47 protein-coding genes and 1 tRNA gene (2 of these 48 running past the window's edge) are annotated in these 57,671 nt (G+C 35.4%); 16 read left to right on the top strand and 32 right to left on the bottom strand.

All coding sequences use genetic code 11. The annotated features are described in order from the left end of the window. From J2W95_RS00745 to J2W95_RS00705, 9 genes are all read right to left on the bottom strand, one after another. Nucleotides 1-1,083, bottom strand: partial view of an acetyl-CoA C-acyltransferase gene (locus J2W95_RS00745; protein ID WP_310002917.1) — the 5' portion only. It extends 99 nt beyond the left edge of the window; the window shows 1,083 of its 1,182 coding nt (coding positions 1-1,083); it begins with the start codon at nt 1,081-1,083; the stop codon falls past the left edge of the window. 3 nt (nt 1,084-1,086) lie between these two features. After that, nucleotides 1,087-3,477 carry a 3-hydroxyacyl-CoA dehydrogenase/enoyl-CoA hydratase family protein gene (locus J2W95_RS00740; protein WP_310002916.1) on the bottom strand — a complete coding sequence of 797 codons (2,391 nt, stop codon included), beginning with the start codon at nt 3,475-3,477 and terminating at the stop codon, nt 1,087-1,089. 62 nt (nt 3,478-3,539) lie between these two features. Next, complete coding sequence (locus tag J2W95_RS00735; RefSeq protein ID WP_310002914.1) at nt 3,540-4,019, bottom strand: MarR family winged helix-turn-helix transcriptional regulator; 480 nt, start codon at nt 4,017-4,019, stop codon at nt 3,540-3,542. Between the two features lie 214 nt (nt 4,020-4,233). Beyond that, nucleotides 4,234-5,283: a proline iminopeptidase-family hydrolase gene (locus tag J2W95_RS00730; RefSeq protein ID WP_310002912.1), complete on the bottom strand. Its 1,050-nt coding sequence runs from the start codon at nt 5,281-5,283 to the stop codon at nt 4,234-4,236. Between the two features lie 101 nt (nt 5,284-5,384). After that, nucleotides 5,385-7,166 carry an AMP-dependent synthetase/ligase gene (locus J2W95_RS00725; protein ID WP_310002911.1) on the bottom strand — a complete coding sequence of 594 codons (1,782 nt, stop codon included), beginning with the start codon at nt 7,164-7,166 and terminating at the stop codon, nt 5,385-5,387. A 238-nt stretch (nt 7,167-7,404) separates the two neighbouring features. Further along, a complete protein-coding gene (locus J2W95_RS00720) occupies nt 7,405-7,848 on the bottom strand; it encodes a hypothetical protein (protein ID WP_310002909.1) in 444 nt (147 codons plus the stop codon). Nucleotides 7,849-7,967: 119 nt separating this feature from the next. Further along, nucleotides 7,968-8,750 (bottom strand): hypothetical protein, encoded by a 783-nt coding sequence (locus J2W95_RS00715; protein WP_310002907.1) that lies wholly within the window; start codon nt 8,748-8,750, stop codon nt 7,968-7,970. A gap of 204 nt (nt 8,751-8,954) precedes the next feature. Beyond that, nucleotides 8,955-12,614, bottom strand: coding sequence for a phosphoribosylformylglycinamidine synthase (purL, locus tag J2W95_RS00710; RefSeq protein ID WP_310002906.1), 3,660 nt, complete (start codon nt 12,612-12,614; stop codon nt 8,955-8,957). A gap of 169 nt (nt 12,615-12,783) precedes the next feature. Then, on the bottom strand, nt 12,784-14,295 hold the full coding sequence (locus tag J2W95_RS00705) for a hypothetical protein (protein ID WP_310002904.1): 1,512 nt from the start codon (nt 14,293-14,295) through the stop codon (nt 12,784-12,786). Between the two features lie 144 nt (nt 14,296-14,439). Here J2W95_RS00705 and J2W95_RS00700 point away from each other — a divergent pair, with 144 nt between their 5' ends. From J2W95_RS00700 to J2W95_RS00670, 7 genes are all read left to right on the top strand, one after another. Continuing rightward, nucleotides 14,440-14,868, top strand: a complete 429-nt coding sequence (locus J2W95_RS00700) for a PaaI family thioesterase (protein ID WP_310002902.1) — start codon at nt 14,440-14,442, stop codon at nt 14,866-14,868. Nucleotides 14,869-14,870: 2 nt separating this feature from the next. Beyond that, a complete protein-coding gene (locus J2W95_RS00695; RefSeq protein WP_310002900.1) occupies nt 14,871-15,950 on the top strand; it encodes a chorismate-binding protein in 1,080 nt (359 codons plus the stop codon). An 88-nt stretch (nt 15,951-16,038) separates the two neighbouring features. Then, nucleotides 16,039-16,755 carry a bacillithiol biosynthesis deacetylase BshB1 gene (bshB1, locus tag J2W95_RS00690; RefSeq protein WP_310002898.1) on the top strand — a complete coding sequence of 239 codons (717 nt, stop codon included), beginning with the start codon at nt 16,039-16,041 and terminating at the stop codon, nt 16,753-16,755. A 77-nt stretch (nt 16,756-16,832) separates the two neighbouring features. Next, a tRNA-His gene (locus J2W95_RS00685) sits at nt 16,833-16,906 on the top strand. A gap of 139 nt (nt 16,907-17,045) precedes the next feature. Beyond that, nucleotides 17,046-17,375 carry a YegP family protein gene (locus J2W95_RS00680; protein ID WP_310002895.1) on the top strand — a complete coding sequence of 110 codons (330 nt, stop codon included), beginning with the start codon at nt 17,046-17,048 and terminating at the stop codon, nt 17,373-17,375. Nucleotides 17,376-17,523: 148 nt separating this feature from the next. Continuing rightward, nucleotides 17,524-17,847 carry a hypothetical protein gene (locus tag J2W95_RS00675; RefSeq protein WP_310002893.1) on the top strand — a complete coding sequence of 108 codons (324 nt, stop codon included), beginning with the start codon at nt 17,524-17,526 and terminating at the stop codon, nt 17,845-17,847. 77 nt (nt 17,848-17,924) lie between these two features. Continuing rightward, nucleotides 17,925-18,404, top strand: coding sequence for a hypothetical protein (locus tag J2W95_RS00670; RefSeq protein ID WP_310002892.1), 480 nt, complete (start codon nt 17,925-17,927; stop codon nt 18,402-18,404). A gap of 328 nt (nt 18,405-18,732) precedes the next feature. Here the strand turns inward: J2W95_RS00670 and J2W95_RS00665 are convergent, their stop codons facing one another. The 4 genes from J2W95_RS00665 to J2W95_RS00650 form a co-directional block, all read right to left on the bottom strand. Further along, on the bottom strand, nt 18,733-19,749 hold the full coding sequence (locus J2W95_RS00665; protein WP_310002890.1) for a M28 family peptidase: 1,017 nt from the start codon (nt 19,747-19,749) through the stop codon (nt 18,733-18,735). Nucleotides 19,750-19,859: 110 nt separating this feature from the next. Beyond that, a complete protein-coding gene (locus tag J2W95_RS00660) occupies nt 19,860-20,633 on the bottom strand; it encodes a dienelactone hydrolase family protein (RefSeq protein ID WP_310002888.1) in 774 nt (257 codons plus the stop codon). A 106-nt stretch (nt 20,634-20,739) separates the two neighbouring features. Continuing rightward, a complete protein-coding gene (locus J2W95_RS00655; RefSeq protein WP_310002886.1) occupies nt 20,740-22,905 on the bottom strand; it encodes a penicillin acylase family protein in 2,166 nt (721 codons plus the stop codon). A 122-nt stretch (nt 22,906-23,027) separates the two neighbouring features. After that, a complete protein-coding gene (locus J2W95_RS00650) occupies nt 23,028-23,480 on the bottom strand; it encodes an Lrp/AsnC family transcriptional regulator (RefSeq protein ID WP_310002884.1) in 453 nt (150 codons plus the stop codon). Nucleotides 23,481-23,720: 240 nt separating this feature from the next. Here J2W95_RS00650 and rocD point away from each other — a divergent pair, with 240 nt between their 5' ends. The 5 genes from rocD (at nt 23,721) to J2W95_RS00625 (ending at nt 28,831) form a co-directional block, all read left to right on the top strand. Next, nucleotides 23,721-24,971 (top strand): ornithine--oxo-acid transaminase, encoded by a 1,251-nt coding sequence (gene rocD / locus J2W95_RS00645; RefSeq protein ID WP_310002881.1) that lies wholly within the window; start codon nt 23,721-23,723, stop codon nt 24,969-24,971. A gap of 104 nt (nt 24,972-25,075) precedes the next feature. Further along, nucleotides 25,076-26,038 (top strand): arginase, encoded by a 963-nt coding sequence (gene rocF, locus J2W95_RS00640; protein ID WP_310002879.1) that lies wholly within the window; start codon nt 25,076-25,078, stop codon nt 26,036-26,038. Nucleotides 26,039-26,230: 192 nt separating this feature from the next. Further along, entirely contained in the window at nt 26,231-27,043 is an 813-nt protein-coding gene (gene cobA, locus J2W95_RS00635) for a uroporphyrinogen-III C-methyltransferase (RefSeq protein ID WP_310002877.1), read from the top strand. Next, complete coding sequence (locus J2W95_RS00630) at nt 27,040-27,276, top strand: MoaD/ThiS family protein (protein WP_310002875.1); 237 nt, start codon at nt 27,040-27,042, stop codon at nt 27,274-27,276. Before cobA ends, J2W95_RS00630 begins: the two co-directional genes overlap by 4 nt. 250 nt (nt 27,277-27,526) lie before the next feature. Further along, nucleotides 27,527-28,831, top strand: a complete 1,305-nt coding sequence (locus J2W95_RS00625) for a M28 family metallopeptidase (protein WP_310002872.1) — start codon at nt 27,527-27,529, stop codon at nt 28,829-28,831. Between the two features lie 93 nt (nt 28,832-28,924). Here the strand turns inward: J2W95_RS00625 and J2W95_RS00620 are convergent, their stop codons facing one another. From J2W95_RS00620 to J2W95_RS00530, 19 genes are all read right to left on the bottom strand, one after another. Beyond that, entirely contained in the window at nt 28,925-29,962 is a 1,038-nt protein-coding gene (locus tag J2W95_RS00620; protein ID WP_310002870.1) for an MBL fold metallo-hydrolase, read from the bottom strand. Between the two features lie 160 nt (nt 29,963-30,122). After that, nucleotides 30,123-32,306, bottom strand: coding sequence for a TonB-dependent receptor family protein (locus tag J2W95_RS00615; RefSeq protein WP_310002868.1), 2,184 nt, complete (start codon nt 32,304-32,306; stop codon nt 30,123-30,125). A 333-nt stretch (nt 32,307-32,639) separates the two neighbouring features. Then, entirely contained in the window at nt 32,640-33,035 is a 396-nt protein-coding gene (locus J2W95_RS00610) for a hypothetical protein (protein ID WP_310002865.1), read from the bottom strand. Nucleotides 33,036-33,040: 5 nt separating this feature from the next. Further along, on the bottom strand, nt 33,041-33,793 hold the full coding sequence (locus J2W95_RS00605) for an SDR family NAD(P)-dependent oxidoreductase (protein ID WP_310002863.1): 753 nt from the start codon (nt 33,791-33,793) through the stop codon (nt 33,041-33,043). Nucleotides 33,794-33,837: 44 nt separating this feature from the next. Continuing rightward, nucleotides 33,838-35,139, bottom strand: coding sequence for an amidohydrolase family protein (locus J2W95_RS00600; protein ID WP_310002861.1), 1,302 nt, complete (start codon nt 35,137-35,139; stop codon nt 33,838-33,840). A gap of 163 nt (nt 35,140-35,302) precedes the next feature. Next, nucleotides 35,303-35,917: a DUF2306 domain-containing protein gene (locus tag J2W95_RS00595; protein ID WP_310002859.1), complete on the bottom strand. Its 615-nt coding sequence runs from the start codon at nt 35,915-35,917 to the stop codon at nt 35,303-35,305. 131 nt (nt 35,918-36,048) lie between these two features. Then, a complete protein-coding gene (locus J2W95_RS00590) occupies nt 36,049-37,764 on the bottom strand; it encodes a tetratricopeptide repeat protein (protein ID WP_310002857.1) in 1,716 nt (571 codons plus the stop codon). Between the two features lie 12 nt (nt 37,765-37,776). Continuing rightward, entirely contained in the window at nt 37,777-37,932 is a 156-nt protein-coding gene (locus tag J2W95_RS00585; RefSeq protein ID WP_310002855.1) for a serine hydrolase, read from the bottom strand. Between the two features lie 350 nt (nt 37,933-38,282). Beyond that, on the bottom strand, nt 38,283-39,173 hold the full coding sequence (locus J2W95_RS00580) for a gliding motility protein GldB-related protein (protein ID WP_310002853.1): 891 nt from the start codon (nt 39,171-39,173) through the stop codon (nt 38,283-38,285). A 475-nt stretch (nt 39,174-39,648) separates the two neighbouring features. Continuing rightward, nucleotides 39,649-41,076 (bottom strand): rubredoxin, encoded by a 1,428-nt coding sequence (locus J2W95_RS00575; RefSeq protein WP_310002851.1) that lies wholly within the window; start codon nt 41,074-41,076, stop codon nt 39,649-39,651. Nucleotides 41,077-41,166: 90 nt separating this feature from the next. Beyond that, nucleotides 41,167-44,682: a molybdopterin-dependent oxidoreductase gene (locus J2W95_RS00570; RefSeq protein ID WP_310002849.1), complete on the bottom strand. Its 3,516-nt coding sequence runs from the start codon at nt 44,680-44,682 to the stop codon at nt 41,167-41,169. Nucleotides 44,683-44,984: 302 nt separating this feature from the next. Further along, nucleotides 44,985-46,463, bottom strand: coding sequence for an MFS transporter (locus J2W95_RS00565; protein ID WP_310002847.1), 1,479 nt, complete (start codon nt 46,461-46,463; stop codon nt 44,985-44,987). A 253-nt stretch (nt 46,464-46,716) separates the two neighbouring features. Further along, nucleotides 46,717-47,376, bottom strand: coding sequence for a response regulator (locus J2W95_RS00560; protein ID WP_310002844.1), 660 nt, complete (start codon nt 47,374-47,376; stop codon nt 46,717-46,719). Between the two features lie 385 nt (nt 47,377-47,761). Continuing rightward, nucleotides 47,762-49,513, bottom strand: a complete 1,752-nt coding sequence (locus J2W95_RS00555) for a type IV pili methyl-accepting chemotaxis transducer N-terminal domain-containing protein (protein ID WP_310002841.1) — start codon at nt 49,511-49,513, stop codon at nt 47,762-47,764. Between the two features lie 124 nt (nt 49,514-49,637). Next, complete coding sequence (locus tag J2W95_RS00550; RefSeq protein ID WP_310002839.1) at nt 49,638-50,225, bottom strand: DUF4202 domain-containing protein; 588 nt, start codon at nt 50,223-50,225, stop codon at nt 49,638-49,640. Nucleotides 50,226-50,256: 31 nt separating this feature from the next. Then, a complete protein-coding gene (nirD, locus tag J2W95_RS00545; RefSeq protein WP_310002837.1) occupies nt 50,257-50,634 on the bottom strand; it encodes a nitrite reductase small subunit NirD in 378 nt (125 codons plus the stop codon). Between the two features lie 125 nt (nt 50,635-50,759). Then, on the bottom strand, nt 50,760-53,267 hold the full coding sequence (nirB, locus tag J2W95_RS00540; protein ID WP_310002835.1) for a nitrite reductase large subunit NirB: 2,508 nt from the start codon (nt 53,265-53,267) through the stop codon (nt 50,760-50,762). Between the two features lie 97 nt (nt 53,268-53,364). Continuing rightward, the gene (locus tag J2W95_RS00535; protein WP_310002832.1) at nt 53,365-53,547 is read right to left on the bottom strand and encodes a hypothetical protein; all 183 of its coding nucleotides are present in this window, start codon (nt 53,545-53,547) and stop codon (nt 53,365-53,367) included. Nucleotides 53,548-53,757: 210 nt separating this feature from the next. Further along, nucleotides 53,758-54,654: a helix-turn-helix domain-containing protein gene (locus J2W95_RS00530; RefSeq protein WP_310002830.1), complete on the bottom strand. Its 897-nt coding sequence runs from the start codon at nt 54,652-54,654 to the stop codon at nt 53,758-53,760. 176 nt (nt 54,655-54,830) lie between these two features. On the opposite strand from J2W95_RS00530, the gene J2W95_RS00525 reads away from it, so the two are divergent. The 4 genes from J2W95_RS00525 to J2W95_RS00510 all read left to right on the top strand — a co-directional run. Continuing rightward, entirely contained in the window at nt 54,831-55,979 is a 1,149-nt protein-coding gene (locus J2W95_RS00525) for an aldo/keto reductase (RefSeq protein ID WP_310002829.1), read from the top strand. A 48-nt stretch (nt 55,980-56,027) separates the two neighbouring features. Then, a complete protein-coding gene (locus J2W95_RS00520) occupies nt 56,028-56,507 on the top strand; it encodes a nuclear transport factor 2 family protein (RefSeq protein ID WP_310002827.1) in 480 nt (159 codons plus the stop codon). Between the two features lie 71 nt (nt 56,508-56,578). After that, on the top strand, nt 56,579-56,992 hold the full coding sequence (locus tag J2W95_RS00515; protein WP_310002824.1) for a nuclear transport factor 2 family protein: 414 nt from the start codon (nt 56,579-56,581) through the stop codon (nt 56,990-56,992). A gap of 10 nt (nt 56,993-57,002) precedes the next feature. Further along, nucleotides 57,003-57,671: the 5' end (the start) of a carboxylesterase/lipase family protein gene (locus J2W95_RS00510; RefSeq protein WP_310002822.1), read on the top strand. Its footprint extends 930 nt past the window's final position; only the first 669 of its 1,599 coding nucleotides appear in the window; its start codon is at nt 57,003-57,005; the stop codon falls past the right edge of the window.

The following is a 57,671-nucleotide window of genomic DNA, read 5'->3' as shown; positions in this document are numbered from 1 at the left end:
TTGAACAGATAATTTGGCTCCGGTACAACCTAGAGGGTGACCCAAGGCAATAGCTCCACCATTCACATTGATAATGTCAGGATTCAAGTTTAGCTCGCGAGTAACTGCCAATGCTTGTGAAGCAAAAGCTTCGTTCAATTCAATTAAATCAATATCATTTAGAGTCAATCCTGCTTGTTTCAACGCTTTTGGAATGGCTTTTACAGGTCCAATTCCCATAATTCTTGGCTCAACACCTGCAGAGGCGAAGTTTACCAAACGAGCGATAGGTTGAAGATTTAATTCTTTTACCATTTCTTCGCTCATAACCAGTACGAAAGCTGCACCATCACTCATTTGAGAAGAGTTACCGGCTGTAACACTTCCATCGGCAGCAAAGACAGCTCTAAGACCAGCCAATGCTTCTAAAGAAGTTCCAGCTCTTGGGCCTTCGTCTTTGTTTACAACATATGATTTGGTTTCTTTTTTACCATTTTCATTGATAAAAGTTTGTTCTACTGTGATAGGTACAATTTGTTTGTCAAATTTACCTTCAGCTTGAGCTTTCAAAGCTTTATTGTGTGATTGAAAAGCAAATTCATCTTGGTCTGCACGAGAAATGTTGAATTGTTTAGCCACCGCTTCGGATGTCAATCCCATTCCCCAGTAGTAATCCTCGTGTCCTGCTTTTGCAACAGCATAATCCGGAGTAGGTTTGTAACCTCCCATTGGAATATAACTCATACTTTCGGCTCCACCAGCAATGATACAATGTGCCATTCCTGATTGGATTTTGGCAGTTGCCATTCCGATTGTTTCCAATCCTGAAGCACAATATCTGTTTACGGTAACTCCAGGTACATCGTCTACTTTTAATCCCATCAAAGAGATCAAACGTCCTACGTTCAAACCTTGTTCTGCTTCCGGCATGGCGTTTCCTACCATAACGTCATCAATACGTGTTTTGTCAAAATCAGGCAACTCATTCATCATGTATTGAATGGTTTCTGCAGCCAATTCATCAGGTCTTTTAAATCTAAAAACTCCTTTTGGTGCTTTTCCTACCGCAGTACGATAAGCTTTAACTATATATGCTGTTTTCATTTCTTAGTTTCTTAGAGGTTTCCCTTTGGTTAACATAAATTGAATTCTCTCCAATGTTTTTCTTTCGGTACAAAGTGACAAGAAAGCTTCACGCTCGATGTCTAATAAATATTGCTCAGATACCAAAGTGTGTTCTGATAAATCACCACCAGCCATAACATAAGCCAGTTTGTTTGCAATTTTCAAATCGTGCTCTGAGATGTATTTACCGGCAACCATTTGGTTAGTTCCTACCAAGAACATTCCCAATGCTTGTTTACCTAAAACTTTTACATCTGTTCTGCGGATAGGTTGTGTATAACCAGCTTCTGCCATTAACAACGCGTGTTTTTTGGCTTCGGCAATTTGACGGTCTTTGTTTACAACAACGATATCTTTACCATGTTGTAAAAGTCCTGTGTCAAAAGCTTCATAAGCCGAAGTAGATACTTTTGCCATTGCGATGGTCATGAAATATTCTTGTAAAACATTCAGTTCAACATCGTTTTTACGGAATAAATCGGATGCACGCATGGCCAGTTCTTTCGAACCTCCACCGCCAGGAATTACCCCAACTCCAAATTCAACTAATCCCATATAAGTTTCTGCAGCTGCAACCACTTTATCAGCATGTAAGCTCATTTCGCAACCACCACCAAAAGTCATTCCGTGAGGAGCAACCACAACAGGGATTCCAGAATAACGCACACGCATCATAGTGTCTTGGAACATTTTGATAGCCATATTCAACTCATCATATTCTTGCTCCACCGCCATCATAAATATCATTCCGATATTGGCACCAACAGAGAAATTCGCTGCTTGGTTTCCAATAACTAAACCTTGGTATTCTTTTTCAGATAAGTCAATTGCTTTGTTGATAGCTTGTAAAACATCACCACCAATTGTATTCATTTTAGATTGGAATTCTAAGTTCAAAATTCCGTCTCCTAAATCTTGTATGATAGCTCCACTATTGCTCCAAACTTTTTTACTTTCGCGAATGTTGTTCAGAATGATAAATGCATCTTGACCAGGAACTTTAGTTTGAGATTTCGTTGGAATATTGTAGAAATAAGTAGCTCCTTCTTTTACAGTATAAAAACTAGTACTTCCAGAAGCAAGCATTTCGGTAACCCAAGCTGCAGGCTCAAGACCTTCGGCTTTCATGATTTCGATTCCATTTTGAACACCAATGGCATCCCAAATTTCGAATGGACCATTTTCCCATCCAAAACCAGCTTTCATGGCGTCGTCTATTTTGTATAATTCATCAGAGATTTCAGGAATACGGTTGGAAACGTAAGCAAACATTCCAGAGAAACTTTTTCTGTAGAATTCACCCGCTTTATCTTTTCCTTTAACTAAAACCTTAAATCTGTTGATTGGTTTGTCGATTGTTTTTGTCAATTCCAAAGTAGCAAAAGAAGCTCTTTTGGCAGGACGGTATTCAAGAGTATCCAAGTCCAAAGAAAGAATGTCTTTGTCTACTTTTTTGTAGAAACCTTGACCAGTTTTGCTTCCCAACCATTTGTTTTCCATCATTTTATTTACAAATTCTGGAAGTTTGAACAATTCGTGTTGTTCGTCTGTTGGGCAGTTTTCGTAGATTCCGTTGGCAACATGTACCAAAGTATCTAATCCAACAACATCTACAGTTCTGAAAGTAGCCGATTTTGGACGACCAATAACCGGTCCTGTCAATTTATCTACTTCTTCAATAGTCAATCCCAATTCTTTTACCAAGTGGAACAAACTTTGGATTCCGTAAATACCAATACGGTTTCCGATAAATGCTGGAGTATCTTTGGCAACAACCGAAGTTTTACCCAAGAATTTCTCTCCGTATATGGTTAAGAAATCCAAAACTTCAGAAGAAGTTTGCGGACCAGGAATAATTTCGAATAATTTTAAGTAACGCGCAGGGTTAAAAAAGTGAGTACCACAGAAATGCTTTTGGAAATCTTCGCTACGTCCTTCGCTCATGAAATGAATTGGAATACCAGAAGTGTTGGATGTAACCAAAGTTCCCGGTTTTCTGAATTTTTCAATTTGCTCAAAAACCAATTTTTTGATGTCCAAACGCTCCACAACCACTTCGATAATCCAATCTACATTGGCAATCTTTGCCATATCGTCCGTAGTGTTTCCAGTTGTGATTCGGCTTGCGAATTTTTGACTGTAAATAGGAGAGGGCTTCGATTTTAAGGAGTTGGCCAAATGTTCGTTTACCAGTCGGTTGCGAACAATTTTACTTTCAAGTGTAAGTCCTTTTTTGGCTTCGGCATCAGTCAATTCTCTTGGAACGATATCCAAAAGTAAGACTTCGACTCCAATGTTGGCAAAATGACAAGCAATTCCTGAACCCATAATTCCGGATCCGATTACTGCTACTTTTTTAATGGTGCGTTTCATACTTAGTTACTATTTTTTTTCTTTTCTTAATTGAATATGTTATCGCCATTCATCATTATTTGTTAATGTTTTTGAATCTTGTCGATATCATCATTATCGTTTTCTGGTTTATTGAATATATTTTTATTCTGAATTAGTTCGTTGATCGTTTCGGCGACTTCTATGAAATTGTTTAGTTTTTCCTCTGAAACATGTTTTCTAATAGTTTCATTAAAACTCAAAACGGTATTCCTTGAAAGTTCTCTTTTTTCTTTTCCAAATTCGGTCAGATAAATCAAAACTCCTCTACCGTCTTCTGGATTTTTCTTTCTAATTATTAGCCCTTTTTCTTCCATCGACTTTAGGGTTCTGGTTAAGCTCGTAGCTTCCATTCCCATTCTTGGGCCCAATGCTGTTGAAGGTGTGCCTTCTTCTCTGTCGATGCTTAATAAGGCAAATCCAGTTGCCATTGTTGCGTCATATTTGTTGGCTTCTTCGTTATACATTCTGGATACGGCTTGCCAAGTTGCTCTTAGGATATAATCTATTGTTTTGTTTTTCATATTTTACTATATCGATTTCAAATGTAATAAAAAAAATACTATGCACGCATAATAAATTTTATTTTTTTTTAATTTTTTATAAATATAAATAAAAAACTCCTTTAAAATAAGGAGTTTGGGAAATATTATGCATGCGTACTATTTTCTTGTTTTAACAGAAATGATGTTTTTTTGATTTTTAAAATTTGGGTGTAATTAATTTTCGATAATAAAATTATCCTTTTTTAAAATCCCCGTTATCCACATCTCTCAAAAACTGAATCACACCTTTGAAATAGTTTTTTTGGTCATCATATTGCGAAAGATGACTTCCGTTAGGGCAATATAAAAATCGTCCGTTTTGAACTTCGTGTGACATCCATTCCATATGTTTGGGGTCCATGGTGTCGTATTTGGCACCAATTACCAAAGTTGGAACGGTAATCGTTTTAAGTCTTGCAGTGACATCCCAATCTTTTAAAGTGGCATCTCCAGTAATTCCAAATTCACTAGGGCCTTGCATATATACATATACGTTTGGGTTGATGTGCTTGAAACATCTATTGATGGATTCAGGCCATTTGTCAATAGGCATTCTTAAAATATGTTCGGTATAATAATATTTAAAAAGCAGTTCAGTGTATTTAGGATTGGTATAATCCTTGTTTTTTTCAAATGTTTTTATTTGGTCAAAAACAGCTTTTGGAAGTTTTGGTCCAAGTACTTCGTCAGCATATTTGTTGTAAGCAGGTGCACTGGCCATCATGTTGGAAATAATCAGTCCTTTGAGATTCTTTTGATATTTTAAGGCGTACTCCATGGCAAGGATTCCACCCCAGGATTGCCCTAAAACATAAAAATTAGTATTGTCACAGCCTAGTGCTTTTCGAACCTGCTCTACTTCTTCGACAAATCGTTCATTTGTCCATAAACTATTGTCGTTCGGCTGATCGCTGTAATAAGATCCTAATTGATCATAATAGATGTATTCGATACTTTCGTTCGGGAAATAGCCATCAAATGACTCATAGAGCTCATGTGTGAGACCTGGACCTCCATGAAGTAGTAATACTTTGATTGTTGGATTGTTTCCCACGGTTTTTGTCCAAACTTTGAAATTTCCTTTGGGAGTGGTGATAGGAATCATTTTGATACCACCTGTAAATTGATCATCTCTTTTGGAGAAGTCCAGATAATTGGATTTAACTGTGTCTTCGGGTTTTTCTTTGCAACCTACAATCAAAAAGAGGCCGATGAAAAGCATTGTGTAGATTCTTATTCTCATGATGTTTTTTTAAATTACAGTGAAGGTAAGAAGTTTTTAAATACAAAAAAAAAGTCCCGATAGTAACTATCAGGACTTTGAGGTTTTAAATTATAAAAAGGTTACAGAGAATGACCGTATATTTTTTCATAAAGGTCTTTGTATATTTCCAGTATAATTTTTCTTTTTAATTTTAGGGTAGGAGTAAGGTGACCTCCGCCAATTGACCAAACATCTGGTGTTAATTCGAAACGTTTTACTTGTTCCCAATTTCCAAATTTTGGATTGATATGGTCAACTTCTTCTTTAATACGGTCGATCACTTTTGGATTGGAAATTATTTCTTGGTTTGTTTCTCCTATTTCAATATGGTGTAATTTTGCCCATTCTTTAACAAATTCAAAATTTGGCTGTATCATGGCTCCAGGCATTTTTTCTCCATCACCAATAACCATAATCTGCTCGATAAAACGAGATTGTTTCATGGTGTTTTCGATAATTTGTGGTGCAATGTATTTACCTCCAGATGTTTTAAACATTTCTTTCTTGCGGTCAGTAATTGTCAAAAATCCGTTTTGATCAACATTACCAATATCTCCAGTATGGAAATATCCATCAATGATAGCTTCGGCTGTTTTTACAGGATCCTTGTAATAGCCCATCATGACATTAGGCCCTTTGCAAAGAATTTCACCGTCTTCGGCAATTTTCACTTCTACATTGTCAATAGCTTTTCCAACGGTTCCAACTTTGAAACCTTTGTTTCTCATGTCATTTACAGTAATTACAGGAGAAGTTTCGGTTAATCCGTAACCTTCCATAACTGGAATTTCTGCAGCTGCAAATACGCGGGACAATCTTTTTTGTAAAGCGGCACTTCCGGAAACCATTAAATCTAAGTTCCCTCCCAAACCTTCTTTCCATTTGCTGAAAATTAGTTTACGGGCAATTTTTAATTGGGATTCATACCAAAAACCATTGGCACCATAAGGCTCGTAACGAAGTCCTAAATCGATAGCCCAAAAGAAAAGCATTTTTTTAATTCCTTTCAATTCGGTTCCTTTTGCAAGGATACTATCATATACTTTTTCCAAAAGTCTTGGTACAGCAGTGATTACGGTCGGTCTTACTTCTTTTAAATTGCTACTAATTTTGTCTATAGATTCGCCGAAATATACTGAAACACCATAATATTGGTACAGATATAAGATCATTCTTTCGAAAATATGACAGATAGGAAGGAAACTTAATGCCACACTTTTTCCTGCTTCGAAAGGAATTCTGGATGCACTGTTAAGTACGTTTGAAACAATATTTCGATGAGACAACATAACTCCTTTTGGTCGTCCTGTTGTTCCTGATGTATAAATAATAGTTGCTAAATCATCTGGTTTTACGTTGTTTTTTCTATCTTCAACAACATCCTGATTGCTTTTGTCTTCTCCAAGATTTAATAATTCATTCCAGTTTCTACATCCCTCAATTTCATTGAATGAAAAAACTTCTTTTAAGGAAGATACATTTGCTTTTATGTTTTTTACTTTATTGTATACTTCAATATCCGAAACAAATACATACATAGCCTCAGAATGATTTAGAATATATTCATAATCTTCTTGAGTAATAGTTGGATAGATAGGAACGTTTTGGGCACCAGTCTGTAAAATACCAATATCCATGATATGCCATTCCGTTCTATTATTACTTGAAATGATAGCGATTTTATCATCTTTTTGGATGCCCATTCTTAGTAATGCCCTAGAAATTGCATTAGCTTTATCAAGATATTCCTGGGTTGAGGTTTTCACCCAAACACCATCTTGCTTTGTTACCAAAGCATCTAATTTATTGTAATTTTCTAGCTGATAGTAAGGAAAATCAAAAAGACGGGTAATCGTTCTCATTGTATGATTGTTAAATTTTTTCGCAAATTAAATAAAAATTAATAATAATTTTTATTTTCCAATGATTAATTATGATTAATATAATTACATTATTGGTAATCAACGAAATCGATTTCTTGAAATGGTGTAATTTAAATGACTTGGATTGAGAAAAGCGTTTTTTTAATTAGTTTTCGAATAAATTAACTTGTAAAATAGAGGATATACAAGTATTTAAGATTTTTGATTTAGAATATTGTTATTCGATATATTCTTTTACTCTTTCTCCAGAAATAAACATTTTCTTTTTATCATAATGAATCGAAAAAGACTGTAAAATCCACTCGTTTTCATCTTCTGATTTAGATTTTGATGTATTACTTTTTTTGTACCAAAGTGAATATGAAGCGCTGTTGAATCCTTCTTTGAAAATTGGAACTCCAGATTCGGAGCATTCAATTCCCCAAATGATATTTTCTTTTACAAGATCTTCATTTTGTATAATTCCTGAGCCATCTGGATTGAGGATTGTTGTAGGCTCAATTTGATTTACGTAAGTGTAAAGACCAGTAACGGGATAACCAATGACCGTAGCGATATAGTGGTCTTTGTCTTTGTTTCTGATTTTGGTAACTTTAAGTTGGGCATAGGAATGTGTCGCACTTAATACAAGTGCAGCAAGCAGTAAAGTAATTTTTTTCATGAATGTAGGTTAATTTTAAAAAGTCTAATAAGCGAGGGGCGTTGCTTTATAGATTAAAGATGATTGTAAATTATTATATTTTGGGCTAAGATACAAATGGAATTGTAGATAAAAAACAACTAATAAGTATAATTATATAAATTTAAAAAGCCTTCTAGAAACTCTTTGATTCCTTTAGAGTTATAAAGATAGATGTTCATTTTTTTCTCAATTACGTTACCGTTTTCATCAAGTTTATAAGTGATAATTATTTCTCTATTTGGGTATTTTGTGTTGTTATCCGAATTGATTGTAATTATGTCGATTGGCCTATTGTTACGGTCGTATTTGTAAATATTTTTATGGGATAAAATGCCAGATTTAAAAGTATGTTCTTCTTTTACCAGTGCATTAGAATCGTAAATGTATTTTGTTGTTGTTTCTGTAGATTGGTAATCAATTTGGACGATTTGATTGTCATCATTGAAATGGTAAAAGTACTCATTTCGAGTAGTTTTCTTTTTTGATGTACCTTCTGTAATTTCTTCTCCTTTGTATAAAATATTTTTCTTTTGGACATATTTGTAATCAACCGTAGAGAAATCTGGAGTTTGAGCTTCATTTTCCAAATTGGTATTGATTGTGTCTTTATCTTTGGATACATTGACAGTCTCAATATCTACATGTGAAATATAACCTTTGTTGGTGTAGCTAAAAAACTGCTTTTTTGAAAGTATATACTTGTAATTTTGTTCAAATTCTTTGGTTGAACCTTCAGTGTGAAATTTATAAAAATTATTGACCAATTCAGTATCACCTGTTGTATTTCCTTTTACGTTTATCGAAAATTGCTGCTCATGCATTTGGGTTACATTTCCTTTTAGTTCTAAGGTTTTTGCATTAGAACCATACAATTCTAACATAGGATTAATTTTTAAGGACTCGTCTGAAATTTGTGCAAATACTGGATTTATTAAAAGTAGTAGGCTTATAATAAAAATATTTTTTTGAATAGTAATCATTGGTTTTTTTTAGGTTAATTAAGATTTTAGGGCAAAAATCTTCATGAAAAACCCGTCTCTTAAAATTGTTAGAGACGGGCTTTATTAGGTAAGAGCAATAAAATTTTATTTGTTAGTATTGTCAATCCATTTTTTTGCATTCACAAAAGCTTCGTGCCAAGGAGTAACCTCGTCATTTCTGTCTTTTGGATAATGTGCCCAGTTCCATTGGAAAGTAGAACGCTCAATATGTGGCATCATTACCAAGTGACGACCTGTTGTGTCACACATCATTGCTGTATTGAACGCCGATCCATTTGGATTTGCAGGATATCCTTCGTAACCGTATTTTCCAACGATGTTGTATTGGTCTTCTGCGTATGGTAAATTGAATTTTCCTTCACCATGCGAAACCCAAACTCCAAGAGTGCTTCCTGCTAAAGTTGATAACATCACCGAATTGTTTTCTTGAACTTTTACAGAAGTAAAAATACTTTCGTGTTTGTGACTTTCGTTATGAAGCATTTTTCCGTGAACTTCATGTTCAGGGTTAATCACTTCCAATTCCATAAACAATTGGCAACCGTTACAAATTCCAACAGATAAAGTATCTTCTCTTTTGAAGAAGTTTTTCAACGCCGTGTTTGCTTTTTCGTTGTATTTGAAAGCTCCGGCCCAACCTTTAGCAGAACCTAAAACATCTGAATTAGAGAATCCTCCAACAGCTCCAATGAATTGAATGTCTTCTAATGTTTCACGACCAGAAATCAAGTCAGTCATGTGAACGTCTTTTACGTCAAAACCTGCTAAGTACATAGCATTAGCCATTTCGCGCTCGGAGTTACTTCCTTTTTCACGGATGATTGCTGCTTTTGGTCTTGGTTTTGAAGCGTCAATTACAGGTTTTTTTCCTGTAAAGTGAGTAGGGAAAGTATAGTTTAATACTTGGTTTTTATAATTGTCGAAACGTGCTTGCGCTGTTCCGTTTTTTGCTTGTTTTTGGTCTAATAAGAAAGACGTTTTAAACCAAATATCTCTGTATTTAGCAATGTCCAATTTGCAAGGACCAAAGTCTAAAGTAGCTTCGGTTGTTGCGGTTCCTAGTTTGAAGAAAGATACATTGTTGGCGTTTAATTTAGCTTCAACTGCTTCGTCTGAATTGGCTTGGAAAACAACAGCTATGTTTTCAGAGAATAAGTATTTGATGATGTCTTTTTCTTCGAAAACAGAGAAGTCAATTTTGGCTCCCAAATTAACATCAGCAAAACACATTTCTAATAAAGTAGTAATCAATCCACCACTTCCAATATCGTGTCCTGTCAAGATTTGATTGTCTAAAATCAATTCTTGAAGAGTATTGAATGCATTTTTGAAAAAAGCGGCATCTTTGATAGTTGGTGCATCGTTTCCGATTACATTCAGCGTTTGTGCCAAAGAAGAACCTCCTAATTTGAATTCGTCCTGAGACAAATTGATATAATAAATAGAACCGCCGTCTTTTTGTAAAACAGGCTCTACTACTTTTCGAATGTCTATACAATTTCCACCAGCAGAAATAATTACCGTTCCCGGTGCGATTACTTCGTCGTTTGGATATTTTTGTTTCATCGAAAGTGAATCTTTTCCAGTTGGAATGTTGATTCCCAATTCGATTGCAAATTCAGAACAAGCTTCAACAGCTGCATACAAACGAGCATCTTCACCAGCATTTTTACAAGCCCACATCCAGTTTGCCGAAAGTGAAATCCCTTTCATTCCGTCTTTAATTGGAGCCCAAACAATGTTTGATAATGATTCGGCGATAGCTGTTCTAGTTCCTGCAACAGGATCAATCAAAGAAGCAATAGGAGAGTGCCCAATTGAGGTTGCAACTCCTTCTTTTCCTTGATAATCTAATGCCATTACGCCAACATTGTTCAAAGGCAATTGCAATGGTCCTGCGCATTGTTGTTTGGCTACTTTTCCGCCAACGCAACGGTCAACTTTGTTAGTTAACCAGTCTTTACAGGCAACAGCTTCCAATTGCAAAACTTGCTCTAAGTAAGTTGCGATGTTTTTTACATTATATTCTAAACCACCATAGTTGTAATCGATGGTTTTGTCGGTCATTACCGTTTTTGGAGAACTTCCGAAGAAATCTTCCAAAGCATAATCCATAGGTTTTAAACCAGTAGTTTTAGACTCGAAAGTAAAACGGTGGTCACCGGTTACGTCACCCACTTGGTACATTGGAGAACGCTCTCTGTCTGCGATTCTTTGTAACGTATCAATATCTTTTTTACCAATAACTAATCCCATTCTTTCTTGAGATTCGTTACCAATGATTTCTTTTGCCGAAAGGGTAGGATCACCAACAGGTAATTTATCCAAATCAATTAAACCTCCAGTTTCTTCAACCAATTCCGAAAGACAGTTTAAGTGTCCTCCAGCTCCGTGATCGTGAATAGAAACGATTGGGTTGTTGTCGCTTTCCACCAAACCACGAATGGCATTGGCAGCACGTTTTTGCATTTCTGGGTTAGAACGTTGGATAGCATTTAATTCAATTCCTGAACCAAAAGCTCCTGTATCTGCTGATGAAACCGCAGCGCCGCCCATTCCAATTCTATAATTTTCTCCACCAAGGATAACAATTTTGTCTCCTTCTTGCGGTTTGTGTTTTATTGCTTGATCTAATTTTCCGTAGCCAATTCCTCCTGCCTGCATGATTACTTTGTCGTAACCAATTTTGCGGTCATTTTCTTGGTGTTCGAAAGTCAAAACTGAACCGGTAATAAGCGGTTGTCCAAATTTATTTCCAAAATCTGAAGCTCCGTTTGAAGCTTTAATCAAGATGTCCATTGGAGTTTGATACAGCCATTTTCTTTCGGCTACGGCATCTTCCCATGGTCTGTTTTCCTCCAAACGAGAATATGAAGTCATGTAAACAGCAGTTCCTGCCATTGGCAACGAACCTTGTCCTCCAGCTAAACGGTCACGAATTTCTCCTCCTGATCCTGTTGCAGCTCCGTTGAAAGGCTCTACAGTTGTTGGAAAATTGTGTGTTTCGGCTTTTAAGGAAATAACTGAATCAAATTCTTTTATTTCGTAAAAATCAGGTTTGTCTGCAGTTTTTGGAGCAAATTGCTGAACTCTTGGTCCTTTTACAAAAGCAACGTTGTCTTTGTAAGCCGAAACTATATCGTTAGGGTTTTCCTGAGATGTTTTTTTGATTAATTTGAAAAGAGAAGTTTCTTTTTCCACACCGTCAATAACAAAAGTTCCGTTGAAAATCTTGTGACGACAGTGTTCTGAATTGGCTTGAGAGAAAGCAAAAATCTCAGAATCCGTTAATTTTCTACCTAGTTTGGTTGATAAATTATCCAAATATTCCACTTCTTCTTGGCTTAAAGCCAAACCTTCTGTTTTGTTATAAGTAGCAATATCATCAATGTTGAGAATTGCTTCTGGTTGAATGTGAATCGTAAAAATATCTTGATTCAATTCAGTATATTTTTGGGAAAGCATAGGGTCGAAATCATTGAAATCGGCTGCTACTTTGTGAAATTCTTCGATACGAATGATTCCAGTAATCCCCATGTTCTGGGTAATTTCCACCGCATTGGTACTCCAAGGAGTAATCATAGTGGCACGAGGTCCAACAAAAAAATCCGACAAAACGGATTTTTCTACTTTATTGGAATCGGCGAATAGCCAGTTGAGTTTTGAAATGTCTTGAGCCGAAATTTCGTTTTGCGTTTGTACTGCAAAAACAGTTTTGCTTTGGTTTTCAAAGAAATGAATCATTGTTGTGTAGTTTGTTGTATTTAACGGTGCAAATTTAGTTTAAATATATAGTAAGAGCAAATGTGATAAGCAAAGTCTTAAAAAAAATAAATAGGTAAAAAGGTAATGCCAATTAACATGAATAATTCGTGATAATTCCTTTGGTTTATGATGAAAATTTAGTCCTGATTTATTTAGGAAATGGTTTACTTTGATAAGCACCTAAATCAGGCGGTAATGTTCTGGTAATTCCCAGAATATCAAGCGGAATTAAGTAAGTTGAATTTCCTTTTGCGAAAGCGGAAGAAGTATCGTCGATATTAAAATTGTTGATATTTGGATTAAAGAATTTTGGGTCTTTGTTTAGAATAATAGCATTGTAATGAACGGGATCTGTGTCGAATTGATAATCTGGATCTTTGGTAATGTTTGACTTAATTAAGCAATTATTGAATTGATATTCGAAAGCAGCTCCTGATTTTTTGTCCAAAAGCATTTCGTTCGAATATGAGCCGTAAATAATACAATTATTGAATGTTGCTCCAGTAAGGTCTTTGGTTTCAGGAGTGGCCCCATCGATATAATTGCTAATGTACACTGCGGATTGTTCAGGACTCGACCAGTCGTTGTTGAAGGTTGAGTGCGTGAATTTGTAATTTCCGCCGTAAGTACAGGCCAAACTCGCTTGTCCAACGTAGTTAATAACGATGTTTTCTCCTTCTATTAAAGCATTTTTGGCTTGAATTCCGTAATGCGTGCAATTGTAGATCTGGGTGTTTTTTATAGGCACAGTTGTTCCGTCATTGCCTTCAATGAATAGTCCAACAGTAGCGTTTTTGAGTGTTAGATTTTGAATTGTATTATTGGTACTTCCGTTTTGTAACCAAATAGTACCCCATTGTCCTGGGATATAACCGAAATCCGGTTGCTGACGATCGCCTCCGAAAATCACTTCGTTTTCTAGTTTATCCGTTGTGGACTTGCTGCCGTTAATGTGTATAGAAGCGTTTTTGGGTACGATAAGACCAGAATCAGAATGGAAATAAACCCTTGCTCCAGCTTCAAAAGTTGCGGTTTCACCTTCGGGAACGGCAGCATATCCGTAAATTACATAGGCTTTTTTATTGGTAAAAATAAGTTCGTTCCCATGAATTGGGTCATTTTTGTCCAAATAAAAACCCTTTATTTTTTCATTCCCAATTGGGAGCGTTTCTGTGGTTCCATCTGCATTGCGGTTTGGGTATAATAAAATGGCGTCTTGTACCAAAGTTACTAATTCCACTTTCTGAAGACTCGCGCCACTGTCAAATTCAATTTGGTCTGTATATAGGAATTCGGTTGGGGTAGTGTTATCACTTTCTACGGTTGTTTCTATAAAGATATACAGACTGTCTTTGGCTAATAGTGTAACATTTTCGAACATCTTTCCTTGATTACCCTGAGCACCATCAACGGACATTCTGTATTTTGAGTTTGCTCCATTAGCAAATTTTATGATCGGTATGTTGATGTCCTTTTTGGAATGGTTATATACTTTTAGGGCGTAAGTACTCGAACTCAAATTGGTAAAAACCGTATCCAAATAAACGGTGTCTTTTGAAAAAGTTAAATCACCAGTACTGGTCACGGTTTCAAAATCACTACGACAGGAGCAAATTGAAAGTATAATTCCAGTTAAAATCAGTAAGGTGATTCGACGCATTTCGTTTTATTTTTTGTAAAAATAGCAATAAATTAGATTTATGGCTTTGTTAGAGGGATTAGATTTTTAGTTTCTGTAGCATTTCATTTATTTCTTTTTTGAATTATCAATTTAGCGTATTTTTACAATCTTTAAAATCAAGATATGACAATAGATAAAGATAAAATGCTCGAATATTGCAATCAGTTTTCCAAAAACACTTTGATGGAAACATTAAATATCGAGTTTATAGATGCAGGCGAAGGATTTCTTGTTGCCAAAATGCCTGTGAATTCTTCAGTGCATCAACCTATGGGGTTGTTGCATGGAGGTGCTTCGGTGGCTTTGGCAGAAAGTGTTGGGAGTGCCGCTTCGCATTTTTTTATTAATGATAAAAACCAAGAAGTACGTGGTATCGAAATTTCAGCCAATCATTTAAAAAGTATTCGTGAAGGCTTTGTTATTGGTACTGCCAGAATTATCCATAAAGGAAGAAGTTTACATCTTTGGGAAATTAAAATTACGGATGAAGCCGGGAATTTAGTTTCACTTTGCAAATTGACGAATATGGTTTTGACGAAAGAGAAGCAATAATTATGAATAATTTTTTTGAAAAAGTGAAACAGCAACAACAGCAAAACTTGCCTTTTGTTTTGTATTGCAAGCCCAATTCGGATGCTATAATTGGAATGTTTCAGGAAAATAATAATTTGTATGATGTAGTTGATTTTACCGAAAAAGGTTTTGTCCTTTCTTCTTTCGACGGACATAAAAGTTATATTATTCCTGAAGAATATTCCGAAATCATGCATTTTACTTTTGATAAAAAAGAGGTTTCTGAAAATGAAAAAGAATTTGCTTTTCCCAATGAAATTGTCAAGGCAAATTATGAAAGATTAGTTGCTAAAGGAATCGAAGCGATACGTGAGAATGAATTTCAGAAAGTAGTTTTGTCTCGAAAGGAAACTATTGATTTGCTTGATTTTGATTTGGTTGCAACTTTCGAAAACCTAGTTCAATTATATCCTGCAACTTTTGTGTATTGTTTTTATCATCCGAAAATTGGAATTTGGATGGGGGCAACGCCAGAGCAATTGTTAAAAGTAGAAGATGATATTTTTGAAACAATGGCTTTAGCTGGAACACAAAAAAATACTGGTTATGAGGGAGTTGTATGGAAGAATAAAGAAAAGCAAGAGCAGCAATTTGTTACCGATTATATTGTTTCTGAGTTGAATAAAGTTTCAAAATCAATATTGGTTTCGGAACCGTACAGTATAAAAGCGGGAAGTATTTGGCATATAAAAACGGATATTTCAGGTCAATTGAATTCGACTAAGAATTTAAAAGAAGTTGTTGGTTTATTGCATCCGACTCCTGCTGTTTGTGGTTTGCCAAAAGTGGAATCTCAACAATTTATTTTGGAGAATGAAAATTATGACAGGACTTTTTATACCGGTTATTTAGGAGAATTGAACAGCAGTTCAGCATCTGATAAAACCAGTTCTGATTTGTTTGTTAATTTGCGTTGCATGGAAATCATAATGGATCTAGATTTCAAAATGGTTAAAGCCAATTTATTTATGGGTTGCGGAATTACGAAAGACAGTGTTCCAGAAAAAGAGTGGGAGGAAAGTGTCAATAAGTCAATGACGATGAAAAGGGGTTTCTCTTAAGAATGCAAGTTGCAGATAAGAGATTGCAGAATTCGGATTTTAGAAAATAGAATATAGAGAACAGAATTTAGATCTTAAAATATAATAGATGAAATTAGATATACTAGCTTTTGGAGCACATCCCGATGACGTAGAATTAGGATGTTCCGGAACAATTTTAAAAGAGGTTTCTTTGGGGAAAAAGGTTGGAATTGTTGACTTGACCCGCGGGGAATTGGGTACTCGAGGTTCTGCTGAAATTCGTGATCAGGAAGCGAGTGATGCCGCAAAGATATTAGGGGTTTCTGTCCGAGAGAATTTGAATATGAGGGATGGTTTTTTTGTCAATGACGAAGAGCATCAATTGGAAATTATTAAGAAGATTCGAAAGTATCAACCTGAGATTGTATTGTGCAATGCAATAGACGATAGACATATTGATCACGGAAAAGGAAGTAAATTAGTTTCGGATGCTTGTTTTTTGTCTGGTTTGATGAAAATTGAAACAGTTCTTGATGGAGAAATCCAAAAACCATGGAGACCAAAAGTAGTTTATCATTATATACAATGGAAAAATATAGAACCTGATTTTGTGGTAGACATTACTGGATTCACTGATAAGAAAATCGAATCTATTTTGGCGTACCGTTCCCAATTTTATGATCCAAATTCGAAAGAACCAGAATCGCCAATATCGAGTAAAAACTTCTTGGAAAGCCTAAATTACCGTTCTAGGGATTTAGGAAGGCTAACAGGTGTAGAACATGCCGAAGGTTTTACTGTTGAAAGATATTTGGCAGTCAATAGTTTAGGGGATTTGAAGTAAAAAAGTTTAATTTTTTTTAATTTTTTGTTTGTAGAAGTAAACATTTGTTCTATATTTGCAACCGCTAAGCGCAAATGGTGGTTGTAGCTCAGCTGGTTAGAGCATCGGTTTGTGGTGCCGAGGGTCGCCGGTTCGAACCCGGTCATCCACCCAAAAGGCAAAAGCCTCGAAGTAATTCGGGGCTTTTTTTGTGGAGTTAAGTTTCGTGATGAAATTAATATTAATTTCTTGATTTAAAATAAATTAGATTTTATTAAATTGCTTATAATTATCAACTTAATAAAAAAACTATGGGAACATTTTTAGTTAGCAAAAGAAAGAATGATGAATTTCAGTTTGCTTTAAAAGCAGGAAATGGACAAGTTATTCTTGCAAGTGAAGGATATTCAACCAAAGCAGCTTGCGAAAACGGAATAGATTCTGTGAGGAAAAATTCTCAAGTGGATGAAAGATTTGATAAATTGGAAGCCAAAAACGGAAAACTTTATTTCAATCTTAAAGCGTCCAATGGTCAAATTATAGGTAACAGCGAAATGTATGAATCGGTTTCAGCACGAGATAACGGAATTGAATCCGTAAAGAAGAATGCTCCCGATGCTGATGTAAAAGAAGATTTGTAATCAATTATAGTTATTTCATTAAAGCGAAGCCGTTTCAAAAATTTTTGAGATGGTTTCGTTTTTTTATTTTTTAAACTGATTAATTTCAAAAGTTAAATCTGTGTAAAAACTGTTTGTTGATACATGGGTTTATATTTAGATTTGCGATATGAAAAACAACTTGTATATTCTTTTCTTTTCACTCGTAATAGTCATTTTTTCCATAATCTGGATTAGTGATAAATTGTCTGTGCTTGTAGAAAATGATGAATATGGTTATTTTCAAACAACTGAAAAAGGGGAAACCGAAAATCAAACAGAAAGTAAATTAAAGACTTTATTTATTAACCAAATTGATCATTTAAATTTGGCTCTATTCTTATTACCCAATATAGAAAATAAAAATTCTTTCTATTTATTTGCGGTCAAAGAATTTTATTTTAAAAATCTAACTCCTCCTCCTGAAAATGATAATTATGTTCCAATGGTTTAATTGTTTTAAAAACTATTAAAAATAATTATTAAAAAATCTGCCACGATTATGTCGTGGTTAAATATTACACGTCCAAAATGAAAAATTTAATTACTGCAATAGCTGTATTGTTTACAGCTCAATTTTTTGCGCAAACGCATGAAATCATTAAGCACAATGGTGAAAAGTTAGATGTAAACTTTATAAAAGTTGAAAACAATTTAGTTTACTTCGCATATCCTAATAGTATGGAAGAACATAAAATAAGTCGCTATGCTGTGGCTCAATTGAATGAAAAAGCCAAAAATAATTCGAAGGTTGTCACTGAAAAGATAAATTTTTCTGAGAAACCCGATTATAAAAAAGTAATTATACTAAAAGAGTCTGAAACAATTGGATTAAAAAAATCTGAAAGTTTAACAGGTTATTTGGGTAGTGTCAAAGGAGAAACAAGATGGTCTGTATCTGAAATTGGAGAAAACCGATTAAAAGAAAAAGCCGCATCAAAAGGTCATCAATTTATTGTGATAACATCTAATAAGGTTGGTAATCTAAAGGCTGTTGCTTATACATACTAATTTTTTAGAAGTTAAATTAAAAGGAACCGTCTTAAAATGTTTTTGAGGCGGTTCTTTTGTTAGTAGTAATATGGTAGATTTCTATTGGTTTGCGAAAGGGATCTTCACTATGTATTTGTTTTCTTAGAAGTTCAGTGAATTTCATTTGCAGCAAGCTACCGAAGTAGTATGTATAGTTCGACCGCATTATGGAAAGTGAGCGAATAAACGGTATGTATGGTAGTCCACTTTCTATAATGGGGTCTCGCCCAAATCATTTTGAAAGTATATTAAAACAACAAAGAGCTTTGAATTACTCCAAAGCTCTTTGTTTGTATTTGCAGAATATTTATTTTATTGGTTTGTCAACTACAATTCTTTCTGGTCTATTTACCAAATCCCATGCAATTACAAAAGCAAGTTGAGTTCTTTTTGCCAAAGCATCATATTCAATCTTTTCTGGTTCGTCCCCTTTTCCGTGGTAGTCTTCATGAACTCCGTTGAAAAGGAATACAGCTGGGATGCCAAATTTTGCAAAGTTATAGTGGTCAGAACGCTCGTAGAAGTGATTAGGGTCTTTTGGGTCGTTGAATTTGAAATCCAAGTCTAGTTTGGTGTATTTGTCGTTTTGAGCGACTGTGATGTTGTGCAAATCGCTTGACAATCTATCAGCACCAATTACATAAACGTAATTATTAGAATTTGCATGTTCTACATCGCGACGGCCAATCATGTCTATGTTGATGTCGGCTATAGTGTTAGCAATTGGGAACAATGGATTTTGGGAGTAGAAACGAGATCCATGTAGACCATGTTCTTCGCCAGTTACATGAAGGAACAATATAGAACGTTTTGGCCCATGTCCTGCTTTTTTTGCTTTTTGAAAAGCTTCAGCAATTTGAAGAATGGCAACAGTACCAGAACCATCATCATCGGCCCCATTGTATATTTCACCATTTTTTATTCCAACATGATCGTAATGTGCAGAGATAACTAAAACTTCATCTGGTTTTTCAGAACCTTCAATGTATGCCCAGATGTTTTCTGAGTCTGGCAAGTTTTCATTGCGTTTAGCGTTAAGAAAAGCCGCTGGTATTGGTTGGTAATAACTAGTTGCCCCTTTTGGATAGGAAATTTTGCTTTTCTTATATTGATCGATAAGATAATTTCCAGCTTTTTTTTGCCCTTTAGATCCAGTTTCACGACCTTCCATTTCATCGGAAGCAACAATATAGAGTTTAGTTTTTAGCTTGTCAGCCGTAATGGTGTTCATGAATTCGGTAGGGTCATCGTTATTGACCATTGATTTTTGTGCAAAACTGGAAGTAGTTGTGATAAACAACAAGAGAATTAGGGCTTTTTTCATTTAAAGATTGTTATTGGTGATTATTGATTAGTAATTAGCTTTGAGTCATAAATGATGTGTTATTTTTATTTTGTTGACACAGAGTTAATTATTTTTTTATTAAAGGCTTTTTACTTTTTTAATACTTCGCTTAAGAATAATTTGAAATGTTCGAAAGAGCGTTTAGATGCTTTTTCATTATAGGCGGCACCTTTTGAATTGTCAGTTCCAGATTCTGGATTGGTAAAGGAGTGGACAGCATTGGCGTAATAAATCATTTGCCAATCCGCTTTTGAGTCTTTCATTTCTTTTTGGAAATTTAGAACTTCTTCAGAAGATACATATGGATCATCAGCTCCATGACATACTAAAACTTTTGTAGTAATAGGCTCTGTGGATCGTAAATCATCTTTGGCTAAACCTCCATGAAAAGACACAACTCCTTTTACATTCAGATGGCCACGAGCTGCTTCAAGTGCTCCAGTTCCTCCAAAGCAATATCCAATAACCACAATGTTTTCAGGATTGGCTCCAGCAGCAATTAATTGTTGTAAGGCTAAAGAAATTCGCTTTTGGTAAGCTTCAATATTTTTTTTGTAAAATCCGGCATTATTTCCTGCTTCATTATTGTCTTTTGGATAATTCCCTTCACCGTAAATATCAGCTATAAAGGCATAATATCCCATTTTCGAAAGTTTGTCGGCGGTGTCTTTGGAGAGCTTGTCAATTCCCTTCCAAGCAGGTAAGATTAAGATACCTGGTTTTTGGGTACTACTCTTTATAGGTGAAATTTTAAAACCATTTAGAATCTGATTCCCATCTTTATATTGTACAGGTTTTAATTGTGCAAATGCTTGATAAGCAAACAATAGCATTCCTAAAATTATAAAGTTTATATTTTTCATGGCTTTATTTTTTACAAATATCTGAATAAAAACGTTATAAAAAAACCTTGAAAGGTACTTCTTTCAAGGTTTTGTTTGGATTTTAAAAGTGAAGTTATTTTATGGTTTATTCTCCAGGATGGTAAGTGCGCTCGGCATTTTTTTCAATGTCTTCTCTGTAGAATAAAACGTCTTTAAATTGACCTTTTTGGTACATTACTGCTTGATCCATAAAGTGTTTTGATTTTAGATCACTACTGTTTCCTCCTGCCAAAAGTGATTTAGCTTTTATTTTTGGACCAAATTCAACCGCACAAACGAAACTGTTTCCACTATAGCCATATCTTTTTTTTGTTCCAATTTGGTAGCTACTTTTATAAGCAGGTAGGGAACCCCAAATAGCGGCTCCATTTCCTATAGGTAAACTTTCGAATGCATCATTATAGGTCAGATTGATGTCGCCAGAGAAACGTTGAAATCTGTTGAGCTCTCCCCATGGAATTTGCCAAGTACCAAATTTTGTTTTCAGTTCGGATACTACACTTTGTAATTGTGGAATAAGTTGTTCTGCAGTTGCGGTTTTTGCAAATTGGATTGTATTTTCAACTTGATCCATTTCGCCTTGATCGACATATGACTTTTGAATAATAGGATTCAATTTATATGCCCATTCATTTGCCAGAGTTGTGGCTATAGAACTTTCATTGGCATAATAATCCCATTTTTTTAATTCCGTAATGGGATCAATTAATTCATTATAAATTGGATTTTCAGGTTTTATGTTTTTTTCAAAACTGGAAACCAAGGCAGGAATTAGTACCTCAAAAATAGAAAGTTTAGTGTCATAACCAGCCGCAATCACTTTGTCTAAGGTGTAATTAGAACCTTTGCTTAAAATACGAACGGCATTTATTGCTCTAAAATTTTCTCCATCTGGTGCCATGTATGGCAAATAATTTTCTTTTTTTGGACTGTTGATTCCAGCAGCACTATAAGGTGTCGAATTACAGTTTTGCAGCCAACCGTTTTGTGGATTGAATAGGTGTACCGTTTCGGATGGATTGTGTAAGCCTTTCCATTGTGTCGCCGAAGTAGTTCCATCTACAACTTTTGCCCAGTTTAAGCTTTTATCCCGAATTGGAATGAAATTACCATGCCAATAGGCAATATTTCCTTTATTATCGGCATATACCGTGTTGTTGGAAGTATTGGCTTTCAAGTCCATTACTTTTTTATAGTCATCAAAGTTTTTTGATTTTATTCTTAACCAACTTTGTTCTAAACTTTTCATTGAACGGTTGTTTGATTTTAGACTGATCCATTTGTCTTCTCTTTTAGCCATGACAGGGCCATTATGGGTAAAATAGGTTTTGAACGTTTTAGGAATTAATTTGCCGTTTTCTAAATAACTGATTGTGATGTTTTTTTCTATAACAGGAAATAGGTTTTGATCATATTCGTAAAATAATTTTTTGTTTTTGGTAACTATTTTTTCTGTGTACAGGTCTGCTACATCTACATTTGAAGAAGTGTGCATCCAGCCACAGTTTTCATTAAATCCCTGATATATGAAAAATTGTCCCCAAGTTACCGCTCCATAGGCATTTAAACCTTCTTCACTGTTTATTTGTATTTCGGGTCTAAAGTAAAAGGTGGTGTGTGGATTAATGTATAAAATTGCATTCCCATTGGCTGTTTTTGAAGGAGCAATTGCAAAACCATTTGAACCCGTTTGCATGTCTTTTATTTGTTCTATGTATGAAACTTTATCATCACTTCCGTAAAAGGATTTCAGTTCGGCATCAGATAAGTCGGCGGTGTTTATCGCGCCAATACTGCCATCCGTCCATAGTAAAGGATACCAAGGTTCAAAATGGGTAATTTTTAATGGCTTAACTTCGGGGTGGTTGTATAAATAAAAATTGATACCGTCTGCGTAGCTATTCAATAATTTTTTTAGCCAAGGAGCTGCATTTTTGTAATCAGTTTTGGCTTCATTCGCATCTATCAATAAGCGAGTTTCTAAATCATTGTACAAAAAAGCTTTCCCTTTTATTTCGGACAGACGTCCTAGTTTGTCTATATAATTGTATTCGACTCTCTTGAAGTCGTCTTCGCATTGCGCATAAAGCATCCCAAAAACGGCATCGGCATCCGTTTTTCCGTAAACATGTGCAATTCCCCAGTTATCTCGAACAATGGTGACTTGTTGAGCCAGTTTTTTGAGCCGATTGATTTCCTTGCTATCTAGCTTTTGAGCAGTAGCGGAGTTGTTGAAGCTAAATACTATCAACCATAATAGGGTAATTATGTATTTGCAATTTTGCATATGTTACAGAGAAAAAGTGTTGTGAATTTTAAGTTTAAACTTGAAAATGGAGAACTAATTCTTGTTGTTTTTAATAAGCAGTTTATTTACAAACTTACGTTTCTCTTAAAAGCACATCCCAACTCTATTAACGAATCAGTTTTTGCAATTCCAGGTATGTTGTCAATTTGTTCATAAAGCAGTTTTCTCATATGTTCATGATCTTTGGCAATCATTTTTATATAAAGAGTATACGATCCAGTTATAAAATAGCACTCTGTGATTTCAGGTATTTTTTTTAATTCTTCGATAACTCTTGCGGAGTCATGGTCTTTTTTTAGTGTAATTCCTGTAAAAGCTCCCCAATCATAACCTATCTTTTTTTCGTCTAGAGTAGGTTTGATTCCAGTTATGATTCCGTTTTCCAATAAACGATTGATACGTTGGTGAACCATCGTATTTGATATTTTTAAATTGGTCGCAATTGCCGAGAAGGCCATCCTTCCATCTTTTTCTAATTCCTTTATGATATTGATGTCAAAATCATCTAATATGTCCATTTTTATGTTTTTTTTAAGTTAAAATCACTTTTTTCAGGGATATAAAAGTAATTCTTTTTTTATTTATATTTTTTGATGAAAATTTGTTTTAATGTTAAAATAAAAATATGACTTATTTTTTGTTTAAATAAAATAATTATTCTTTTAAAATGTTATATTTAAGTCAAAAATAAGTTTTTTGTGCTTGAAAATAAAAATTTTAATTACTTTTGTTTTTCTAATTTTAAAAACCAACCAATCATGACACATAAAACACAAGAACTTTCTTCTAAATCGGAAGTTTTAATTGAAAAAGAGAATAAATATGGAGCTCATAATTACCATCCACTGCCGGTTGTTTTAGAGAAAGGTGAGGGTGTTTATGTATGGGATGTTGATGGGAAAAAATATTTTGATTTCTTATCGGCTTATTCAGCAGTGAACCAAGGGCATTGTCATCCAAAAATTGTTGGAGCAATGATGGAACAAGCACAAAGATTGACATTGACTTCACGTGCATTTTATAATGATCAATTAGGAGTTTATGAGGAGTATATAACCAATTATTTTGGTTTCGATAAAGTTTTGCCAATGAATACTGGTGCAGAAGCTGTAGAAACGGCTTTGAAATTGTGTAGAAAATGGGCATATGAAGTAAAAGGAATTTCTGAAAATCAAGCACAAATTATTGTATGTGAGAATAATTTTCACGGAAGAACAACTACTATTATTTCTTTTTCAAATGATGAAGGAGCAAGAAAGAGTTTTGGACCTTTCACTGAAGGATTTATAAAAATACCTTACGATGATACCGAAGCTTTAGAAAATGCTTTGAAATCATCAAAAAATATCGCTGGATTTTTGGTAGAACCTATTCAGGGTGAAGCTGGAGTTTATGTTCCTAGCGAAGGTTATTTGGCGAAAGCCAAAGCACTTTGTGAAGCTCATAATGTTTTGTTTATTGCTGATGAAGTTCAAACAGGTATTGCAAGAACGGGTAGATTATTGGCGGTACATCATGAAAATGTGCAACCAGATATCTTGATTTTGGGGAAAGCAATTTCGGGTGGAGTTTATCCAGTATCGGCAGTTTTGGCGAATAATGACATTATGAATGTTATCAAACCGGGGCAACACGGATCTACTTTTGGTGGAAATCCTATTGCCGCTGCGGTTGCGATTGCGGCTCTTGAGGTTGTTCGTGAAGAAAATTTATCTGAAAATGCAGAAAGATTAGGAATCATTTTGAGAAAAGGACTTAATGAAATTGCTGAGCGTAATCCATTAATCTCTTTGGTTAGAGGAAAAGGTTTATTGAATGCCATTGTAATCAACAGTGGAGAAGATTCTGATTTGGCTTGGGATATTTGTCTTCGTTTTAGAGATTACGGATTATTGGCAAAACCTACTCACGGTAATAAAATACGTTTCGCACCGCCATTAGTAATTACTGAAGCACAAATTCAAGAATGTCTTGTCATTATTGAAAAAGCGTTAAATGATTTTAAATAAGCTTACTAAAGAAAGCTACTAAGTCGCTAAGTTTCTAAGATTCTAAGTTTTTTTTCTTAGCGTCTTAGGAACTTAGATTCTTAGAAACTAAAATAAACTTTTTGATGGAGAAAGCTATTAAAATTATCAAAAACCGATCGGATATTGGGGCAGGAACCCGTGGATCTGATATGGGGATTGATGCAATAGAAATTGCTGCAATAAATAAGAACAGTGATTATTTTAATGAATATGAATTTGAAGATGTAAAAACGCATAATGAATCCATATATGATAAATACCGCAGTTCTGTTGCTAAAAGAATTGAACATGTTGTTGAACAATGTACACGTGTCAACAATGCAGTAAAAAATAGTTTGACTAATAATTATTTTCCATTAGTTTTATCTGGAGATCATTCTTCGGCTTTGGGGACTATTAGCGGTATAAAAGCTGCTTATCCTGACCAAACTGTTGGAGTTATATGGATAGATGCTCACGCCGATTTGCATTCGCCATACACAACGCCATCTGGGAATATTCATGGAATGCCGTTAGCAGCTGCGCTTGGAGACGATAACTTAGACTGTCAAGTCAATGATGTTGCCAAAGATACCCAAGAACATTGGGATGAAATGAAAAATATAGGTATTGATGGCGCGAAAGTATTGGCTGAAAATTTAATCTATTTTGGTGTTCGCGATACCGAGGAAGCAGAAGATAAGCAAATTGAGAAATTGCAGATTCGGAATTATAAGGTAGATGAGGTTCGCTATCGTGGATTAGAAATTTGTGTTGAGGAAGCTTTAGCTAAATTATCGCATTGTGACGTATTGTATGTTTCATTTGATGTAGATTCAATGGATTGTGATTTGATTTCGTTTGGTACAGGAACTCCTGTTTCAAGAGGATTCGATCAATATGAAATTATTGATATTATCAATCAAATTATTGAATCGAAGAAAGTAGTTTGTATTGAGGTTGTTGAGGTAAATCCGCTTTTGGATACTAAAGGAAACAAAATGGCAGAGACCGCTTTTCAGGTTTTGGAAGCAATAACAGCAACACTTGTTTTACCTATTGAATAATAATTAGTTTAAGAATAATAATTTGCCCAAAACTTTAAGTTTTGGGCTTTTTTTTTGTCTAATAGGCAAAAGCTCTAGTTTAACGGAAAATAATGTATGATTTTTTTAAGTCAATCTTTTAAATACTTATATTTGTATAAGTATTAATACTTAGTTGTTTTTTAAAAGTAGTACCATTTATACCTTGAGATCATGATACAAATAAATAAGCCAAAGTTAACAATTGTAGGAGCTGGACCAGGCGATGCTGAATTGATTACCCTTAAAGCGATAAAAGCATTAGAAGAAGCTGATGTTGTTTTGTATGATGCCTTGGTCAATGAAGAGTTATTGCAGTATGCCAAACATGCTGAAATTATATTTGTTGGAAAACGTTTTGGATGTCATGCGTATAGCCAAGATCAAATTAACGATTTGATCGTGTCAATGGCCAAAAAGTATGGTCATGTTGTCCGCTTAAAAGGGGGCGATCCTTTTGTTTTTGGAAGAGGAAGCGAAGAAATTGATTTTGCGCTACAATTTGGAATTGAAACTGCAATTGTTCCAGGGATATCATCTGCATTGGGTGTGCCGGCTTCAAACGGAATTAGTTTGACACAAAGAAAGGTAGCCGAAAGTTTTTGGGTGATTACCGGAACAACTTCGGATCATAAATTGTCCAAAGATGTTGCCTTGGCCTCACAATCTTCTGCTACTGTCGTTATTTTGATGGGAATGAATAAACTGAATGAGATTGTTGCTTTGTACCAAAACAATAGAACAGACGATTTGCCTGTTGCGATTATCCAAAACGGTACCCAAAAATCCCAAAAGAAAGTTATAGGGACAATCAGTAATATTGAAGACTTAGTGAAAAAGAATGAAATTGCTTCACCGGCCATTATCGTAATTGGTGAAGTGGTTAAAAATGCTTCGGCGTTGACTTCGTATATGAAAGCAGAAATGTTTTCGAATGCATTTTTGGAAGAAGAATTTATTTTACAAAATTTAAATGTTTTCGAATGATTGCAATAAAATATTTTGGTGCTTTGGTAGAACGTACTAGATGCCGTGGTGAAAAAATAGATTTTTCGGATTTACCGTTAAGTAAACTTTTGTCCGAATTGGAAATGAAATACCAATTGGGTCAATTTCCTTTTAGCGTGGCTGTGAATCAAAAGATAATAGATAAAGTCAACAATCAAATTCTAAAAAATAATGATATTGTGGCTTTATTACCTCCTTTTGTTGGAGCATAATTGCCGTTTTTCCTTTTTAAATGATGGCAAAAAGGCAAAATACTAACTCTTAGCCCCGATAGTAGTGAAAATCCTCCCGTTTTTTTAGGGAGATTGAAACGAATAGCGGAAACAATGCCTCCAAAAATTCCAAATCTTTCCGCTTCAAAATCAGAATCAAATTCAGGCGAAAACTCCTAAAATATTCCTTTTTTTTACAAATAAATAGCATACTTTTGGAGTACTAACCTATTATTTGTAAAAATAAAATATGAGAAAAGTTATTGTAAGTGCGTTTGTTTTAACGCTATGTAGCAGTGTTTATGGACAATCCATTGATAAAATTATTATTTCCAGTGAAGTAACGCGAATTGAGAAAATCCTTGCTGCGGATGATATGCAAGGGAGAAGAACCTTTACTCCCGGTATTGATAAAGCCTCGGTCTTTATAGAATCTGAATTTAAAAAAGCAGGATTACAAACCTTTATGGGGGCGGCCAATTTTAGACAAGAGTTTGCTATGACTGAGTCTAAAGCAACTGCATCCAAAATAATTATTGATGGAAAAGAAATCGATAATTCAAAAGTTGTTACATTTTCATACCAGCCCCAAGTTTCTTTAACGGAGAAAAGCGACATAGCCGTTGTGAAAATCAACAAAGGAGATAATATTGGTCAAAAATTTAATGAGTATTACAACGGAACCAAAAGTTATTTGGTATTGGTTGATGCTTCTTTTAGTAAGGTGTTACCAAATATTCAACATATTGAAAGAATTAAGGCTAATCCTGATAACAATACTGTTCTGTTTGTTTTTGGAGTTCCAGAAGCGACTACTTTTTCAATTGAACTTAGTAATACTATTTCCAAAAAAGTACTGAATAATGTGGTTGGAGTATTGCCAGGAAAAAGTAAACCAGATGAATATGTTATTTTTTCAGGTCATTATGATCACCTTGGTATAGGCTCTCCAGAAGAAGGAGCTCCTCATACTGCAATCGACTCTATTTATAATGGAGCGAATGACGATGCAGCGGGATGTACTGCTGTTATAATGTTGGCTAACTATTTTAAAAAGAAAAACAACAACGAACGAACCATTATTTTTACCACATTTGTAGCTGAAGAATTGGGAGGTTTTGGTTCTAAATATTTTTCGAAACAACTTTCTGCTGATAAGGTGATTGCAATGTTTAATTTGGAGATGATTGGAACCGAATCGAAATGGGGAAAGAACTCTGCTTATATTACTGGGTTTGAAAAATCCAATATGGGTGAGATTTTACAAAAAAATCTAGAGGGAACAGCTTTCAAATTTTATCCAGATCCATATCCTCAGGAGCAATTGTTTTATCGTTCTGACAATGCAACTTTGGCGAAACTTGGAGTTCCAGCACATACGATTTCGACTTCAAAAATGGATACTGAACCGAATTATCACACTTCCGACGATGAAATTGAAACATTGGACATTCCTAATATGACCGAAATTATTAAGGCTATTGCCTTGAGTTCATCATCAATTATTAGTGGAAAAGATACTCCAACAAGAGTCGATACTTCTCAATTGAAATAATTGTAATATCAATTATAAAATAAGAAAAGCCCCGAATTTGTTAGATTCGGGGCTTTTTCTTTATTGATAAAATCTTCGTTGAGTAAATTTAAGCTATTTGTTTACCCACCAAGAATCAATTACTGAGTAATTAGAATCGAATAATTCGCCTATTTTGGGTAAACAATAGTTTTGGTTTTTAGACTTGGCTTCTTGAATAAAACGTTCTACTGGTTCAGTCCAAGTATGTTGAGCCAAAGCAAAACCTGCCCAATGCACCGGCATCATATTTTTTACATTAGCATCTATTGAGGCTTGTATACTTTCCTCAGGATACATATGAATTTGGTGCCAGTTTTCATTGTATTGTCCACATTCCATAAAAGCAAAATCAAATGGACCTAAACGTGTGCCTATTTCTTTAAAATGTTCACCATAACCGCTATCTCCACTGAACCAAATATTTTCATTGGCTGTTTTTAATGCCCAGCCGCCCCAAAGGGATTTGGCTCTGTCGGTCAATCCTCTGCCCGAAAAATGTCGTGTAGGAGTGAAGGTGATTTGGATTCCACCAAATGGATTTTCATCCCACCAATCGAATTCGGTGATTGTATTTTCTGGAATTCCCCAAGAAACCAAATGTCTTTTGACTCCCAGTGCTACATAAAACTGTTTGGTTTTGTTTCTTAGTTTTTGAATGCTGTCATAGTCCAAATGGTCATAATGGTCGTGGGAGATTAATACTAAATCTATTTCAGGAAAGTCATCTATGAGGTCTAATGTGTTTTGACTAAATCTTTGAACAGCAAAAGGAGCAATTGGTGCTGCATTTGACCCCAACATAGGATCAATCAGAATTGTTTTATTGTCCAATCGCATCAATATTGCTGAATGGCCATACCAAATGCTTCGCATTGATTGATGAGGTTCTATAAATTGTTCTTTATTGAACGGAATAATCGACAGGGGTTTCTGAGGTTCTCTAGCTTCCTTTTTGCAAAATTGCTTGTATAACAATTTTGGTAAGGTTTGAAGATTGAGATTCATTTTGGTTACTTCTAAATTTTCGAAGATTCTCCCATTCCAATACTTTGATTTTGAATATTTTTCAATGTCGAATTTTTTTACTTTTGCACCAAATTGTTTTCTCATCTTATCTAAATTGACTCATTATTACGATCTAAGTAAAGTTATTAAGTTTTTGTTTAATTAGGTTGTTTTTAATGACGAGTATAGAGAAAAAAACAACCTCGTTTAAAAATGACTAAACGAGGTTACTGAAAAAAGGTTATGATAAGAGAATGACTTTCTATTATATTCTTATGATAAATGAAATTGATCCATTTCTGCCGTCAGAGGACCAAACTCCTGGGCCAGGGTAAAATAAAGGACGTTTTGTGAAATATTGGTTGTCAAAAATGTTATTCAGACTTGCTTTTATTTCAAATTTATTATTGATTTTTATTGTTGAATTTAGGTCAAATATTCCATACGAAGGAACTATTCCAACAGCACCATTTGTACTTGGTGTTTCTGTGTTTAATGCATCGGCATAACTTTCGGAAGTATAGCTATAAAGCCCCGATACACTTATTTTAGAATAGCGTATTGTAATTCCATTTCTAGAAATTGTGTTAGGTACGCTTTCAATTTTATTACCTTCAATATTTACGTTTGTAGTTCCGTTTTTTACAGTTCCAGATGTATAACGGCCGTCCATAAATGAAGTTGAGGTAAATAATGATAATTCTGTTTTTGTATTTAAAAACCAGCCTTTTTCAATAAATAGTTCAACTCCCTTGGTTAATGAATTTCCAATATTAGTTCTGTAAGTATAAAATGTTCCGGCCTCGTCAGTTAATGCCAAAGTTCCAAAACGATTGTTGTATTGTAGTAAAAACCCGGTAATGTCATACTTAAAAGATTTCCAATTTCCTCTAAAACCAAATTCTGCATTGTAACCATCTACATCCTTAATATTCTCATCTACTTTTTCATATAGAGAAGCTGGAATGATATCTTTGAAAATTACAGGTCTGTATACTTGAGAAATACCTCCATACAATTCAATAAAATTTATTGGCTTGTAACTAAAACTGGTTCCAAACAAAGGATAGTTATGACTTATGTTTACAGGGATTTTATTTTCTGGATAATAGTTAATTGTTCCAGACATTTTGCTTTCGCCAATTTCAATTCTTGAGCCTAAATTAACTGATAAATTTGGCAGTATGACAAAGTTGTTTTCTGCAAATAATGCTACATTTTTGGTTTTAAAATGCATATCCCTTCCCCAATTAGGGTCAACAAGTGTTAGGTCATAATCAGATCCAGTAGTTCCTTTTCCTAATTGTCTTCTGTGCAAATCATTATTCATATATTGAACACCAGTTGCGAGAGAACTGATATTCTTGCCTAATTTATATTGGTGAAGTAATCTCAATTCATTTGTGAAACTATTGAATTTATCAATATCAACTTGTCGGTTTGCATATTCCAATGTTACTGGATTTATTGCGTCAACAATATTTGCTGGTTTATCAAATAAAACACTGTTTCTTGAGCCAATCACAGCCGATGAAGTAAATTGTAATTTTGTATTATTCTTGATTTGCCAGTTTAGGATAAATGATGGAATATTAATAGTAGGATTAAAATAATTTCTTGTCCTTGTTGCTTGAGTTGGGTCATTGGTAAACATTTCATCAGTTAATGGCCCCGGAATTCGATATTCATAATTTGATCTAGCCCATTCCAAACGAAGAGATAATTTTTTAGTTGGGTCATAAGTAAGCGTCATTCCTTCGGCATCGTAATCGGTATGTTCAATATCACGATAGCCATCTCGAGATTTTTTTGAGAAATAGGCGTAATATTTTAGCTTGCCAATTTTTCCATTTATAGCATTATACGAGCTTATTAAGTTGAAAGAACCAACAGTATTAAAGCTTTCAAAATTGAATGTTTTAGTTGTGTCGGCTACTTTAGATACATAATTAAGCATACCTCCAAATTGCGCACCATATTGAAGAGAACCAGTACCTCTAACCAATTCAATACGTTCTATACTCTCCATTGGCACACTGTAATGACTTGCAGGATAACCGTACATATCAGAATTTGTAATTACCCCGTCTTTACGAATATTAAATTCCCAACCTCTATGCGGGTCAAGTCCACGTGCAGAAATATTTATTTGGTTTCCGGTTCCATCCATATCATAGACAAAAACACCTGGTACTTTGGCGAAAATTTGCCTTCCAGTTTTATCGGTAATGTTTGCATCAATTTGAGTAAGTGAAATAACCTCATTTTTCTTTCCCGAAAAAATATAGGTGCCCACAACAGGATCAAGTCTTGTTATTGTGTTTCTTGGCAATAAAGCATCTATGGTTACGGTTGAGAGTTGATTGACTGTTATGGTGTCTTTTGTTTGACTGAATAAGTTCGATATAGTAAGAACAAAAACAATTGATGATAGTAGTATTCTTTTCATTAAATTTTTTGGGGGCTTTTTGTTTTTTTAGAACTATTAATAGCTTGGTTGTGGCTATTGATAAATTGTTATTTTTTTGTGATAGATATTAATAGGTTTGCTAATATAGTTGATTTTATATTAAATTATCAAATGGATTTTTTAGTTAGTTGTAAGCTTTTTGTATCTATTTTGTTTTCATATAGTTATTGGTATTAGTAAAAACAATACTTAAAAAAGTATAATAAAAAGAACAACCTCGTTTAAATTATTTTTAAACGAGGTTGTTTTATAAGCTTCTGATTTAATTTTTCGAGTTTTAGAATATTTTCAAAAAAAAATAAAGGTTTTAATTTAATTATTCACCCAGCGCTGAACTGCAGTCACCGTATCCATTGGATTTGTATTAAAACAGATTCTGGATTTAGGCGAAAATTCAATAATTGCATTGATTGCTTTTTCAAAAAATATAAAATTGGATTCAGGTTTTCTGATTCCCGCACCAATAAGTACACAATCAAAATGTTTTTCTTCCAATTGATTTTTAATAACATCGATTGCTGTTTCTCCAAAATCGGTCCAGCACAAATATGCATCATATCCAATTTCGTTAAGTTGAGTGACCGAATTTTTAATTCCCATTTCAACCTTTTCAGCTGTAAGACCTGGCATTGCTGCAAATTCGGGTGTTGTAAAATCAATTAACGACGGATCTATACCTATAACGAGTACAGTTTTTTTGTTTACCATATTTTTTATTTTTTATAGATAGTCGTCGGTGCAGATTGAGATTTAGAATATATTGTTACATCTGCAATGGTTACTCGATCTGGAGCGTTGACTGCATAAGATATAAAATCGGCTATATCTTCCGCTAATAATGGATCGTAGCCCTCATACACTTTTTGCGCTTTTTCTTTATCTCCTTTGAATCGAACTTCCGAGAATTCTGTAGCCACTGCGCCCGGCGCGATATTGGTTATTTTTATTCCGTGCTCGGTTAAGTCAAGTCTCATTCCTTCGCTTATGGCTTCCACTGCTTTTTTCGAAGCACAATAAACGGCACCGTTCGCATAGGTTTGCTTTCCGGCAATCGAACTCAAATTTAGGATATGTCCTTTTTTCCTTTCCACCATTTGCGGAATTATTGCTCTTGAAACATATAACAACCCTTTTACGTTTCCGTCAATCATTGCATCCCAATCATCAATATCTCCATTTTGGATAGAGGAGAGCCCGTGGGCATTACCGGCACTATTCACTAGAACGTCAATGTTTTTCCATTCATTTGGCAACGAATTAATTTGAAGTTCAACGGCTGCTCTATCTCGAACATCAAATATCAAGCTGTGAATTTTTACAGTCTTGGATAATGAATTTTTTAATTCTTCCAGTTTCTCAGCACGGCGTCCGCACACTATTAAATTATATCCGTTTTGAGCTAATTTAATTGCTGTAGCTTTTCCAATTCCTGAAGTTGCACCTGTTATTAAAGCAATCTTTGTCATTTTTATGTTTTATATTTTCGGTTTTTAGCACTAATTGTGCTTCACTATTTTTTATTATATAACTTCCCATTTTTGATTACCAAAAAAATGTCATCTATATTATTAATATTCTCGATGGGATTCGAATTTAAAAAAAGGAAATTTGCTTTTTTACCCAATTCAATTGTTCCTTCCGTATCAAGGATGCCTGAGGCTTGAGCAGAATGTTTTGTAGCAGAAATAATCGCCTGAAAAGGAGTAAAACCGGATTCATTGATCAATAGTTTCATCTCATGCTGTATGAAGGTTGCCTGATCTGAATCGCTTCCTGCGGCAACCTTAATACCCATTTTATTGGCATCTCGGGTAATTCTTTTTGCCATTTCAAATCGCCAATGACCATTCTCCGAATTTTTATATTGTTCATAAACGGATAGTGTCGCATCCAGAACAACATCATGTTGTTTCATTAGTTTAAATAATATATCGAGTTCAAGTTTACTATACTCTTTGTCCCAAAACTCGGCTGACATTTCTTTAGCACTAGCGCCTTTCCAGTTTGCTGGAATGTCCTCTCTTTTTTGATATTTTTCATCAATTAGCATTACGGAATGGGAAATAGAAATTACTCCGGAAGTAATCACCTCCGATGGTAAAGCGGGAATCAAAGACCCATGAGACCATACAGGAATGGCTTGTTTTTTTGCTTCTGCAACAATTTTCCGAACCTGTTCTTTTGTTAAACTTGCATAAAGCTTGATTCCTTGAGCACCAGTTCCTTTTGCTTGAGCGACTTCTAATTCTATATTAGAATTGTCATCAATTGCTTTCATGTAGGGCATTTTTCCGCTAACTCCTCCTTGAGCCGTAGCAATAGTTCTTTTGTCGGAAAAAAACTTTGTACCCGCCATTAAAGAGGAATAATAAATATTTGGAGCAACGATATCACCCACTAAAGCATTTCTTGATAAACTAGACAATGCTCTCGAATCACCAGCCATATCTCTAACCGAAGTAATGCCTGTCAATAGCATTTCTTTAAGTATCTTTTCTGCATTATCTCTTCTTTCCTCCGTCGGATCTGTTGCAAAATGGACATGAGCATCAATTAAGCCAGGAACTACGAATTTTTCTTTTAGTATAAAGGATTGAATGGTATCATTGGCTTTATATTTTTTGGAAGGCAGGATGTCATAAATTTTATTTTTGGTGACTACAATGGTATAATCATAAAGTATATTGTTCGTGTTTACATCAATGATATTTACATTTTGCAAAGCATAGGAATCGAAGCTGAATTGTGCATTTGCGGTTGTACTTGTCAATGCTAATAGTAGTATGCTTGATATAAATTGTCTTAAATTCATTTTTCGATTATTTTTTAAAGAATTTTGTGATTGGATATTCATCTGTTTCTGCTCCTCAGATAGCGCTAATTCACTTCGTTTATTCGCTGTCACTCGGGTGTAATTCGTGACCACAAAGATTGATTTTTTGTTTTTAAATATGAAAATTACACGTAAATAATTTTTATGTTTTTTGAACAGCAAACCGTCTTGTTATTAGACTTGCAAAAATTAAATTTGGAATCCAACATAGCCAAGCTACCATAATATAGGCCTTTACAAAATCACCATAAATCATTGTCAAAAGTGGAAGCCATATTCTTAATGTTACGGCAGCAAAACAAGCAGCATAACTATAAACCATCATCTTTTGATGTTGTTCAATTTGTTTGTCTTTGATGTATAAATAAGCTTTTAAAGTTGTGTAAAACCAAATAATTCCTAAACAAATAAAGCCTAAGGAACATACAAATCCACCAGTTGCAAAGAAGGCAATATAGATACCTGTTATTGAGCTAAGAATAACCGAAGCGAGATAAATTTTGCCAATTTGCTTATGTAAAGTAAGGTTCCATTTCCTGATTTTTGAACTGAATTGTGTCCATCCGATGAGTAAAGCAACTCCTCCTAAAATTATATGAATATAAAAACTTATGTTCCAAAAAGTATCTGTCAATAACTCAGCAGATTTTGAACTTAATAATCCAAATTTCCTGTCTATCAAAAAATAAATACTTGGATAGAGTCCAATTACAATTGCAAATACTACTAATACAATCCATAATCCTTTTTTTAGCATAATCCTGTTTGGTTAAATAGCCATCAAATAAGGGCTTGGGACTAAATTAGTATTATTTTTTGGTTTAACCAAGTTCTCATCCTGTTGCTCGTTTGCAAGACGGATCATATAATTAGATAGTCATAAAGGTTTCATAATATCCTTGAAGACGTAATTTGAATATCAGCATATTTCCAAGCTTCGTTAAAGCGAATCTTTGTTTCTTCGTATCTTTTCTTATCGCCAAGCTTTTCGTAGGCATTCATTAGTCCTTTTAAGGCCCAACCGTTATTGCGGTAGTTCTTTAAATCTTCTTCATATATTTTTACGGCATCTTTATATTTCCCTGCATCAATCAAAACAGCACCTAAATGATGGCGAACAGAGAAAAACCAATCCGGCGGTTCATTATAATTTAGTGCGTTTTCTTTTGCGACAGCTTCCTTCAAAAGTGAAATTGCCTTGGTATAATTTTTTTCGTAGGCATTAATTTCTCCTTCCAAAGTTTTTGAGGCTATTTCGCATAAGTCATATACACGGTTAATATTCCAAATTGTCAAATCTTTTATCTTGGGATTGACCATTATTTTTCTCATCGAGGCAAGATGTTTTTTTGCTTCGGCTGGTTGATTTTTAGAAAGCATTGCCATTCCTTGTGCATAATGCCAAACTACCGATGGATATTCCAATTCTTTTGCAGGGGCAGAAGATTTCAGGATAGCTGCCCATAAACCAAGTTTTGTCTCCACGTACCAGGGAATTGAATAATAATGTTGTAAAGTGGCCCACGCTGGATCTAGCAATAATTTTTTGTGTGCGTGGTCGGCTGTTGCGTGCGAACCTTTGAGGGCAACTTTACTTTCTCCGCTAAGTGTGGCACAAGCCGCAATGAAGTGATAATTATGGGGGTAATAGGCGAGGGGATACGCTCCTTGGGCATGGCAGGCATCCACATAGGAACTGTCAGTTTCAACTGCTTTTAGATTGGTTGTGACACCATCATGATAACGCCCGTTTCTTATATAAATATGTGATGGCATGTGTAGTAAATGCCCCGAACCCGGAACCAAATCACGAAGTAAGTCGGCACTGGCTTCTGCATTTTCGGGCTTATGTGACATTTCTTCGGCATGTATATAAAAATGGTTTGCACCGGCATGTTTTGGTTCCAATTGTATACATTTTTTGAGCAAAGCTATTATTTCAGGTGTCCAAGGCTGAGGTGTTCCGTCTTTATTCCATAAATTCCAGGGATGCAAGTTCATTAATGATTCTGCAAACAGCGCGCCTACAGTTACATCTTTTGGATATTTTTTATACACTTTGCGCATAGCGACGGCATAAGATGAATCGAGTACAGAACGAACAATAGTAGTGTCGTTGGAATAGCGATATGTTAAGGCATCAATCAAATCCTTTTCTTTTTCAGAGCAAGAGGTCGAATATAATTTTGCCTTTTTTACAGCTTCGTAAGCTCTTAGAAAATTATCTTTCTCCATTCCGGCATTGTAATTTGGGCCAAGAACATAGGCAAACCCCCACCAACCCATAGCACATTTAGGTTCTTGTAGTGTAATCTCAAAAAAGGAGCGGGCAGCTTCCGCATGATTAAACCCAAAGGAAAGCATTAGTCCCTGATTGAAAAATTTTTGGACTTCTGTGTTTTTTGTCGAAATAGCAAAATGAAGACCATCTAACCCTTTAAATAAAGGAGCCTTTTTACCCGAGGAATACCAGTTTTTGTCTGTTACTTCAGGTGTGGTGCAACTATAGTTATTGGAAACAGACTTAGTTTCATTTGCTGTTTTATTTTTTGAACATGAACAGCAAATTAAAATAGAACAAAGTAAATAGTAACTGATTCGCATAATTCATAATTTTTAAAGGTATGAATTTACAAAATATTTGTACAGTGGTTCATCCAGTTTTAATTTTCTGCTACTCACTAGTTTTAGAGTAAGCATACTTACAATAGGTTTTGTAAGAGAAGCAACATTGAATATCGTATTGAAAGGAGCAGTGACATCCTTTTTCAATTCACCTTACACTTTTCTCTGTGTTAATTTGCCATCACTTATAACGCCTATTCCCAACGCTGATACTTTATTAATCTTTAGCCATTTTTCAATTGCTTCGTCATTTCCGAATATTGAATTGTTGACTGTATCATCAAATGTTTAAACTACTTTATTCTCAGATATATTGACCTGAGACGTTGCTGATATTTGAAAAAGAATGAATATAATGGAGATTAATAGCTTGTTCATACGTAAAATATTAAGGTGTTAAAATAGTTCAATCTTCTGATTTTTGAGACATTAATATTTAAATTCTAATAATCTGTATATTCCTTCTTGTGCTCGTCGCAAACGAGTACTAATGAGGATTATTTTATATATTTTTCTAAATAGCCACTTTCTTTTAAAAATCTGTCATAATCTTCTATGTTTAAAATATGATCGACGGCTAATTTTTTATTATCCGCTTTGTCAAAATAGGTTTTTACGATTTCGTAACCTATCCAATATCCTAAATCGTTTGGTCGATTATCTTTTCCGCTAGTTCCATAAAGCCAATCTTGAGTGTCATCTCGATACATTCGTTCTGCAAATTCTCTGCATAATTCTTTTTTGTGTTCATTTCCGTATTTGCTCGCTTCTTGATTTCCTTTTATTCCGGTAGCTAATTCTGCAATAAAATCAGCCATTCCTTCGAGTATAGATTGTTGAAGCAAATTAGTTTTTCCTCCTTTTGGCCATTTTTGTTGGAAATGAATAGATTCGTGAATTACTAACTCAGGAAGATGGTCTAAACTTGTCAGTTTTTCAGCCCCGATTAATAGTCCATTTTCAGAGGAAGTTCCTCCGCTATTGAAACGTCCAACGACAAAATAGACTGGTGGATAAACTGCATTTGGGTACCAATACTCTAGCGCATAGAAATAGGGTTTAATCCGTTTTTCTTGTTCCTTGATTTTGATTTCAATTCCCCTTATTTTTTCATAATCTTGTTTTCTTCTTTTTACCATATTTAGTAGAGAGTCCGCACTAATTATTCTATTGGGGATAAACCCTTGAAGTCCTATTGTCCCATTTTTGATATAGGTTTCAAAAGGATTTCCATTAGCATATTGAATCGAATCAAAAGCTTTCCAAAAATTCTGAATGTCGGAAGTTTCAAATTTAGCGTCTTGTGGGTCTTGTGGGAAATTTTTCTTTTGCCCAGCTACTTCTGTAAGACAGAATATTGTCAGAACTAATATTAATGTTTTATTCATTGTGTTGTGTTTTTAACGTGCAGGAAACTTGTATACATGTGTTACAAAATCACATCTATCCATCCTAATCTGGGTAGTTTTGTGTGATAAGTATCACGTTTTACTTTTTTCAAATGTAGAAAATAATAATTACAATACTAAAGGGTATAATTTCTGTTTATTAAAATGATTTTGTCTTGCAAATATCATTACGACGGACGCAAATATCACAATAACATATATTTACATTGTTTCAAAGGGCACTAACTTTACTGCATCTGACAGCTTTTTAGATGTGTTTTTTTTACTGAATTGGATTAAAGCAGTCAAGCCGCGAGAAGGATGGAAGCAAGTTACCGAAGTAACGCGGACAGCCTGACAGCATAAAGGAAATGGGCCGACTCACCACAATAGATGAGTTGGCCCATTTTCTTTATGGTGACTTGCCCAAACGAGTTTTAGCGAACTGATGAAGTAAATGAACTAAATGATTGGTTTATACTGTGGTTTCTGTCAATGGAATGAAGCTGCTTTTTTGGGCTTCACATAACGAACAGCAGTAATCTTCGGGGAGATCTTGGAAGAGTGTGCCTTTTTCGATGCCTTGAATTACATCGCCGTAATCCGAGTTATAGACTGTTAAGCATTCTGGACATTGATGAATGTCTTGTGCTTTGATTTCTTTTTTGGCACTGGTGTTTTCAAATTCAAGTACGCTGTTTCCTAGTTCACTAAAGTATTTTTTACTCAATTCAATAAGGATATTGGGAAGTTCAAGCTTGTCTACATCCTGCGCGTGTACGATGTATTCCTTGGTGTTGGGGTCAAAATTTTTGGCATACAAAATGTTGAAAGTATCTCGGATTTTGATTGATTCGAGGTCCTTTGGCGATTCATTTTTTTCGATAACTACCGAGGTGAAATAATGGCCGTCCCGATTATAGTCGGATAGCCCGAAGGTGAGTCCGTATGTGCTGATGTCGAACTGATCGAGGGTGCGCACCAGAAAAGTTTTGAGATTCAAAGCCCATTCCATTGCCACGGGCAAGTGCCAGTTGAGTTCCAGTAGTGAGTGGCGCACGTTTATTCCTTTTTTGCCAAGGAATTTTTCCCAGTCGAGTTTGCGGTCTTTGGGGATTCCTTTCACGATGAAGGATTTCCAAGGGGTGATACATATTTTTCCGATTTTGCAGTCGAAACATAAATCACACATTTCTTTTAGGAATTCCAAGTCGTAGAGATTGTTGCGCCAGTAGAGTCCGAGCCAATATTGGTCGATGCCAAGTCTGTTCATTCCTTCGTAATAGGGGAAGGGGTAAAACGGAATGTTTAGAGGCTGGTCGATGGTTCTGTTATTGGTGTCCAAATCGCCGAGGAGTTGGAAAATCATATCGACAGTATCTGGTTCTTCTTGTAGTGTTTTTTCGATTTCGTAGTAGATTTTGCCTATGTCCCAACTATAAATTAATACAGGGAAAAGTTCCATTTTGTCCCATTTTGGCAAGCGAACATATAGAAACCAATAGTCTTCGTGATGCGAAGCTATAAAGTTAATATGTCCCGTGAATAGTGGAACGAGCTGTTGTTTTGGGTCGGTTATGTTGACCTTGAGTTTTGGCTGTTCCTTGAATTGTTCCAATATGTAAAGGAATTTGTTTCCGGTCAGCCAAGGCGTATTCCTGAAAATATCGGTCGATACGTAGGAGGAAACGATGTTGTTGCCGCTTTTTTCGTTGGGTAAAACAAAATGATGTTTTCCAATTTTTTCGGGAGTGCTATTTTTGAATCCTTTTGGAAATATAATGTCTTGTCTGGAACCAAAAGAGAGGGCTTCAAGACCTTGCTCCAACGCCATATTTACAATTTCTCGTAATTCCCCCGGAGATATTACCCCGCCTTTTACTATGAGTCTTGTTAATTCCATTTTCTTTGAATTATAGTTATCTATACTCTATTTTCTAAAATCTGCAATCTGCTATCTAAAACCTGCCTTCTGCAATCTGTAATCTGCAACCTACTTCACCTTCGCCAATATCTCCTTCACCTCAGTTTTGCAACTGCCACAGCCGAGTCCTGCTCCGGTAGTTTTACAAAGTTCAGTAAAATTAGTAACGCCACTTTTAATGCATTCTTCTATATTTCCTCTTCCTACTTGACTGCAAGAACAAACGAGCTTTCCAATTACGGGCTTGGCTTCAGAGCCACTTCCTCTTAATAGTGTGTTTCGTTTATCAGCCAATTCGATTTTGCTTTCAATCATTGTTTTGAATTCGGCAAACTCATTTTTGTCACCCATTAGGATGGCTCCAATGAGTAAATCGTTCTTGACGATACATTTTTTATAATAGCGTTTTCCTAAGTCTGCAAAAACAATTTCTTCGTAGGAATCGTCATTTTCGGGCACTTCGATTTCACCAATAGAACAAAGATTAATGTCTTCCAATTTTAGGATATTCATCAGAACCGATCCTTTGTAAAAACTGCTAATATCACCAGCAATGAAATTAGCCAAAACATCGGCTTGTTCTTCAGCAGCAGAAGTGATTCCGAATAATTGGTTGTTGAATTCGGCAATTTCGCCTATCGCAAATACATCGGGATGGGAGGTTTGCAAGTACTGATTGACTTTTACGCCACGTCCACAAGCTAGTCCTGTTTCCTTGGCTAATTCTATGTTTGGAATGGTTCCAATAGTGTAAACAATGGCATTGGCGGTAATGATTCGACCACTTTTTAGGGCGATTTCCAATTCGTTTGCATTATCGGTTTCAAAAACGGTACTTACTTCATTATCAAAATAAATTTGAATATCTCTTTGCTGTACTTCTTCGGCCAATAACTTACTTGAGATTCTGTCCAATTGACGTTCCATCAATCGGGAAGCCCTTTGTATAATTGTAATTTTGACTTTTTTGTGTTTAAGGGCTGCAGCCAGTTCCAGCCCCAGTAATCCACCACCCACAATCACTACGTGTTGTTCTTCGGCGGGTAAATTGGTGCCATCCAGATAATATTTTAATTTGTCTGCATCGGTTTTCTTTCTGATGGTAAAGCGTCCTGGAAGATGTAATTGTGCATTTTCTGGGATAAAAGGGCGACTTCCGGTTGCCATAATCAACATATCAAATTGATGAACGGTGCCTCGGCAGTCGGTTATGGTTTTGTCGTTAGTACTTACGTTTTCAATTGCCACACCCGATTTCATCGTGATATTCAATTGGCTCATACCATCGCTCTTTATTTTCAAAAGACTTTCCCAAGTAAATTCTCCAGTCACATATTCCGGCAACAGAACACGATTGTAGAATGGGTTTTCCTCATTTGAGAAAACGATTATCTCATCGGTAGTATTGATTTCCCTGTAATTTTGAATAAAACGGAAAGCAGCAGCTCCGGCGCCAACAACGGCAATTTTTTGAAACGGTTTTACATATTTTTTTACAGCAACAATTGTATATTTAAAATCAGGCTCTTTCGAAATCGGATCGACAATGGTGTTGGTAAGATTATTGGTTCTATTTAAATCGTTGTCCAATTGTTTCCCCCAGTGCATCGGTAAAAATAAAACGCCTTCTTTGATAGTGTCGGTCACTTTTGCTTTCACCCGAACTTCACCATTTTTACTGCTTACTACAACAATGTCACCATTTTTTATTTTGGTTTTGTACGCATCGATTGGGTTGATTTCCAGTACTGGGCTAGGAGTATGCGTCATTAATCGGGACACTTTACCGGTTTTGGTCATAGTGTGCCATTGATCGCGAATTCGTCCCGTAGTCAATATAAATGGATATTTTTCTGAAGGTAGTTCTGATGTGTTCTCAATACTCGTTGGAATATTGAAAATAGCTTTTTGCGAAGGCGTAAAGAACTTTTTATCGGCAAATAATCGAGGTGTTCCCGGATGTCCGTAATCTGGAACAGGCCATTGGAAAGTGCCTTCGTTTTTTAGTCGGGAATAATTTAAATAGGAAACATCAATATTTGTGCCTTTGGTCATTAGGCAGTATTCTTTATAAATAGCTTCAGTGTTGTTGAAGTTGAAACCAGAGAATTTCATTTTTTTGGCAAAGTTCAGCAAGATTTCCACATCCGATAAGGCTTCCCCTGGGGCATTTATTCCTTTTGGCAAATAGGAAATACGTCGCTCCGAGTTGGTCATTGTCCCTTCTTTTTCCAACCATCCTGCGGCAGGTAACAATAAATCGGCAAACTTGGCGGTATCGGCATTATGGGAGATGTCCTGAACAACTACAAATTTAGCATTCGCCAATGCTTTTTCAACTCTTCTGGCATCTGGTAAACTCACCATCGGATTGGTGCAGATAATCCAAATCGCTTTCATTTTTCCTGATTCTAAGGCGTCAAACATTTCGGTTGCAGTCAATCCCGGTTTTTCAGAAATGGAATCGACTCCCCAAAAAGAAGCTACTTCCTTGCGATGTTCAGGATTGCTTAATTCTTTGTGAACAGCCAATAAATTAGCCATTCCGCCTACTTCGCGACCTCCCATTGCATTGGGTTGTCCTGTCAATGAGAAAGGCCCAGAACCTGGCTTCCCAACTTGTCCGGTTATCAATGAAAGATTAAGTAAGGCTGTGTTTTTATCAACCCCAATGGCGCTTTGGTTCAATCCCATAGCCCACATGGATATAAACCCTTTGGCTTTGCCAATAATATCGGCAGCCAAATGAATGTCACTTACGGAAACACCACACAATTTGGATGCTTTTTCATAAGAACTACCCATTACCATTTCTTTGTAAGCCTGATAATTTTCGGTATGGTTTCGAACGAAATCCGAATCAACGTATCCTTTTTCAATTAAACGTCTCCCGATGGCGTGGTACAAAACAATATCAGTTCCTGGAAGTATCTGTAAGTGTAAATCGGCTGCGATAGCAGAGTCTGTACGTCTCGGATCGACAACAATGATTTTTATTTTTGGGTTTTTCTCCTTGTGTTGTTCTATTCGTCTGAACAGAATCGGGTGACAAAATGCAGGATTCGCTCCCGTTATCAGGAAAGTATCGGCAAGTTCGATATCTGCATAAGCGATAGGAACAGAGTCCTCGCCAAAAGTTTTTTTGTAACCCGCGACGGCCGAGCTCATACAAAGTCTTGAATTGGTGTCTATATTGTTGGTTTTCAGGAAACCTTTAACCAATTTATTTACCAAGTAATATTCTTCGGTCAGACATTGTCCCGAGATATAAAATCCAACACTATCTGGTCCGTGTTTTTTTATAATTGAAGAAAAAACAGCTGAAGCGCGATCAAGAGCGGTGTCCCAGCTGACTCTTTCTTTTGGATGCGATTTGCTCCATCTCATTTCGGGATACAGTATTCTGTCTGAAGTATCATTTACTACATAATGCAAATTCATCCCTTTAGAACAAAGCATTCCTCTGTTCACGGGATGGTCTTTGTCGCCGGTAACCGTCACTCCATTTTTAGAATCATTTTTTACAATAATTCCGCATCCTACTCCACAATAGGAACACGTAGTTTTGATTTCTGTATTTTGCATTAGGTATGTCTTTGTTTATAAAGTAGTCTTGTATTATCATTTAGATGATATAACACAAACAAAAATAAGTAATAAATAAGTATTAATACGTATAAAGTTGATTTTATTTTAATGTTTAGCCGAATAAAATTAGAATGGTAAAAATCGGTTCCCTTTTTTGATGAATTGGGAGTATTGTGTGGTATTAGAGACTGATATTTATTTTTTTACAAAATTTAGAACTTAGAAGCTTAATAAAAAAAGCCACTCCCAAAATGGCAATTTTTGGGAGTGGCTATACAGAAGTAATTAAAAGGAAATTATTATTTTCGATCCATTTCTTTGGAAAGGATTGGCTGTTTTTCGTTCATCATTTTGGTTACCGTTACGTGCATCCATATCAAGCAAACTGCTGAGAACAGTAATATAAAAATCCAAGAACTAGACCAAATTCCAGTGGCAGTCAATAAATAACCGAAGATGATTGGCCCAAAGAAACCACCAAGACCACCAATCATTCCAACCATTCCGCCCACAACTCCCACTTCGGTAGGGAAATACTCTGGGATGTGTTTGTAAACAGCTGCTTTACCAATTCCCCATGAAATCCCGATAAGGATGACTAGTACTAGATATACCCACATATTGGCGCTAAAATGAATGGCAGTAACGCCTTTGGCAATAAGCTCTTTTTTCTTTACTTCCTGATTTTCGGCAACAATCACTTGTTGCCAAGAATTACGGGTTGGGAATATGGTGTTTTCAATAGGTTTATTCACTTTTGTAATAATCGGAAATTCTTTTTCTCCCACTTTCACAAGTGTATTCGAAACTGCAGTTATGATTCCTTTTTTGGTTGCCATAATGCCGGGGCCTGAGGTGGTGATGTCCATTTTTGGTATCATTAATAAGGCACTTAGGATTACTGAGGAACTCAATACCCAATACATTACTTTTCTTGCCCCGAATCTATCCGATAAAAATCCTCCAAAGGCACGAATCACCCCTGATGGCAAGCTGAACATCGTTGCAAATACCCCCCCCATAACCAAACTCGTTTGATATACATTCATAAAGTTCGGTAATAACCATTGTGAATAGGCAACGAAACATCCAAAGACCAAGAAATAGTAAGCCCCAAATCTCCAAACTCTTGTGCATTTTAAAGATTGTAGCATTTGGGGTACACTCTTGGTTTGGGTTTCATTTTTTTTGTTTTTGGTAAAAATTAAAAAAATAACTCCAATCACCAGCAATGCTATACCATATATAACAGGTAACATTTTCCAGCCGTTTTGTGGATCGGAAATAGAAAATTCATTCAATAGGGAAGGTGCCAAAAACGTAGTGATAGCAGCACCGGCATTTCCCATACCAAAAATACCCAATGCTCTTCCTTGCCATTCTTTTGGATACCAAATAGAAGTGAAACCAATACCAACTGCAAAACTGGTTCCAACCATACCGAAAAAAAAACTTAGCAATGCAAACATGAAAAAGCTATCTGCGAAAGGTAATAGGAACAAAGGAATGGAACAGAGCAGAAGTAATAAAGTGAATACGTATTTACCACCAAATTTATCGGTTAGCATACCTATTGGTAAACGCATTACAGATCCCGTTAAAATCGGAATCCCTAAAAGCCATCCTACTTGGACTACATCCCATTTGAAGATTCCGTTATCTACCAAAAAAGTGACAAGAACCCCATTGAGAGTCCAACAGGCGAAGCACACCGTAAAAGCTAATGTGTTTAAAAACAAAATGCGGTGCGATTGTGAGAGGGAGTTTGTAGTTGACATAATACTTGTTATTTTTATACAAAACTAAGTAGTATGTTCTAAAAAAAAACTGCGTTTACGCAGTTTTTGAAAAATAATTAAGTATTTATACGTATGTTTTAATTAAAGTAACTAAGTTGCTGAGAAGCTGAGTTGCTAAGTTTTTAAAATAGGAAACGCCAAATCACTAAGTACTGATCTAGCGTCGATATTTTTTAAACCTTTAACCTTTAAAAAAGTCTTAGAATCTCAGTAACTTAGAGTCTTAGCGTCTCTAAAGAAGCGAATACTCCGAAGCTTTATTGGAAAGTTCCATCAAGTTTTTTACTTTCAATTTTTTCATCAGATTGAAACGGTGTACTTCGGCTGTTCTTTTGCTGATGTCCAAGGCTTCTGCAATTTCCTTGTTTCCTTTACCTGTCAATAAAAGTTTTAGGATTTCTTTTTCCCTTTTGGTAATTATCTGATCTTCTCCTAAAGATTGTTTAGGTTCTGAAGAAAGTGTGGGATTGGTCAGTTGATTAATTAATATGGAAGAAATGTCACCACTAAAATATTTTCCTCCATTTGCAACGGTATGAAGAGCTTTTAAGAATTCTTCTTTGCTAGATCCTTTAAGTAAATATCCGTCTGCACCGGCTTGGATAGATTTCAATACGTATTCTTCAGATTCATGCATCGAAAGCATTACAATTTTTACCAAATTGTTTTTGCTTCTAAGTTGCTCTACGACTTCAATACCAGTCATATTTGGCATCCGAATATCAAGAATAAGTAAATCTGGTTGGAAACTGTCTATTAAAGATAAGGCTTCCAGTCCGTCTGTAGCTTCGCCTACAACAGTGATGTTTGCTTCGTTTTCTAATAAAGATTTTATGCCATCTCTCACAAATACGTGGTCGTCTGCAAGAATTACTCGAATTTTATCACTCATACGGTACTTATTACTCTTTAAGTATATTCATCTAATTTAGATGCTAAGATACGTATTTTTTGAAATTCTAAGGAAAAAAAATATTCAATGACAATTTCAATGACAATGGCAAAAGTCAATGGTAATTTTAATAAGAATATCAATTTCAAAACATTGTAAATAAACTAAATAGGATTCAGAAACGATTTAACCTCAATATTGTCATAAATGACAAACTAGGCGGTGACAGGTGCAAATAATCGTTACAAAACCGATAAATTTGAAGTTAAAGTTTGAAATTTGGAGTCGATCGTTAGCGAACAGGTGAAGCAATTTTAAGAAATTGATATTCTTATTAAAATTACCATTGACTTTTGCCATTGAAATTGCCATTGATATTGAAATTTTATATTGGAACATTAAACGTAATCCTAGTTCCTTCATTTGGAATAGAATTGAAGAAAACGCGACCGTTGATGTATTGGATTCTTTCTTTCATAAAGAGCATTCCCATCCCGGATTCACTGTTTCTCTTTTTTTCGACAGCATTAATGTCAAATCCTTTTCCGTTGTCGTCAATAGTGATGCTCAATAGAGTTGAGCTATGCGAAAGTTGTACTATAATATGAGTAGAGTCGGCATATTTGATCGCATTGTTGATGGCTTCCTGTGTCAATCGGTAAATATTGATTTCGATTAAAGAATCTAATCGGCTATTGAAATCGGTTTTGTTGTAAAAGAGAATATTTTTCCCAGTAAGTTTTGAAAGTTCCAAAGTAAGTTTGGCAAGAGCCGAATTGATTCCGTGGTCGCTCAGTTCTGGAGGCATCAAATTGAAAGTCGCGGTACGAACTCCTTTGATGATGTCAAGAGTCAGTTTTTTTAGGTATTCTATTTTTACGGTTGATTTTTCTTTGTCATCCAGATTGATGCTTTCGAGACTAAATTTTAATCCCGTTAGCATTTGTCCAATTCCATCATGAATTTCTCTTGCGATTCGGTTTTGCTCGTTTTCTTGGTTTTCGACAATCTTGCTCGAAATTACTTTTTGCTGGCTCAGTTTGTCGGCAACATTGGCTGTATTCAAGCGTTCCACTTCTTGAACTGCTTTTTTACGTTCGGTAATATCAAAACATATAATCAATAGTTCCGATTCGTCTTTTTTTATAGTAACTGGTACCATCGATAAATCTAGCCAAAGTGATTGTTCATTCCGTGTGGTGATGTTCAATTCTCCTTGCCAGCCTCTGCGGTGGTTTTCGAGTACGATACGGTCAATGAAGAGTTGTTCCTTTTCAACTGGAGTCAGCACTTGTCCAAATTTTTTATCCGAAAGGAAAGGATTGTATTGTATTAGTTTGGAGAATTTCTCGCCAATGTGAATGATGGTTCCGTCGGTGGCAATTCTGCAATAGAGTAGAGTATTTTCCATCGCATAATTGAGCGACTTTAATTCTTTTACGGAGTTTTCTTTGGCTTCACTGATGATTTCGGTGTCTTGTGCTAGTTTTATAGCTTTTCTTTCCGAAGATAAGAGGTTAGAAATTAACGATTCCACTTTTTTGTTGGTGGGTTTGAAAATGAATATAAATTCCAACAATAAAACCAATAAGGTAAAGGCTAGAATGGCATATTCCGTTTTGCTTTGAAGGGTTACTTTCTCGAGTGCTTCTTTATCATATTCGCCAACAATTTGGTTCATTTCCGAAAGAAAAACTGTTTCATTTTCAAGTATGGTCTGAACCAGTTTTAGGTTTTCCTCTTCGTTTATGTTTTGTTTTTTGTTTTCCAAAAAAGTACTGCTTGCCTTAAGCAAGCTATCGAAATTCGGCTTTATATTTTCGAAATATTGGGTTAGAATGGGATTTTTTTCTTTAGAAAAACCCAAGCTGTCATTTCCGTTTGCCAAGGAATAATGATTGGATTTCCATTCGGATATAGTCTCTGAAACTTTATCGATTTGTTTCTTTTTTTGCAAAGAATCAGTAATGAAATTAAGAATCAAAATCTCCTTAGTCAATTTTTGGCTGAGCATTCTTTGCTTCCCAGAAATGTTTATTATTTTGGAATCGCTTAGCTGGTTGTTTAAGTTGTATTGAATGAGGAGCTGGCTCAAAAGTATGGCTACGGCAATCGTAACTAAGGCGAATAGATACATTCGCCTTAATTTTATAAATGAAATTTTATCTAAAGAGACTTTGGATTTTTTTTTCATATAGAAGACCGTAACTGTTTTTTAGACTTGAGTTTCAGTTTTTTAGTTACCAATTTTAAAGAGTAATCTACAATCCCAAAGAATCTTTGATTAATTGAAGGTTTTCTGGAGTATAGTTGATTTTTAATGCTTCCTGATGTCCTTTCTCCGACATTTTATTCCAAGTTTTCAAAATAATGTTTTTCAGTTTTTCGGTGTCGTGTTTGTGGACAAAAGGATCCAAATAAAATTCTAGAAACACTAAACAAATAACATCTTCCAACAGCTGAGTTTCCTCATCTTTTTTAAGTAATTTTTTTTCAATCAAAAAAGAAACGCGGTCAATGAAATCATCTTCGTAACCTGCCTTTTTTAAGATATCGGCAGTCATTTTGGCGTGGAATTTTTTTAAATCTTCTCGCCATTTCAAATATCCCACACGATCCATAGGATAGGATTCTCTTGCTATTTTCCAACGGCAAATATGTTGAGCTTTGGCTGCTATTTGTACGGCTTCCGAAGCATCTGGCTGAAAAGCGATTAGCCTTTCATACATTCTTTCAGAATATAATAACTCTTTTGGATAGGTTACGTCTTGGTAAATTTCGCTGTTTGGATCGGCTTCGTTTTCGGAATCAATCCACGCGCTGGCGTTTAAGAAGGGGATAGTTTTCATTTGGAATAGTATATATTCAAAGATACATACATTATTCTAAAAACCCAACGAATACTTCATCTCCTTCGACTTTTACTGGATAAGTTGCGATTTTGTAATCTTCACCGTTTAGGTTGGAACCATCGACCAATGAAAAGGTTTTTTTGTGCATCGGACAGGCAATTTTTGGTACTCCATCAGCAGAACCAGTCATACCTCTGGATAAAACCATTTCCATTTTGTGTGGGCAGGCATTTTGGCAAGCGTACCATTCGTTTCTTCTTTCGAAGTTGAAAATAGCAATTTGCTTGTTTTTGTATTTGATACAACCGCCTCTATTACTTGGAAAATCTTTGATGCTTCCAGCTTTGAACCAAATTTTTACTGCACTTAGGTTTACGGTCTCGTATTGGCTTAATAGTTCTTCCATGGGATTTAGTTTTGTTTTCTGATCCCAGCCCCACTCGCAGATTAGTGAAGCCAAGATTAGAAATATTATTTTATTTTTTTAATTGGTGCAATTGCTTCGCCTGTTCGCTTCGCTCGGGTTGTGTTTTACCAAGGTCTAGGCATTTTTTGTTCTCTTAACGGAACAAATGCAATGTTGTCGTCTTTCTCATCTGTATTAACAAAGTGGCTGAAACGTTTCAATAATCTTGGTTTTTCCAATACTTGTTTCCACTCACACTCGAAAGTGCCAACAAGAGATTCCATTTCGGTTTCAAGAGCTTCGCAGATTCCCAGGCGGTCAAATATGATTACTTCTTTCAGGTAATCCAATCCGCCTTCCAGTTTGTCAAGCCAAGTAGCAGTTCTCACCAATGGACCCGCAGTGCGGATATAATACATCAAGAAACGGTCTAAGTATTTAATAACTGTTGCTTTGTCGATTTGTTCGGCCAATAAAACGGCGTGTTTTGGGTTGGCACCACCGTTTCCGCAGATGTAAAGATTCCAACCGCCTTCAACGGCGATTAAACCAAAATCTTTTCCTCTAGCCTCTGCACATTCACGAATACAAGCCGAAACTCCGCCTTTTATTTTGTGTGGTGCACGGATACCTTTGTAACGATTTTCAAGTTCAATTGCAAAACCAGCACTGTCGTCCATTCCGTAACGACACCAAGTGTTACCAACACAACTTTTGACAGCTCTTAATGATTTTCCGTAAGCATGACCACTTTCAAAACCATTGTCGATTAATGTTTTCCAGATTTTTGGCAGGTCATCTAAGTGTGCGCCGAATAAATCGACACGTTGCGCTCCAGTAATTTTGGTGTATAAATCAAATTGTTTGGCCACTTCACCGATTACAATCAGTTTTTCGGCAGTGATTTCGCCACCAGCAACCCTTGGGACTACTGAGTAAGTTCCGTTCCTTTGAATATTGGCTAGGAATCGGTCATTGGTATCTTGAGTGGTAACGTGTTTGTTCGCCGTATCGTTGTAGATACTGGAGAAAATTGAAGCGACTACTGGCTTACAAACTTCACAACCATCACCATTTCCGTGATGATCAATTACTTCGTAATAATTAGTGTATTTATTGATTTTGACAATGTCAAATAATTCTTGTCTGTTGTAATTAAAGTGCTCGCAAATGGTTTCCTTGATTTCTTTTCCAAGTGATTTTTGGGTGGCTTTTACGATGTCCACAACCATTGGTTTACAACCACCGCAGCCTGTTGTTGCTTTTGTCAATTTCACGACATCAGATAGAGTAGTTGCTGTTCCGTCAATAAGCGAGCAACAAAGAGCGCCTTTGGTTACGTTTTCACAAGAACAGATTACTGCTGTGTCTGGTAAGTCGGTTACACTTCCTAGAGTTGATCCTTCACCGCCACGAGAACCTAGAATTAAATCTTCTGGATTTGCGGGTAAAGCCATTGCGTTGGCGTAAATTTGAAACAAAGCGTTATAGTCTGATGAATCTCCTACAAGGATTCCGCCTAAAAGTGTTTTTCCGTCTTTGCTGACATTGATTCTTTTGTAAATACCACTGAATTTATTCTCATAAACAATGCCGGTAACATTTTCATTTTCGATAAATGGATCACCAAAACTTGCCACTTCAACTCCAATCAATTTCAATTGAGTAGACATATCAATGGTTTCTCTCATCGTTTTATCACCATTCAGGATTTGCTCTGCAGCAACATCTGCCATTTCGTATCCTGGAGCTACAAGGCCGTAAATCATTTGATTGTATAAGGCAACTTCACCAATCGCATAGATATTAGGATCTGATGTTTGCATTTTATTATTAACTACGATTCCGCCTCTAACGCCTACTTCAAGTCCAGAGACTCTCCCGAGTTCGTCGCGAGGTTTAATCCCAGCCGATATAACCAACATATCCACATTTAACAATTCATCATCTGCAAACATCATCCCTTTTATACTTTCTTCACCAGCGATGTATTGTGTTGCTTTATTAAGATGAATGCCAATGTTAAGTTCTTCTATTTTTGATTGAAGCATATCACTGGCTCCTTTGTCTAATTGTCTTGGCATCAATCGAGGTGCAAATTCAACTACGTGAGGGTTTAATCCTAAATCACGTACTGCTTTTGCAGCTTCCAATCCTAATAATCCACCTCCAAGAACAGCGGCTTCGGTAGCGCCATTGGCTTTTATTTTTTTTGCATAACTCATAATGGCATCTAAGTCCTCTATGGTTCTGTAAACAAAAACTCCTTCTTTTTCTACCCCATCAATTGGAGGTACAAAAGCTGCAGAACCTGTAGCCAAAACTAAGTAATCATACTCATATGTTTTTTCTAAGTGCGTATGTATTGTTTTTTGCTCTCTATTAATGTCTGTAATTAACTCCGAAGTATTAAGTATGATATTATTCTCTTTATACCAAGATGTAGTTGAAAGAGACAGATCATCAGCGGACTTACCTGCAAAGTATTCACTCAAGTGAACTCTGTCATAAGCGCGTCTTGGTTCTTCTCCAAATACTGTAATTTGATAATTTTCTTGCCCAGATTTCGATATGAATTTCTCGCAAAATTTATAACCTACCATGCCGTTTCCGACTACTATCACATTAATCATAATCATTTAATTAAGTATTACTACGCAAACTTACGTATAAATACTTAATTTAAATACTTAATTTTTTATTTTTTTTCTAAAATAGAATCATTTTTAATTATTGCAGTTCGAATTCCAAATAAATACGTAGTTGAATATGGGCGTGTCCCCGCTCTAGAACATTTTTGATAACTAGGGATATTTCTGCTCTAGCGGGGTCAGGCTGTCCGCTGTATTCCCGATTAACAAAAACTACGGCAAAAAAGCCTTGTTTTTCTAAATCGGGAGATGCCGCTTTCATCCTTCACGCGATTTCTGCATTAAAGGGGTTTTGCAATTAAAATAATTGAATATTTATGAAAAACTAACTAGATAGGAGCTCGAGTGTTTTTAGTAGGAGAATCTACAGTTTTGCTAGGTGTACAGTCTGAGGTGACTTTGAGTTTGGACTTTTTTTGATTTTATACAAAATAAAGTCCGGTCTCTACAAAATTAAAATCTTAATAATTTTCTAATTTAAGACCCTATATTCATTAGGCGTATTGCCTACATGTTGTTTGAAAAAACGAGTGAAGTGTTGTGGATATTTAAATCCCAATTCATAGGCTACTTCATTGATGGTTTTAGATGTGCCAAATATTTTGTCTTTGGCGATCTCGATAATTTTATTTTGAATGTATTCCTGCGCTGACTTTCCAGTTTCTTTTTTAATTAGATCACCAAAATAATTGGCTGATAAATTAAGTTCACCAGCGTAATAGGCAACGGATGGTAATCCAATATTTTGAGGTTTATCTGAGGAAAAATAGTTAGTCAGTAATTTTTCAAATTTTTCAACAATTCCTTTATTGGCATTATCTCTGGTAATAAATTGACGATCATAAAATCGTTCGCAATAATTCAAAAACAACTCAATATTTGAAGCAATAAGTTTTTTGCTATGCTTGTCAATGGATTGTTTTAATTCAAACTCAATTTTTGCAAAAGTATCCAATACAAGTTGCTTTTCACGTTCGGACAAATGCAATGCTTCGCTGGTATTGTAGCTGAAAAAGTTGTAATCATGAATGCTTTTTGCAAGCGATGTACCCCGAATTAAATCAGGATGAAAAACCAATCCATGTCCCATTGGTTGATAATAATCTATTTTGTTTTCTACATCAATAACTTGACCAGGAGATATGAAAACTAAGGTTCCTTCCTGATAGTCATAATAATTACGACCGTATTTTAAATCGCCACAGTTTACTTGTTTTAAAAATACACAGTAAAGTTCAAAGTTCATTCTAGAACCAGTTCTTTCTTTTGCTTTTGAAAAATCAATTACACTAACCAAAGGATGTAATGTCTCGTGATTATTAAAAGCATTGTACTCACTAATGGTTTCAAAGTTAAATGCTTGTTCCATGGTTTATTATTTTGTTTTACAAATTTAAGCATTTAAGCATAGCTTTGATAGTGGTTTAAGTTCAATCAGTAATCTTGGTAGTAGATTCAGTAATTCATATACTAATGCCCTTGTATTTAGTTCGGTAATTTGTAATAGTAAAATAATTAAAACTGTTATCTAACTAAAACATAATTATGAATCGTAGAAATCTTTTAAAAACTGCTGGACTTGCAATAGCTGGAAGTGCATTAGTACCTTTATCTTCTTTCGCTCAATCTTCAAATTCGGAAACTAAACCTTTCAATAATGACAACTCAATACAGCCATTGTCTAAGAAGCGAAAACTTGGTGCTACTCTTGAAGTTTCAAGTATAGGGCTTGGTGTTCAGAACATGACCCGCACGTATCAAACTACAATTCCCTCTCGTCCAGAAATGATCAACATCATTCGAACAGCCTTTGATAAAAGAGTTACCCTATTTGATGCAGCTGAGGCATATGGCCCTTTTGAAGTGGAAAAAATTCTTGGAGAAGGTGTAGCTCCTTTCCGAGATAAAATAGTGATTGAAACAAAGTTTGGCTGGAATATAGACCAGGAAACAGGTAAGCGATTACCTGGATTAAACAGTCGTCCTGAACACATCAAAATTGTAGTGGAAGGAATGCTCAAACGTCTTCGCACTGATCGAATAGATTTATTGTATCAACACCGTGTAGATCCGCAAGTACCAATTGAAGATGTAGTTGGGGCTATTCAGGATTTGATAAAAGAAGGCAAAGTATTGCATTACGGATTGTCGGAGCCAGGATCTCAAACTGTAAGACGAGCACATGCCATTCATCCCATTGCAGCTATTCAAAATGAATATTCAATGCTATGGCGTGGACCGGAAAAAGAAATTATTCCACTATGTGAGGAACTTGGTATTGGTTTCGTTCCTTGGAGCCCACTCGGAGTGGGTTTTTTAACTGGTGCTATTGATGCCAATACACATTTTGCCCAAGGTGATATTAGAGGAAATGAGACTCGTTTCTCGGCAGAGAATCTACCTAATAACTTAAAAATCGTAGATTTATTAAAAAAATGGAGTAAACAAAAACAAGCTACTCCTGCCCAAATTTCGTTGGCTTGGCTATTGGCTCAAAAACCTTGGATCGTTCCAATACCGGGTACAACACAGATGGCTCATATGTTGGAAAATATTAGAGCTGAAGAAGTAAAATTCAGCACAGATGAATTAAAGGAATTCAATAAAGAATTGAATGTAATTCAAGTTTTGGGTGAAAGATTACCTGCTTTTGTTCAAGCGTTTTCTGATGTGGAAGCACCATTAAAGAAATAATAGTAAAATTAAAAAGCATAATTATAATTTAACTTTAAAGTAGATCATATGAAGATGTTCATTATGGGATTGTTTTTAATTGCAAGTTTGCAATACTCCTCAGCTCAAGAAAATAAAACAAGTACTGTAGTTCCGAATTACACAAAAGAAGAACAAGAAGTCATTCAACTCTCTAAAGATAAATGGCAATGGATGGCCGATAAAAATGTCGATAAACTTGAACCACTCTTTGACGACAAATCAAAATTTGTCCATATGAGTGGCACTTGGAAAAAGGGAGAAGAACTTGATATTATTAAAACAGGTAGAATTTGGTACAAGAATACGAAAGTCCATGATGTAGCAATTGAAACTTTTGGAAAAATGGCAATCCTATGGAACCGAATTACACTTGAGGCCAATGTCCGGGGGACTGATGTCGTGACTGAATTTACTGTAACGGAAGTTTATCAAAAGCATGGTAATGATTGGAAACTTTTAGCCTTAACATTTAGTAGTGTGCGGGATACCCATCAAATTCAGAAATAGAAAAAAAGAAAAATAAACTAAACTAATTAAAAATTAATCACATTATGAAAAACTCAATTTTCGGACTACTTATGTTCGCTTTATTTACAGCTAATACTTTTGCACAGAATACGACAGAACAAGAAGTTATTCAACTATCTAAAGATAAATGGCAATGGATGGCCGATAAAAATGTTGATAAACTTACTCCATTGTTTGATGATAAATCTGTCTTTGTTCATATGGGAGGAAGCTGGGGAAAAAACCAAGAAATCAATGTAATTAAAAGTGGAGGAATTCATTATAAGAAAGCAGATATCCATGAAGTGTCAGTAAATATTATCGGTAATACGGCGATACTTTTAAATAAAATCACACTATTAGCAGTAGTGGGAGGAAATGAAGTTACCAATCCGTTTATTGTAACGGAAGTATATATAAAAGAAAATAATGGATGGAAACTGGGCTCATTGTCGTTTACTAAGCTAATGACACCTGGACAATAAAATTTGAAAAATGAAAAAAACACTTATTGTAATTGTATTATTTTATTCTACTGTATACGTAAATGCGCAACAAGTAGTATCGCAAAGCCTTTCAAGTGAAGTTAGTACTGCTTCGGGAACCGTACGTGGAATAATCGAAGATGGTATTTCTGTTTTTAAAGGTATTCCTTATGCAGCACCGCCAGTTGGTGCAAATCGCTGGCGACCTCCACAACCCGTATTACCATGGAAAGATGTACGAGATGCTAGTAAATTTTGCGCAGATTGTCCACAAGCAGGCTGGCCACGAGGCTCTGGCATATCGAAAACTTCAGCCGAAGATTGTTTGTTTCTGAATATCTGGAAGCCTGCCGTTGCTACAAGTAAATCAAAATTACCGGTTATGGTATGGATTCATGGCGGGGCATTTGTGTTTGGTAGTGGTAGTGGTCTTTCAGGAGCTGCATTTGCAAAACAGGATGTAATACTTGTAGCTATCAATTATCGTTTGGGTCGTTTGGGCTTTTTTGCATTTCCTGCTTTAACTAAAGAAAATCCAAATGAATATAAAGGCAGTTATGCCTATATGGATCAAATTGCTGCATTGGAATGGATTCAGAAAAATATAGCTGCCTTTGGAGGAGACCCAAAAAACGTAACTATATTTGGAGAGTCCGCTGGCGGAGTATCTGTACATTCT

Source organism: Flavobacterium granuli (assembly GCF_031456055.1).
Lineage (GTDB): Bacteria > Bacteroidota > Bacteroidia > Flavobacteriales > Flavobacteriaceae > Flavobacterium > Flavobacterium granuli_A.
This window is presented reverse-complemented; position numbering and strand designations above follow the sequence as displayed.

Bases quoted from the DNA above. Each gene is read 5' to 3' on its own strand.
- J2W95_RS00740 (WP_310002916.1), bottom strand. From the start codon at position 3,477: ATGAAACGCACCATTAAAAAAGTAGCAGTAATCGGATCCGGAATTATG.
- J2W95_RS00735 (WP_310002914.1), bottom strand. From the start codon at position 4,019: ATGAAAAACAAAACAATAGATTATATCCTAAGAGCAACTTGGCAAGCC.
- J2W95_RS00730 (WP_310002912.1), bottom strand. From the start codon at position 5,283: ATGAGAATAAGAATCTACACAATGCTTTTCATCGGCCTCTTTTTGATT.
- J2W95_RS00725 (WP_310002911.1), bottom strand. From the start codon at position 7,166: ATGAGAACGATTACCCGTCTTTTTGATTTTCCTTACTATCAGCTAGAA.
- J2W95_RS00720 (WP_310002909.1), bottom strand. From the start codon at position 7,848: ATGAAAAAAATTACTTTACTGCTTGCTGCACTTGTATTAAGTGCGACA.
- J2W95_RS00715 (WP_310002907.1), bottom strand. From the start codon at position 8,750: ATGTTAGAATTGTATGGTTCTAATGCAAAAACCTTAGAACTAAAAGGA.
- purL (WP_310002906.1), bottom strand. From the start codon at position 12,614: ATGATTCATTTCTTTGAAAACCAAAGCAAAACTGTTTTTGCAGTACAA.
- J2W95_RS00705 (WP_310002904.1), bottom strand. From the start codon at position 14,295: ATGCGTCGAATCACCTTACTGATTTTAACTGGAATTATACTTTCAATT.
- J2W95_RS00700 (WP_310002902.1), top strand. From the start codon at position 14,440: ATGACAATAGATAAAGATAAAATGCTCGAATATTGCAATCAGTTTTCC.
- J2W95_RS00695 (WP_310002900.1), top strand. From the start codon at position 14,871: ATGAATAATTTTTTTGAAAAAGTGAAACAGCAACAACAGCAAAACTTG.
- bshB1 (WP_310002898.1), top strand. From the start codon at position 16,039: ATGAAATTAGATATACTAGCTTTTGGAGCACATCCCGATGACGTAGAA.
- J2W95_RS00680 (WP_310002895.1), top strand. From the start codon at position 17,046: ATGGGAACATTTTTAGTTAGCAAAAGAAAGAATGATGAATTTCAGTTT.
- J2W95_RS00675 (WP_310002893.1), top strand. From the start codon at position 17,524: ATGAAAAACAACTTGTATATTCTTTTCTTTTCACTCGTAATAGTCATT.
- J2W95_RS00670 (WP_310002892.1), top strand. From the start codon at position 17,925: ATGAAAAATTTAATTACTGCAATAGCTGTATTGTTTACAGCTCAATTT.
- J2W95_RS00665 (WP_310002890.1), bottom strand. From the start codon at position 19,749: ATGAAAAAAGCCCTAATTCTCTTGTTGTTTATCACAACTACTTCCAGT.
- J2W95_RS00660 (WP_310002888.1), bottom strand. From the start codon at position 20,633: ATGAAAAATATAAACTTTATAATTTTAGGAATGCTATTGTTTGCTTAT.
- J2W95_RS00650 (WP_310002884.1), bottom strand. From the start codon at position 23,480: ATGGACATATTAGATGATTTTGACATCAATATCATAAAGGAATTAGAA.
- rocD (WP_310002881.1), top strand. From the start codon at position 23,721: ATGACACATAAAACACAAGAACTTTCTTCTAAATCGGAAGTTTTAATT.
- rocF (WP_310002879.1), top strand. From the start codon at position 25,076: ATGGAGAAAGCTATTAAAATTATCAAAAACCGATCGGATATTGGGGCA.
- cobA (WP_310002877.1), top strand. From the start codon at position 26,231: ATGATACAAATAAATAAGCCAAAGTTAACAATTGTAGGAGCTGGACCA.
- J2W95_RS00630 (WP_310002875.1), top strand. From the start codon at position 27,040: ATGATTGCAATAAAATATTTTGGTGCTTTGGTAGAACGTACTAGATGC.
- J2W95_RS00625 (WP_310002872.1), top strand. From the start codon at position 27,527: ATGAGAAAAGTTATTGTAAGTGCGTTTGTTTTAACGCTATGTAGCAGT.
- J2W95_RS00620 (WP_310002870.1), bottom strand. From the start codon at position 29,962: ATGAGAAAACAATTTGGTGCAAAAGTAAAAAAATTCGACATTGAAAAA.
- J2W95_RS00615 (WP_310002868.1), bottom strand. From the start codon at position 32,306: ATGAAAAGAATACTACTATCATCAATTGTTTTTGTTCTTACTATATCG.
- J2W95_RS00610 (WP_310002865.1), bottom strand. From the start codon at position 33,035: ATGGTAAACAAAAAAACTGTACTCGTTATAGGTATAGATCCGTCGTTA.
- J2W95_RS00605 (WP_310002863.1), bottom strand. From the start codon at position 33,793: ATGACAAAGATTGCTTTAATAACAGGTGCAACTTCAGGAATTGGAAAA.
- J2W95_RS00600 (WP_310002861.1), bottom strand. From the start codon at position 35,139: ATGAATTTAAGACAATTTATATCAAGCATACTACTATTAGCATTGACA.
- J2W95_RS00595 (WP_310002859.1), bottom strand. From the start codon at position 35,917: ATGCTAAAAAAAGGATTATGGATTGTATTAGTAGTATTTGCAATTGTA.
- J2W95_RS00590 (WP_310002857.1), bottom strand. From the start codon at position 37,764: ATGCGAATCAGTTACTATTTACTTTGTTCTATTTTAATTTGCTGTTCA.
- J2W95_RS00580 (WP_310002853.1), bottom strand. From the start codon at position 39,173: ATGAATAAAACATTAATATTAGTTCTGACAATATTCTGTCTTACAGAA.
- J2W95_RS00575 (WP_310002851.1), bottom strand. From the start codon at position 41,076: ATGGAATTAACAAGACTCATAGTAAAAGGCGGGGTAATATCTCCGGGG.
- J2W95_RS00570 (WP_310002849.1), bottom strand. From the start codon at position 44,682: ATGCAAAATACAGAAATCAAAACTACGTGTTCCTATTGTGGAGTAGGA.
- J2W95_RS00565 (WP_310002847.1), bottom strand. From the start codon at position 46,463: ATGTCAACTACAAACTCCCTCTCACAATCGCACCGCATTTTGTTTTTA.
- J2W95_RS00560 (WP_310002844.1), bottom strand. From the start codon at position 47,376: ATGAGTGATAAAATTCGAGTAATTCTTGCAGACGACCACGTATTTGTG.
- J2W95_RS00555 (WP_310002841.1), bottom strand. From the start codon at position 49,513: ATGTATCTATTCGCCTTAGTTACGATTGCCGTAGCCATACTTTTGAGC.
- J2W95_RS00550 (WP_310002839.1), bottom strand. From the start codon at position 50,225: ATGAAAACTATCCCCTTCTTAAACGCCAGCGCGTGGATTGATTCCGAA.
- nirD (WP_310002837.1), bottom strand. From the start codon at position 50,634: ATGGAAGAACTATTAAGCCAATACGAGACCGTAAACCTAAGTGCAGTA.
- nirB (WP_310002835.1), bottom strand. From the start codon at position 53,267: ATGATTAATGTGATAGTAGTCGGAAACGGCATGGTAGGTTATAAATTT.
- J2W95_RS00535 (WP_310002832.1), bottom strand. From the start codon at position 53,547: ATGAAAGCGGCATCTCCCGATTTAGAAAAACAAGGCTTTTTTGCCGTA.
- J2W95_RS00530 (WP_310002830.1), bottom strand. From the start codon at position 54,654: ATGGAACAAGCATTTAACTTTGAAACCATTAGTGAGTACAATGCTTTT.
- J2W95_RS00525 (WP_310002829.1), top strand. From the start codon at position 54,831: ATGAATCGTAGAAATCTTTTAAAAACTGCTGGACTTGCAATAGCTGGA.
- J2W95_RS00520 (WP_310002827.1), top strand. From the start codon at position 56,028: ATGAAGATGTTCATTATGGGATTGTTTTTAATTGCAAGTTTGCAATAC.
- J2W95_RS00515 (WP_310002824.1), top strand. From the start codon at position 56,579: ATGTTCGCTTTATTTACAGCTAATACTTTTGCACAGAATACGACAGAA.